73 protein-coding genes (2 of these 73 only partly in view) are annotated in these 55,652 nt (G+C 46.6%); 70 read left to right on the forward strand and 3 right to left on the reverse strand.

All coding sequences use genetic code 11. The features are described from left to right. The 17 genes from gltX to rpoC form a co-directional block, all read left to right on the forward strand. Window positions 1–151 carry the final stretch of a glutamate--tRNA ligase gene (gltX, locus tag FY534_RS01410; RefSeq protein ID WP_203114959.1) on the forward strand. The gene continues 1,295 nt to the left of window position 1, outside the view, so only the last 151 of its 1,446 coding nucleotides appear in the window; its start codon lies off the left edge, out of view; the stop codon is at window positions 149–151. A gap of 392 nt (window positions 152–543) precedes the next feature. After that, a complete protein-coding gene (cysS, locus tag FY534_RS01415; RefSeq protein ID WP_203114960.1) occupies window positions 544–1,968 on the forward strand; it encodes a cysteine--tRNA ligase in 1,425 nt (474 codons plus the stop codon). A gap of 35 nt (window positions 1,969–2,003) precedes the next feature. Next, window positions 2,004–2,378 (forward strand): Mini-ribonuclease 3, encoded by a 375-nt coding sequence (locus tag FY534_RS01420; protein WP_083574330.1) that lies wholly within the window; start codon window positions 2,004–2,006, stop codon window positions 2,376–2,378. A gap of 41 nt (window positions 2,379–2,419) precedes the next feature. Next, entirely contained in the window at window positions 2,420–3,232 is an 813-nt protein-coding gene (gene rlmB, locus FY534_RS01425) for a 23S rRNA (guanosine(2251)-2'-O)-methyltransferase RlmB (RefSeq protein ID WP_203114961.1), read from the forward strand. Next, window positions 3,207–3,767 carry an NYN domain-containing protein gene (locus FY534_RS01430; RefSeq protein WP_203114962.1) on the forward strand — a complete coding sequence of 187 codons (561 nt, stop codon included), beginning with the start codon at window positions 3,207–3,209 and terminating at the stop codon, window positions 3,765–3,767. Before rlmB ends, FY534_RS01430 begins: the two co-directional genes overlap by 26 nt. Window positions 3,768–3,826: 59 nt before the next feature. Further along, window positions 3,827–4,474 (forward strand): RNA polymerase sporulation sigma factor SigH, encoded by a 648-nt coding sequence (gene sigH, locus FY534_RS01435; RefSeq protein ID WP_370541540.1) that lies wholly within the window; start codon window positions 3,827–3,829, stop codon window positions 4,472–4,474. Between the two features lie 162 nt (window positions 4,475–4,636). Beyond that, a complete protein-coding gene (rpmG, locus tag FY534_RS01440; RefSeq protein ID WP_072874910.1) occupies window positions 4,637–4,786 on the forward strand; it encodes a 50S ribosomal protein L33 in 150 nt (49 codons plus the stop codon). 49 nt (window positions 4,787–4,835) lie between these two features. Beyond that, window positions 4,836–5,063 (forward strand): preprotein translocase subunit SecE, encoded by a 228-nt coding sequence (gene secE / locus FY534_RS01445; RefSeq protein WP_072874909.1) that lies wholly within the window; start codon window positions 4,836–4,838, stop codon window positions 5,061–5,063. Between the two features lie 42 nt (window positions 5,064–5,105). Beyond that, entirely contained in the window at window positions 5,106–5,651 is a 546-nt protein-coding gene (gene nusG, locus FY534_RS01450; protein ID WP_072874908.1) for a transcription termination/antitermination protein NusG, read from the forward strand. Window positions 5,652–5,674: 23 nt separating this feature from the next. Then, window positions 5,675–5,875 carry a hypothetical protein gene (locus FY534_RS01455; RefSeq protein WP_165612015.1) on the forward strand — a complete coding sequence of 67 codons (201 nt, stop codon included), beginning with the start codon at window positions 5,675–5,677 and terminating at the stop codon, window positions 5,873–5,875. Further along, the gene (gene rplK / locus FY534_RS01460; RefSeq protein ID WP_165612014.1) at window positions 5,856–6,284 is read left to right on the forward strand and encodes a 50S ribosomal protein L11; all 429 of its coding nucleotides are present in this window, start codon (window positions 5,856–5,858) and stop codon (window positions 6,282–6,284) included. The genes FY534_RS01455 and rplK overlap by 20 nt, the downstream gene beginning before the upstream one ends. 76 nt (window positions 6,285–6,360) lie before the next feature. After that, window positions 6,361–7,065, forward strand: coding sequence for a 50S ribosomal protein L1 (gene rplA, locus FY534_RS01465; protein WP_203114963.1), 705 nt, complete (start codon window positions 6,361–6,363; stop codon window positions 7,063–7,065). A gap of 200 nt (window positions 7,066–7,265) precedes the next feature. Continuing rightward, the gene (rplJ, locus tag FY534_RS01470) at window positions 7,266–7,769 is read left to right on the forward strand and encodes a 50S ribosomal protein L10 (RefSeq protein WP_203114964.1); all 504 of its coding nucleotides are present in this window, start codon (window positions 7,266–7,268) and stop codon (window positions 7,767–7,769) included. Window positions 7,770–7,849: 80 nt separating this feature from the next. Beyond that, window positions 7,850–8,221 (forward strand): 50S ribosomal protein L7/L12, encoded by a 372-nt coding sequence (gene rplL, locus FY534_RS01475; protein WP_203114965.1) that lies wholly within the window; start codon window positions 7,850–7,852, stop codon window positions 8,219–8,221. Between the two features lie 90 nt (window positions 8,222–8,311). Continuing rightward, the gene (locus FY534_RS01480; protein ID WP_203114966.1) at window positions 8,312–8,899 is read left to right on the forward strand and encodes a class I SAM-dependent methyltransferase; all 588 of its coding nucleotides are present in this window, start codon (window positions 8,312–8,314) and stop codon (window positions 8,897–8,899) included. 288 nt (window positions 8,900–9,187) lie between these two features. Next, entirely contained in the window at window positions 9,188–12,706 is a 3,519-nt protein-coding gene (gene rpoB, locus FY534_RS01485) for a DNA-directed RNA polymerase subunit beta (RefSeq protein WP_370541555.1), read from the forward strand. Between the two features lie 36 nt (window positions 12,707–12,742). Beyond that, entirely contained in the window at window positions 12,743–16,366 is a 3,624-nt protein-coding gene (gene rpoC, locus FY534_RS01490) for a DNA-directed RNA polymerase subunit beta' (RefSeq protein ID WP_072874901.1), read from the forward strand. 246 nt (window positions 16,367–16,612) lie between these two features. On the opposite strand, the gene FY534_RS01495 is transcribed toward rpoC, so the two are convergent. Continuing rightward, window positions 16,613–17,794 (reverse strand): transposase, encoded by a 1,182-nt coding sequence (locus tag FY534_RS01495; RefSeq protein ID WP_238413609.1) that lies wholly within the window; start codon window positions 17,792–17,794, stop codon window positions 16,613–16,615. A gap of 198 nt (window positions 17,795–17,992) precedes the next feature. On the opposite strand from FY534_RS01495, the gene FY534_RS01500 reads away from it, so the two are divergent. The 42 genes from FY534_RS01500 (at window position 17,993) to FY534_RS01705 (ending at window position 42,203) form a co-directional block, all read left to right on the forward strand. Next, window positions 17,993–18,241 carry a ribosomal L7Ae/L30e/S12e/Gadd45 family protein gene (locus FY534_RS01500; protein ID WP_203115499.1) on the forward strand — a complete coding sequence of 83 codons (249 nt, stop codon included), beginning with the start codon at window positions 17,993–17,995 and terminating at the stop codon, window positions 18,239–18,241. Between the two features lie 109 nt (window positions 18,242–18,350). Then, on the forward strand, window positions 18,351–18,770 hold the full coding sequence (gene rpsL, locus FY534_RS01505; RefSeq protein ID WP_203114968.1) for a 30S ribosomal protein S12: 420 nt from the start codon (window positions 18,351–18,353) through the stop codon (window positions 18,768–18,770). Window positions 18,771–18,839: 69 nt separating this feature from the next. Next, window positions 18,840–19,310, forward strand: coding sequence for a 30S ribosomal protein S7 (gene rpsG / locus FY534_RS01510; protein WP_072874898.1), 471 nt, complete (start codon window positions 18,840–18,842; stop codon window positions 19,308–19,310). A 30-nt stretch (window positions 19,311–19,340) separates the two neighbouring features. Next, on the forward strand, window positions 19,341–21,416 hold the full coding sequence (gene fusA, locus FY534_RS01515) for an elongation factor G (protein WP_072874897.1): 2,076 nt from the start codon (window positions 19,341–19,343) through the stop codon (window positions 21,414–21,416). Window positions 21,417–21,438: 22 nt separating this feature from the next. Further along, window positions 21,439–22,626, forward strand: a complete 1,188-nt coding sequence (gene tuf, locus FY534_RS01520; RefSeq protein ID WP_072874896.1) for an elongation factor Tu — start codon at window positions 21,439–21,441, stop codon at window positions 22,624–22,626. Between the two features lie 263 nt (window positions 22,627–22,889). After that, window positions 22,890–23,198: a 30S ribosomal protein S10 gene (rpsJ, locus tag FY534_RS01525; RefSeq protein WP_072874895.1), complete on the forward strand. Its 309-nt coding sequence runs from the start codon at window positions 22,890–22,892 to the stop codon at window positions 23,196–23,198. Between the two features lie 38 nt (window positions 23,199–23,236). Next, entirely contained in the window at window positions 23,237–23,866 is a 630-nt protein-coding gene (rplC, locus tag FY534_RS01530; protein ID WP_203114969.1) for a 50S ribosomal protein L3, read from the forward strand. 29 nt (window positions 23,867–23,895) lie between these two features. After that, window positions 23,896–24,516 (forward strand): 50S ribosomal protein L4, encoded by a 621-nt coding sequence (gene rplD / locus FY534_RS01535; protein ID WP_203114970.1) that lies wholly within the window; start codon window positions 23,896–23,898, stop codon window positions 24,514–24,516. Further along, complete coding sequence (rplW, locus tag FY534_RS01540; RefSeq protein ID WP_203114971.1) at window positions 24,516–24,803, forward strand: 50S ribosomal protein L23; 288 nt, start codon at window positions 24,516–24,518, stop codon at window positions 24,801–24,803. Before rplD ends, rplW begins: the two co-directional genes overlap by 1 nt. Window positions 24,804–24,838: 35 nt before the next feature. Continuing rightward, entirely contained in the window at window positions 24,839–25,669 is an 831-nt protein-coding gene (rplB, locus tag FY534_RS01545) for a 50S ribosomal protein L2 (protein ID WP_203114972.1), read from the forward strand. A 34-nt stretch (window positions 25,670–25,703) separates the two neighbouring features. After that, window positions 25,704–25,985 (forward strand): 30S ribosomal protein S19, encoded by a 282-nt coding sequence (gene rpsS, locus FY534_RS01550; protein WP_072874890.1) that lies wholly within the window; start codon window positions 25,704–25,706, stop codon window positions 25,983–25,985. A 29-nt stretch (window positions 25,986–26,014) separates the two neighbouring features. Next, window positions 26,015–26,356, forward strand: coding sequence for a 50S ribosomal protein L22 (gene rplV, locus FY534_RS01555; RefSeq protein ID WP_072874889.1), 342 nt, complete (start codon window positions 26,015–26,017; stop codon window positions 26,354–26,356). Window positions 26,357–26,372: 16 nt separating this feature from the next. Then, window positions 26,373–27,038 carry a 30S ribosomal protein S3 gene (gene rpsC / locus FY534_RS01560; RefSeq protein WP_072874888.1) on the forward strand — a complete coding sequence of 222 codons (666 nt, stop codon included), beginning with the start codon at window positions 26,373–26,375 and terminating at the stop codon, window positions 27,036–27,038. A gap of 3 nt (window positions 27,039–27,041) precedes the next feature. Next, the gene (rplP, locus tag FY534_RS01565) at window positions 27,042–27,476 is read left to right on the forward strand and encodes a 50S ribosomal protein L16 (protein ID WP_203114973.1); all 435 of its coding nucleotides are present in this window, start codon (window positions 27,042–27,044) and stop codon (window positions 27,474–27,476) included. Continuing rightward, entirely contained in the window at window positions 27,466–27,663 is a 198-nt protein-coding gene (gene rpmC, locus FY534_RS01570) for a 50S ribosomal protein L29 (RefSeq protein ID WP_072874886.1), read from the forward strand. Before rplP ends, rpmC begins: the two co-directional genes overlap by 11 nt. Window positions 27,664–27,694: 31 nt before the next feature. Continuing rightward, the gene (gene rpsQ / locus FY534_RS01575) at window positions 27,695–27,955 is read left to right on the forward strand and encodes a 30S ribosomal protein S17 (protein WP_203114974.1); all 261 of its coding nucleotides are present in this window, start codon (window positions 27,695–27,697) and stop codon (window positions 27,953–27,955) included. Between the two features lie 28 nt (window positions 27,956–27,983). Next, window positions 27,984–28,352, forward strand: a complete 369-nt coding sequence (gene rplN, locus FY534_RS01580; RefSeq protein ID WP_072874884.1) for a 50S ribosomal protein L14 — start codon at window positions 27,984–27,986, stop codon at window positions 28,350–28,352. Between the two features lie 37 nt (window positions 28,353–28,389). After that, window positions 28,390–28,701, forward strand: coding sequence for a 50S ribosomal protein L24 (gene rplX, locus FY534_RS01585; RefSeq protein ID WP_072874930.1), 312 nt, complete (start codon window positions 28,390–28,392; stop codon window positions 28,699–28,701). A gap of 26 nt (window positions 28,702–28,727) precedes the next feature. Then, a complete protein-coding gene (gene rplE / locus FY534_RS01590) occupies window positions 28,728–29,270 on the forward strand; it encodes a 50S ribosomal protein L5 (RefSeq protein ID WP_072874883.1) in 543 nt (180 codons plus the stop codon). A gap of 27 nt (window positions 29,271–29,297) precedes the next feature. Then, on the forward strand, window positions 29,298–29,483 hold the full coding sequence (locus tag FY534_RS01595; RefSeq protein WP_072874882.1) for a type Z 30S ribosomal protein S14: 186 nt from the start codon (window positions 29,298–29,300) through the stop codon (window positions 29,481–29,483). Between the two features lie 28 nt (window positions 29,484–29,511). Continuing rightward, a complete protein-coding gene (gene rpsH, locus FY534_RS01600) occupies window positions 29,512–29,910 on the forward strand; it encodes a 30S ribosomal protein S8 (protein ID WP_072874881.1) in 399 nt (132 codons plus the stop codon). A gap of 29 nt (window positions 29,911–29,939) precedes the next feature. After that, window positions 29,940–30,479, forward strand: coding sequence for a 50S ribosomal protein L6 (gene rplF / locus FY534_RS01605; protein ID WP_072874880.1), 540 nt, complete (start codon window positions 29,940–29,942; stop codon window positions 30,477–30,479). Between the two features lie 24 nt (window positions 30,480–30,503). Continuing rightward, complete coding sequence (rplR, locus tag FY534_RS01610) at window positions 30,504–30,872, forward strand: 50S ribosomal protein L18 (protein ID WP_203114975.1); 369 nt, start codon at window positions 30,504–30,506, stop codon at window positions 30,870–30,872. An 18-nt stretch (window positions 30,873–30,890) separates the two neighbouring features. Next, on the forward strand, window positions 30,891–31,388 hold the full coding sequence (rpsE, locus tag FY534_RS01615) for a 30S ribosomal protein S5 (protein WP_072874878.1): 498 nt from the start codon (window positions 30,891–30,893) through the stop codon (window positions 31,386–31,388). Window positions 31,389–31,400: 12 nt separating this feature from the next. Further along, window positions 31,401–31,604: a 50S ribosomal protein L30 gene (gene rpmD, locus FY534_RS01620; RefSeq protein ID WP_072874877.1), complete on the forward strand. Its 204-nt coding sequence runs from the start codon at window positions 31,401–31,403 to the stop codon at window positions 31,602–31,604. Window positions 31,605–31,618: 14 nt separating this feature from the next. Then, window positions 31,619–32,062, forward strand: a complete 444-nt coding sequence (rplO, locus tag FY534_RS01625; RefSeq protein WP_203114976.1) for a 50S ribosomal protein L15 — start codon at window positions 31,619–31,621, stop codon at window positions 32,060–32,062. A 1-nt stretch (window position 32,063) separates the two neighbouring features. Continuing rightward, window positions 32,064–33,347, forward strand: coding sequence for a preprotein translocase subunit SecY (secY, locus tag FY534_RS01630; protein WP_072874875.1), 1,284 nt, complete (start codon window positions 32,064–32,066; stop codon window positions 33,345–33,347). Between the two features lie 18 nt (window positions 33,348–33,365). Beyond that, window positions 33,366–34,016 carry an adenylate kinase gene (locus tag FY534_RS01635; protein ID WP_203114977.1) on the forward strand — a complete coding sequence of 217 codons (651 nt, stop codon included), beginning with the start codon at window positions 33,366–33,368 and terminating at the stop codon, window positions 34,014–34,016. A 10-nt stretch (window positions 34,017–34,026) separates the two neighbouring features. Then, window positions 34,027–34,335, forward strand: a complete 309-nt coding sequence (locus FY534_RS01640; RefSeq protein ID WP_083574327.1) for a KOW domain-containing RNA-binding protein — start codon at window positions 34,027–34,029, stop codon at window positions 34,333–34,335. Further along, complete coding sequence (gene infA, locus FY534_RS01645; RefSeq protein ID WP_021296639.1) at window positions 34,328–34,546, forward strand: translation initiation factor IF-1; 219 nt, start codon at window positions 34,328–34,330, stop codon at window positions 34,544–34,546. Before FY534_RS01640 ends, infA begins: the two co-directional genes overlap by 8 nt. A gap of 107 nt (window positions 34,547–34,653) precedes the next feature. Further along, window positions 34,654–34,767: a 50S ribosomal protein L36 gene (gene rpmJ, locus FY534_RS01650; RefSeq protein WP_021296640.1), complete on the forward strand. Its 114-nt coding sequence runs from the start codon at window positions 34,654–34,656 to the stop codon at window positions 34,765–34,767. A gap of 131 nt (window positions 34,768–34,898) precedes the next feature. Further along, the gene (gene rpsM, locus FY534_RS01655; RefSeq protein WP_072874873.1) at window positions 34,899–35,267 is read left to right on the forward strand and encodes a 30S ribosomal protein S13; all 369 of its coding nucleotides are present in this window, start codon (window positions 34,899–34,901) and stop codon (window positions 35,265–35,267) included. A 15-nt stretch (window positions 35,268–35,282) separates the two neighbouring features. Continuing rightward, window positions 35,283–35,696 carry a 30S ribosomal protein S11 gene (gene rpsK / locus FY534_RS01660; RefSeq protein ID WP_072874872.1) on the forward strand — a complete coding sequence of 138 codons (414 nt, stop codon included), beginning with the start codon at window positions 35,283–35,285 and terminating at the stop codon, window positions 35,694–35,696. Window positions 35,697–35,793: 97 nt separating this feature from the next. Further along, a complete protein-coding gene (gene rpsD, locus FY534_RS01665) occupies window positions 35,794–36,420 on the forward strand; it encodes a 30S ribosomal protein S4 (protein ID WP_072874871.1) in 627 nt (208 codons plus the stop codon). A 49-nt stretch (window positions 36,421–36,469) separates the two neighbouring features. Continuing rightward, window positions 36,470–37,408 (forward strand): DNA-directed RNA polymerase subunit alpha, encoded by a 939-nt coding sequence (locus FY534_RS01670; RefSeq protein WP_072874870.1) that lies wholly within the window; start codon window positions 36,470–36,472, stop codon window positions 37,406–37,408. 107 nt (window positions 37,409–37,515) lie between these two features. Further along, window positions 37,516–37,881 (forward strand): 50S ribosomal protein L17, encoded by a 366-nt coding sequence (gene rplQ / locus FY534_RS01675; RefSeq protein WP_203114978.1) that lies wholly within the window; start codon window positions 37,516–37,518, stop codon window positions 37,879–37,881. Between the two features lie 130 nt (window positions 37,882–38,011). After that, window positions 38,012–38,785, forward strand: coding sequence for a tRNA pseudouridine(38-40) synthase TruA (truA, locus tag FY534_RS01680; RefSeq protein WP_203114979.1), 774 nt, complete (start codon window positions 38,012–38,014; stop codon window positions 38,783–38,785). 81 nt (window positions 38,786–38,866) lie between these two features. Continuing rightward, entirely contained in the window at window positions 38,867–39,304 is a 438-nt protein-coding gene (gene rplM, locus FY534_RS01685; RefSeq protein WP_072874867.1) for a 50S ribosomal protein L13, read from the forward strand. 17 nt (window positions 39,305–39,321) lie between these two features. Beyond that, complete coding sequence (gene rpsI / locus FY534_RS01690; RefSeq protein WP_203114980.1) at window positions 39,322–39,714, forward strand: 30S ribosomal protein S9; 393 nt, start codon at window positions 39,322–39,324, stop codon at window positions 39,712–39,714. Window positions 39,715–39,852: 138 nt separating this feature from the next. After that, on the forward strand, window positions 39,853–40,590 hold the full coding sequence (locus tag FY534_RS01695) for an N-acetylmuramoyl-L-alanine amidase (RefSeq protein WP_238413610.1): 738 nt from the start codon (window positions 39,853–39,855) through the stop codon (window positions 40,588–40,590). Then, window positions 40,583–41,005 (forward strand): hypothetical protein, encoded by a 423-nt coding sequence (locus FY534_RS01700; RefSeq protein ID WP_203114982.1) that lies wholly within the window; start codon window positions 40,583–40,585, stop codon window positions 41,003–41,005. The genes FY534_RS01695 and FY534_RS01700 overlap by 8 nt, the downstream gene beginning before the upstream one ends. Window positions 41,006–41,114: 109 nt before the next feature. Next, window positions 41,115–42,203 carry an Mrp/NBP35 family ATP-binding protein gene (locus tag FY534_RS01705; protein WP_072875157.1) on the forward strand — a complete coding sequence of 363 codons (1,089 nt, stop codon included), beginning with the start codon at window positions 41,115–41,117 and terminating at the stop codon, window positions 42,201–42,203. Between the two features lie 131 nt (window positions 42,204–42,334). Here the strand turns inward: FY534_RS01705 and gerD are convergent, their stop codons facing one another. Continuing rightward, the gene (gerD, locus tag FY534_RS01710) at window positions 42,335–43,024 is read right to left on the reverse strand and encodes a spore germination lipoprotein GerD (RefSeq protein ID WP_203114983.1); all 690 of its coding nucleotides are present in this window, start codon (window positions 43,022–43,024) and stop codon (window positions 42,335–42,337) included. Window positions 43,025–43,159: 135 nt separating this feature from the next. Continuing rightward, window positions 43,160–43,858 (reverse strand): polysaccharide deacetylase family sporulation protein PdaB, encoded by a 699-nt coding sequence (gene pdaB, locus FY534_RS01715; RefSeq protein ID WP_203115500.1) that lies wholly within the window; start codon window positions 43,856–43,858, stop codon window positions 43,160–43,162. 208 nt (window positions 43,859–44,066) lie between these two features. Here pdaB and FY534_RS01720 point away from each other — a divergent pair, with 208 nt between their 5' ends. From FY534_RS01720 to FY534_RS01770, 11 genes are all read left to right on the forward strand, one after another. Beyond that, a complete protein-coding gene (locus FY534_RS01720; RefSeq protein WP_203114984.1) occupies window positions 44,067–44,741 on the forward strand; it encodes a stage II sporulation protein M in 675 nt (224 codons plus the stop codon). Window positions 44,742–44,760: 19 nt separating this feature from the next. Further along, window positions 44,761–45,657 (forward strand): arginase, encoded by an 897-nt coding sequence (rocF, locus tag FY534_RS01725; protein ID WP_203114985.1) that lies wholly within the window; start codon window positions 44,761–44,763, stop codon window positions 45,655–45,657. 52 nt (window positions 45,658–45,709) lie between these two features. After that, on the forward strand, window positions 45,710–46,480 hold the full coding sequence (locus FY534_RS01730; protein WP_203114986.1) for an SGNH/GDSL hydrolase family protein: 771 nt from the start codon (window positions 45,710–45,712) through the stop codon (window positions 46,478–46,480). A 20-nt stretch (window positions 46,481–46,500) separates the two neighbouring features. Further along, a complete protein-coding gene (cdaA, locus tag FY534_RS01735) occupies window positions 46,501–47,319 on the forward strand; it encodes a diadenylate cyclase CdaA (RefSeq protein ID WP_203114987.1) in 819 nt (272 codons plus the stop codon). A 12-nt stretch (window positions 47,320–47,331) separates the two neighbouring features. Then, window positions 47,332–48,537 (forward strand): CdaR family protein, encoded by a 1,206-nt coding sequence (locus tag FY534_RS01740; protein WP_203114988.1) that lies wholly within the window; start codon window positions 47,332–47,334, stop codon window positions 48,535–48,537. A gap of 57 nt (window positions 48,538–48,594) precedes the next feature. Next, complete coding sequence (gene glmM, locus FY534_RS01745) at window positions 48,595–49,935, forward strand: phosphoglucosamine mutase (protein WP_072875165.1); 1,341 nt, start codon at window positions 48,595–48,597, stop codon at window positions 49,933–49,935. A gap of 316 nt (window positions 49,936–50,251) precedes the next feature. Beyond that, window positions 50,252–52,081, forward strand: a complete 1,830-nt coding sequence (gene glmS / locus FY534_RS01750; protein WP_203115501.1) for a glutamine--fructose-6-phosphate transaminase (isomerizing) — start codon at window positions 50,252–50,254, stop codon at window positions 52,079–52,081. Between the two features lie 373 nt (window positions 52,082–52,454). After that, complete coding sequence (locus FY534_RS01755; RefSeq protein ID WP_238413611.1) at window positions 52,455–53,126, forward strand: TnsA endonuclease C-terminal domain-containing protein; 672 nt, start codon at window positions 52,455–52,457, stop codon at window positions 53,124–53,126. After that, on the forward strand, window positions 53,123–53,470 hold the full coding sequence (locus FY534_RS01760) for a hypothetical protein (protein ID WP_203114990.1): 348 nt from the start codon (window positions 53,123–53,125) through the stop codon (window positions 53,468–53,470). Before FY534_RS01755 ends, FY534_RS01760 begins: the two co-directional genes overlap by 4 nt. A gap of 8 nt (window positions 53,471–53,478) precedes the next feature. Continuing rightward, window positions 53,479–55,278 carry a Mu transposase C-terminal domain-containing protein gene (locus tag FY534_RS01765; protein WP_203114991.1) on the forward strand — a complete coding sequence of 600 codons (1,800 nt, stop codon included), beginning with the start codon at window positions 53,479–53,481 and terminating at the stop codon, window positions 55,276–55,278. 17 nt (window positions 55,279–55,295) lie between these two features. Further along, a protein-coding gene (locus tag FY534_RS01770; RefSeq protein ID WP_238413612.1) for an ATP-binding protein crosses the window boundary here: on the forward strand, window positions 55,296–55,652 show its beginning. Its footprint extends 1,308 nt past the window's final position; 357 of the gene's 1,665 nt are visible here — the first part of the coding sequence; it begins with the start codon at window positions 55,296–55,298; the stop codon falls past the right edge of the window.

The following is a 55,652-nucleotide window of genomic DNA, read 5'->3' on the forward strand; positions in this document are numbered from 1 at the left end:
CAAAGAACTTTCCCTAAAAGGGAAACCACTTTTTATGCCCATTCGTATGGCGGTGACCGGAAGTGAACACGGACCTGATTTGCAACAAACATTAACGCTGCTTCCCCGAGAATGGGTTTTACAGCGATTAGCTGCTGCACGCCAAGTTTGACAAAGGTTTGATTTCTGAACACAATAGGTATGAAATTGAGGAATGGATCGAAAACAGTGCGAAGAGTAGTTCAGAGAGAGTCAGGCAGAGAGACGGCGTCCCGTTGACTCAGTGGTGACGTGGGCTGTGAGCGCCGTTTGGCAACTTTGAATGAAGTGCGCGCGCTGCTTTATTGGGAGGAACGGCTGCTTGCTCAGTAAAACCCAACGGTAGGTCGACCCGTTATCGTCGCAGAAAGATTCACTGTGCTGTTATCACAGTGAAATCAGAGTGGAACCGCGATTGAGCCCGCCTCTGAATACAGGGGTGGGCTGTTTGCATGAAATGGACATCAAGCGGTGTGGCAGATATAGAATGAGGAAAGCAAGAAAGACGGAAAGGAGAGTTACACGGTGAGTATTCGCTTGTACAACACTTTGACGGGTGAAAAAGAGTTATTGGAGACTTTAGAACCAGGCGTAGTCAAGTTTTACGCCTGCGGTCCTACTGTGTATAACCTTTTTCATATTGGCAATGGCCGGATGTTTGTGGTTTTTGATACGATTCGCCGTTATTTGGAATATCGTGGCTATGAAGTGAGATATGTTCAAAATTTTACAGATGTGGATGATCGCATTATTCAACGTGCCAATGAGACTGGTGAAGGGGTGCGATCGGTTGCCAATCGTTATATTGAAGCGTATTTTGAGGACGCCGATCGACTGAATATCCGCAGAGCGACGGTTCATCCACGTGTTACGGAATGCATCCCTGATATTATTCGCTTTATTGAGGAACTCATGGCTAAAGGGCATGCATACGAACGGGGTGGTACAGTCTATTTCGATACGTACACGTTTAGCGACTACGGTAAACTTTCAGGTCAGTCACTGGATAGCATGCGAGCAGGGTTTCGCGTTGACGTGATTGAAGATAAAAAACATCCAACAGATTTTGCTCTCTGGAAAGCGGCTAAACCAGATGAGGAATTTTGGCCGAGCCCATGGGGAAATGGGCGTCCAGGTTGGCACATTGAGTGCTCGGTGATGAATGAAAAATATCTTGGAGAGCAAATCGATATCCATGCTGGTGGACGTGACTTGGTCTTTCCTCATCATGAAAACGAGATCGCCCAAACGGAAGCGAAAACTGGAAAACTGTTTGCCCGATACTGGCTTCATAATGGCACGTTGAATATCAATGGCGAGAAAATGTCCAAATCAACCGGGAATTTCATTATGACGCGCGATTTGTTGAATCAAAAGGACCCTCGCGCCATTCGCTTGTTTTTGCTTAGTGCTCATTATCGTCATCCGTTGAACTATACGGAAGAAGCCCTCGGTCACTGGGAAAATGCGTTGGGCAGAATTGACCGTACACTGCGCAATTTGGAATTCCGTCGTCAAGCCATTCTCCAGGCTCCGGAGTTTCTCTCGATCCGTTCTGGGCCGCAGAAATCAACTGAGCAGGAAGTGGAATCCACGCGCAGTGCGTTTATACGTGAGATGGATGACGATTTTAATACTGCGGATGCCATTGCAGTCTTGTTTGAAGGGGTGCGTTTAGCGAATCAAACACTGGCCGATGATACGGCTACTTTAGGAGATGTGGAAATTTGGAGTCAGCTATTGACTGAATGCCTGGATGTTCTTGGAATTGGTCTGTCTCAAGAACAGTCGCAAGTAGAAGTTGCTGAGATTGAACAACTTTTGGAGGAGCGACGTCAGGCGCGTCTCCAACGTGATTTTGCGCGTGCTGATGAGATTCGGGCTTGGCTTTTGGAGCGGGGAATAGTGATTGAGGACACGGCGCAAGGCACGCGCTGGATACGCCAATGATAGGAGATGTATGGAGTGGATTGCGCAAGGATTGGATGACACCGCTGGTTTATGCGTTTGTTGGCGATGCCGTCTGGGAAGTGTATGTGCGGGCACATGTACTGGCCAAGGGAGCTGGCAAAATGCGCGATATTCATTTGCGGTGCAGCCGCTATTCGCGCGCGTCGGCGCAAGCATCGGTTTTGCGATTCTTGGAATCCAGGTTGACTGAGGAGGAAAAGGAATGGGTACGCCGTGGACGTAACGCCAAGTCAGGGCATGTTCCCAAAAACGCAGATCTGATGGAATATCGCTATAGCACAGCTTTTGAAGCCTTGCTCGGTCATCTTTCAGTAGATGGGCAGAATCAACGTTTAGAATATATTGTCCAATCTGCGCTCGCTTGGTTGGATGAGCAAGATCATCATTAGAATTGGTGAACAATGGAATACAAAGGTGAGGAGGTCAAGGAATGCAAAAATCATATACAGGCAAAGAATCGAATCGGCGTCAAAGGGCGTCATCTTTGAATAAGAAAGAAGTGGGAGTTCTCTCAGAAAACGAAGCAAGTGATGTGTTGGTTGGGCGTCAACCTGTTTTGGAAGCGCTGAAGTCTGGTCGTTCAATGAACAAAATTATTTTAGCGGAAGGCGCAGAAGGTGGTTCTCTTAAGGAAATTATCGGTAAAGCCAAATCAGCGGGGGTGGTGCTACAAACTGCGCCGCGGGCAAGTCTCCAAGCTTATGGCGAGAATCATCAAGGTATTGTGGCGTTTGTCTCTCCATACAGTTATGTTGAACTGGAAGATATCGTGAAACGAGATACGGGATATGCTCCGCTCGTTGTACTTTTAGATGAATTGTCTGATCCGCATAATCTCGGCGCCATTTTGCGAACCGCTGAAGCGACGGGTGTACAAGGTGTGATTATTCCTAAGCGTCGCGCAGTTCCATTGACAGGGACGGTAGCTAAAGCTGCAGCGGGAGCATTGGAGTATATGCCGGTATCTCGCGTCACGAATTTGGTGCAAGCCATGGAATGGCTTAAGGAACACGGCTATTGGATAGTTGGTACGTCTATTGGCGCAACTGCCCGACCGAGTGACGTTGATATGAGAGGAAAGACGGCGATTGTGATAGGTGCGGAGGATAAGGGACTCGGTCGACTAGTGGCAGAACGCTGTGATTTTATGGTTTCCTTGCCCATGCTTGGTCACATGCAGAGTCTGAATGCGTCCGTGGCAGCGGGCGTCCTGCTTTATGAAGCGGTCAGACAGCGGACGTAATCGGACGATGGGACGCAGCGCGCTGTTGGTGGTAGATGGTTATAATCTATTGCCGGCACTTTTTTCAATGCCGCTTACCAAACTTCCGAATTTGGAATTGGCGCGTCAAGAATTGATTCATCGTCTTATTGAATATGCAGCGTTTGCGGATGAAGATGTATTGGTGGTTTTTGATGCTCACCATACTGGAGAGCAGGAGAAAAGTGAAAAACGGCGCGGTGTGGAAATTATTTTTACGGCCAAAGGAGAGACGGCGGACGAGCGTATTGAGCGTTTAATTCCGGATTTGTTGAAAGATTATCGAACTTTAACTGTTGCCACATCAGATGCTCTGGAGCAACAAATTACCTTTGGTGGAGGCGCTTTGCGCATATCGGCCAGAGAAATGGTAGAAAAACTGAATCGTATTCAGGAAAAAATTTCTGAGGTTGCTAAAAAAACGCAAGTCAATTTAGGCAGAGATTGGACGCAAAATTTGTCAGACGATATTCTAAAAAAACTCGAAGCTTGGCGACGTAGTCAAAAAGATGATTGATTCTGTAGGGTTACATAATGTATAATTGCGGCATCTTACGCGGGCTCGGAGGGATTTTCTTGAGCATACAGCACGTTTCAGATTTCGCCGAGTTAGAGAACCTTCCAGACGAAACCCTCGTGGAACGTGTGCATGACGGTGATTCCCTAGCCCTTGAATACTTGATTCACAAGTATCGTAATTTTGTCCGCGCCAAAGCTAGATCGTATTTTTTGATTGGAGCGGATCGGGAAGATATTGTCCAAGAGGGAATGATTGGTCTCTATAAGTCGATTCGCGATTTCCGAGAGGACAAGCTTTCGTCATTTAAAGCGTTTGCAGAACTTTGCGTGACACGCCAAATTATAACTGCGATTAAGACAGCCACGCGTCAAAAGCACATCCCACTCAATTCTTATGTCTCATTGGACAAGCCTGTTTATGAAGGTGACTCAGACCGGACGTTGATGGACGTGATTTGTACGGCACGCGTCACCGATCCGGAAGAATTGGTCATACACCAGGAAGAGTTTGACGATATTGAGCTGAAGATGTCTGAGTTGTTGAGTGATTTGGAACGTAAAGTTTTGATGCTCTACTTAGACGGTCGATCTTACCAGGAAATTGCTGTCGATTTAGAACGTCATGTCAAGTCAATAGATAATGCGCTGCAGAGGGTCAAGCGTAAATTGGAAAAATACCTTGACTATCGAAATGTTTATGCGTGATGCCTAGAAGTGCTGTGTTCTCTAGCTTAGATGCTTGAGTTTCTAGTTGACGGTTTCCTATGACTATGCTAAAGTACTGTGGGTGCGCGAGTCCCTTGACTTGGGGTTCGTCTGTTTATGTTGGAGGACAGGTTTGCATCCTGCTAAAGGAGGTGCACCAACATGCGCGTCATCATTACGCTCGCTTGCACCGAGTGCAAACAGAGAAATTACACATCGATGAAGAACAAAAAGAATGACCCAGATCGGGTTGAACTGAAAAAGTTCTGCCGATACTGCAATGGACACACTGTTCATCGTGAAACGCGCTAATGCATGTTGAGATTCACTGAACGCTGCAATCGAAGAGGGGTTGTGCCAAATGGCGAAGCCAGACGAAACGACCTTGGAACCTCGCGAACAAAGCAGGGGTTTGCTTGCGTTCTTCTCTGATTCTTGGCGTGAACTTCGCAAGGTGCGCTGGCCCAATCGTCGTGAAGTGGTCAATTATACGGCGGCGGCGCTCATCACCTGTTTGGTCCTTGGGCTGCTAGTCTGGGGATTTGATATCGGGATCGCCAAACTCTTATCTTTGATTGGCGTTGTCTAACCTTGGGTAAAAGGGGGTGCGGGGCAAACCGCCCTTCTCGTGATGGAGAATTTAGAAAAGAATTGGTACGTCATCCACACATACTCGGGCTATGAAAACAAGGTAAAAAACAACCTTGAGAGCCGGGTTCAGACAATGGGGATGGAAGACAAGATCTTTCGCATTCTCGTGCCAACCGAAGAAGAAATTGAAGTGAAGAATGGCAAGCGCAAGGTAGTGCAAAAAAAGGTGTTCCCTGGTTATGTGCTGGTGGAAATGATTATGACAGACGACTCATGGTATGTCGTCCGCAATACGCCAGGCGTCACTGGATTTGTGGGTTCGTCTGGAGCTGGTTCCAAGCCTACTCCTCTATTGATGGACGAGGTTCAGTCTATCATGCGCCAAATGGGCGTAGAGGAAGCCAGACTGCAATTGGAGTTTGCGGTTGGTGAGGCGGTTCGTCTTGTGGGCGGCGCGTTTGCAGACATGATTGGGACTGTGGAAGAGGTTCATGAAGAAACGCAGAAATTGCGCGTTTTAGTATCCATGTTTGGCAGAGACACGCCGATGGAACTAGATTATTCCCAGGTGGAAAAACTCACCTGAGTTTCTGTTGGGTGAGTGTTGGTTTGAGGCAGAAGAGAGCAAGGCGGTGGATACTCTCAGTTGAATCTGCTTTGGTCTTTCTGTGGCGTTGGACGGATAAAGTTCATCGCCCTATAGATGTAAGTGGCGCGCCTTATGGAGGTGTGCGAGTGGGAGGGTGGAAACCCGTTTCTACCACATCAAGCGGCAAAGGAGGTGGACGCGTTGCCGAAGAAGATTGTTAAAGTTGTAAAGCTGCAGATTCCTGCGGGCAAGGCAACTCCGGCGCCGCCGGTTGGACCAGCGCTCGGTCAAGCTCAGGTAGGCAACATTATGGGCTTTTGTAAAGAATTTAATGCACGCACAGCCGATCAAGTAGGCTTGATTATTCCTGTCGTGCTCTATGTTTACGAAGATCGCTCTTACACTTTTGACCTTAAAACGCCTCCGGCGGCTGTGCTCCTGAAGAAAGCGGCTGGCATTGAGTCGGGTTCGTCAGAGCCTAACAAAAAGAAAGTTGCGACGGTTAAGCGTGCAAAAGTGCGTGAGATTGCTGAACAGAAAATGCCTGATTTGAATGCGGCTTCTGTGGAAGCGGCTATGCGCATGGTGGAAGGTACAGCGCGCAGTATGGGTATCGTCATTGAAGACTAGTTCATAACGGTCTCTCTTTTGACGGGCGTAAAAGTGGGAGGTCACTTGACCTTTGACCACAAGGAGGTGTAAGAGTATGGCGAAAAAATCAAAACGTATGCTGGAAGCTGCTAAACTTATTGATCGCAGCCAGTTGTACGATGCTTCTGAGGCGCTTGGATTGGTGAAACAGACGGCTACTGCCAAGTTTGATGAAACGGTCGAAGTTGCAGTCCGACTGGGTGTTGACCCGAAAAAACAAGATCAACAAGTGCGCGGAGCGGTTGTGCTTCCGCATGGTACTGGTAAAACAGTGCGCGTCTTGGTATTTGCTAAAGGCGACAAGGCGAAAGAAGCTGAAGCTGCGGGTGCTGACCATGTCGGGGACGACGATCTCATTCAGAAAATCAGTCAGGGGTGGCTGGATTTCGATGTGGCCATTGCCACACCGGATATGATGGGGGCGGTTGGTCGCCTTGGACGTGTGTTGGGTCCTAAAGGGTTGATGCCCAACCCCAAAACTGGCACGGTTACGTTTGAAGTTGGACGTGCAGTGCAAGAATCAAAAGCTGGTAAGATTGAATATCGCTTAGACAAAGCGGGTATTGTACACGTGCCGATTGGCAAGGTTTCCTTCGAAGTTTCCGCCTTGTTGGGTAACTTCCAGACCTTGCTGGATGCGTTGCAGAAGGCCAAGCCGTCAGGCGCCAAAGGTCAATACATCCGTAGCATAACGGTTGCCTCCACAATGGGACCGGGTGTACGAGTCAATGCGTTGCGCGTTGGTGCGGTTGCTGAATGATTTTACGACAGTAATAAATTGATTGGATGGATAGAAATTCATAATCCAGAACCGTAGACCGTAGGTCCGTTTTTACGGAGAATGGCTAAGCCGCCTACCGAGGTTCGTTCAAGTGGGTAGAGTTGTGCTTGGGCGTTCTCTCGGGTAGAGGGCGCCCATCTTTGATCTATTGGGCTAAGGTTCATGCAGGAGGTGTCAAAATGTCTGTTCAAGCTCATGAAGAAAAAGCTAAGTTGGTAGAAGAAATCGTCGATCGGTTGAATCGCAGTAAAGGAACTGTGGTAACTGACTATCGTGGACTCAATGTAGCTGAAATTACAGAGTTGCGTAAACAGTTGCGTGAAGCAGGTATAGAGTTTCAGGTGTTGAAAAACACGCTGACTCGTCGTGCCACAGAAAAGACATCGTTGACTGAGCTTGATGCTTATTTGACGGGTCCAACAGCCATTGCATTTGGGTATGACGATCCGGTCAAGCCTGCCAAGATTCTAAATGACTTTGCTAAAAAGCACAAAGCGCTTGAACTGAAAGGTGGAGTAGTGGAAGGCCGCGTCATTTCTTCGTCGGAAGTGGTAGCTTTGGCGGGTTTGCCTTCACGCGAAGGACTCCTTTCCATGTTGCTTAGTGTATTGCAGGCTCCGATGCGCAATTTGGCTTATGCTGTGAAGCAAATCGCTGAAAAACAGGAGACGGTTGCAGAGTAATTTCTCCATCAATGATAATTGCGTGCCATTAACTAAAGACAATAGCCTGTGATGCTATTGAATTGAGGAGGATCTATATCATGACAAAAGAAGAAATGATTGAAGCGATTAAATCCATGAGTGTTTTGGAATTGAATGATTTGGTAAAAGCCATTGAAGAAGAATTTGGTGTAACTGCTGCAGCTCCAGTAGCTATTATGGGTGGAGCAGCTGCTGGTGGCGGCGAGGAAGCTGCTGAACAAACAGAATTTGATGTAATTCTGGCTAACGCTGGTGGTTCTAAGATTAATGTTATCAAAGTTGTTCGTGAAATTACCGGTCTTGGCTTGAAAGAAGCGAAAGAATTGGTTGATGGTGCTCCGAAACCCATCAAAGAGAAAGTTTCCAAAGAGGATGCTGAAGGTATCAAAGCGAAACTTGAAGAAGCAGGAGCAACTGTGGAAATCAAGTAAGTTGGACGCACGAATTTGTTGTGAATCTAACGTAGGGCGGAGCTATCTCCGCCCTATGTCTTTCTGATCGACTCAAGAGGAGCGGGCGGTATGACTCAATATTTTGATAAACAGCCAGATGTCCCTTCCCACAAGCAAAAAATTGTCTTTCACGTAAGAGGACGCACGTATTCACTGTGGACGGATTCGGGAGTCTTTTCTAAGCGCGGGCTTGATTTTGGGACGCGACTTTTGATAGAGTCAGCAGAATTGCAAAATGCTAGGAATGCCCTCGATCTTGGTTGCGGCTATGGGCCGGTCGTTGCTGTGCTGGCAGATTTATTTCCCGAAGTGCGCTGGCTGGCAGTCGATGTAAACGAGCGGGCTGTAGAGTTGGCTAAAGAAAATACATCACATTTGGCACAAGTCCATTGCAAGGTTAGCGATGGTTATGCAGAAATTTCTTCAGAAACGTTCGATGCTATATTGCTAAATCCGCCGATACGCGCAGGAAAGAAAGTAGTTTATTCGCTTTTTGAAAACTCTTTACACCATCTATCGAATCATGGAATTCTTTGGGTGGTTATGGCCAAAAAACAAGGCATGGAGAGTGCTGAAAAATTTTTAAAAAACTTGTTTAGATCTGTAATCAGAGTGGCGCATGACGGAGGATACACGGTTTTGAGCTGTCAAAAATGAATACTTCAATTATTTTTCTATTTCTCAATTATTTTGCGTAAGATTATCTTTAAAATCTCTTGTAAACTTCAAATCATTGTGCTATTATCATTTATTGCATACAATGATAGATGGGACGGTTGTTGCGAGCGAATGAATAAAAACCGTACCGACTGGAAATAGGTGAATAACGTGAAGTAAGCACCAAAATGTGGTTACCTGTAGCCTCATTTTCTTTTTTGTTTATATGCGTGCTTTTGCCAGACGGTGAAGACCACAGTTCAAGGGGTGAAGAGTTTGCGGGGTCACATGGTCAAGTACGGGTGGCGGGAGCGTCGCTCCTACTCCAGGATCCAGGAAGTGCTCGAGCTTCCGAATCTCATTGAGATTCAACAGAAGTCTTATGAATGGTTCTTGCGCGAAGGATTGAGAGAGATGTTTGCGGATATTTCTCCTATCCAAGATTTTACTGGCAACTTGGTTTTGGAATTTATTGATTACAGTCTTGGGGAGCCCAAATATGATGTGGATGAATCAAAAGAGCGTGATGTAACGTACGCTGCTCCACTTCGTGTTAAGGTTCGTCTCTTAAACAAGGAAACAGGGGAAGTGAAAGAGCAAGAGGTTTTCATGGGTGACTTCCCTCTGATGACTGAAACAGGAACTTTTATTATCAATGGCGCAGAACGTGTCATTGTCAGTCAGTTAGTTCGCTCTCCAAGTGTTTATTACAACGCTAAAATTGACAAAAATGGCAAACGGACATTTTCAGCCACAGTCATCCCTAATCGAGGAGCTTGGCTGGAATTTGAGACTGACGCCAAAGATGTGGTTTATGTCCGTATTGACCGCACACGCAAACTACCCATCACTGTCTTGCTGCGGGCTCTGGGTCTATCAACAGATGCTGAAATCATCCAACTGTTGGGGGAGGATGAGTATCTGCAGAATACGCTCGATAAAGACACGACAGATTCCACTGAGCGTGCTTTGATTGAAATTTATGAGCGTTTACGCCCTGGAGAACCGCCAACTTATGAAAATGCTCGCGCTTTGTTGGCTGCTCGCTTCTTTGATCCAAAGCGATATGACTTGGCTAATGTAGGTCGCTACAAAATCAACAAAAAATTACACCTAAAAAATCGTTTATTGAATCAAAGGTTAGCCGAAACGTTGGTGAACTCAGAAACTGGAGAAATCATAGCGGAAGCCGGAGCGGTTATCGATCGGCGCTTGCTCGATCGCATTATTCCTGAGTTGGATGGAAGTGTTGGTCGCTTCAGTATTTCTGCTACTCCGGATTTGTCTGGCGCAGATACCATTCCGTTGCAAATGGTGAAAATTTTCTCGCCCAGTGAAGATGGTAAAGTATTGCACGTTATTTCTAACGGAGAACTTGACCGTTCCATTAAACATATCACGCCGAGCGATATTCTTGCAGCGGTTTCCTACTTTTTCAATTTGTTGCGCGGAGTGGGCACAACGGATGATATTGACCATCTTGGCAACCGCCGATTGCGCTCGGTGGGAGAATTGTTGCAAAACCAATTTCGGATTGGATTGTCTCGCATGGAACGTGTCGTTCGTGAGCGGATGTCCATCCAAGATGCTACAACAATCACACCGCAAGCTCTGATCAATATTCGGCCGGTTATTGCGGCGATTAAAGAATTTTTTGGTTCTAGCCAGCTTTCGCAATTTATGGATCAGACAAATCCGTTGGCGGAATTGACGCATAAAAGACGTTTGTCTGCGCTTGGGCCAGGAGGATTGACTCGAGAACGTGCTGGTTTTGAGGTTCGCGACGTGCACTATTCTCATTATGGTCGTATGTGTCCGATTGAGACTCCTGAAGGTCCAAACATTGGACTCATCAATTCATTGTCAACGTATGCGCGCATCAATGAATATGGCTTCATTGAAACGCCCTATCGTCGCGTTGATCCGGAAACGGGCGTGGTAACCAGTCAGATAGACTACTTGACAGCTGACGAAGAAGAGAATTACGTGGTTGCCCAAGCCAACGAGCCGCTGGATGAAAATGGACGTTTCAAATCGGAAGAAATTACAGTTCGCTATCGTGAAGATGTCATTACCGTGCCTCGGGAACGGATCGACTATATGGACGTCTCTCCGAAGCAGGTTGTTTCGGTGGCAACAGCGATGATTCCCTTTTTGGAGAATGACGATGCCAACCGGGCATTGATGGGCTCTAACATGCAACGTCAGGCAGTCCCCTTATTGGTGACAGATTCACCATATGTGGGCACAGGGATGGAATATCGAGCTGCGCTTGACTCGGGTGTCTGTGTAGTGGCGCGTCGTTCTGGTGTGGTTGAGCGGGTGACTGCTCGGGAAATCTGGGTCCGTCATGAGCAAGTGGTGGATGGCAAACCGGTACGTGGTGACTTGGATAAATATAAACTGCAAAAGTTTACACGTTCCAACCAGAATACCTGTATCAATCAGAGGCCGATTGTTCGCGAAGGAATGCGAGTTGAAAAAGGCACAGTGCTGGCTGATGGACCGGCAACCGACCATGGCGAGATTGCGCTTGGACGCAACGTGCTCGTGGCCTTCATGACTTGGGAAGGCTACAACTACGAGGATGCTATTCTGCTCTCGGAAAAAATGGTGAAAGAAGATGTCTATACTTCTATTCACATTGAAGAGTATGAGCTTGAAGCGCGTGATACAAAGCTTGGTCCGGAAGAAATTACTCGTGACATACCCAATGTTGGCGAAGATGCGTTAAAAAATCTGGACGATCGCGGTGTTATCCGTATTGGTGCTGAAATTCGCACGGGTGATATTTTGGTCGGCAAGGTTACTCCTAAAGGAGTAACAGAATTGACTGCTGAAGAACGTCTGTTGCATGCTATTTTCGGCGAAAAAGCTCGTGAAGTGCGAGACACCTCATTGCGTGTGCCGCATGGCGGAGCTGGCATTGTGGTGGATGTTAAGGTCTTTACTCGAGAAAATGGAGATGAATTGCCGGCTGGGGTCAACCAGTTGGTGCGCGTCTACATTGCTCAAAAGCGGAAAATTTCCGAAGGCGACAAAATGGCCGGGCGGCATGGAAATAAGGGTGTGGTAGCGCGGATTATGCCTGAGGAAGATATGCCGTTCCTGGAAGATGGAACGCCTGTGGAAATCGTTCTGAATCCTCTCGGTGTGCCATCGCGTATGAATATCGGTCAGGTATTGGAAACGCATTTGGGTATGGCGGCAAAGGCGCTTGGCATTCGTATCGCAACACCAGTCTTCGATGGTGCGCATGCGGAAGATGTTTTTGGCACACTTGAAGAAGCTGGATACGATCGCGATGGAAAACATGTTCTTTACGACGGGCGAACTGGAGAAGCGTTTGATAACCGGGTCACGGTTGGATATGTCTATATGCTGAAACTTCACCACTTGGTTGATGATAAGATTCACGCTCGTTCCACAGGGCCTTATTCGTTGGTCACTCAGCAGCCGTTGGGCGGTAAAGCGCAATTTGGCGGACAACGCTTTGGCGAAATGGAAGTTTGGGCACTTGAAGCGTATGGCGCAGCCTATACCTTGCAAGAAATTCTCACCGTCAAGTCGGACGATGTGGTGGGACGCGTGAAGACGTACGAAGCGGTTGTCAAGGGAGAAAATGTTCCTGAGCCGGGTGTGCCAGAATCGTTTAAAGTGCTCATCAAAGAATTGCAGAGTCTTGGTATGGACGTCAAGATTCTCACAGGTGACGAAGAGGAGATTGTTATTCGCGAGTCGGACGAAGAAGAGGATGCCGGCGAAAAGCTCAATCTCAACTTGGAGTACCACGAAATTGGCGAGTAACAACGCTGCTGCTGGAAGGAAACGGAGGGTGCGCGGTTGCTGGATGTGAATAACTTCGAGTTTATGAAGATTGGCTTGGCTTCTCCGGAAAAAATCCGCTCCTGGTCACATGGCGAGGTCAAGAAACCGGAAACCATTAACTATCGTACGTTGCGACCAGAAAAAGAGGGTTTGTTTTGTGAGAAGATTTTTGGCCCCCAGCGTGACTGGGAGTGCCATTGCGGAAAGTATAAACGGATTCGTTATAAAGGTGTCGTCTGTGATCGATGTGGAGTTGAAGTTACACGCGCGAAAGTCCGTCGTGAACGGATGGGCCATATTGAACTGGCAGCGCCGGTATCTCACATCTGGTATTTCAAAGGCATACCCAGCCGGATGGGTCTTGTGCTGGACATGTCACCGAGATCGCTCGAAGAAGTAATTTATTTTGCTTCCTATGTTGTGACCGATCCGGGTGATACTCCGCTCGAGAAAAAGCAGTTGCTCAGCGAGAAAGAGTATCGCTCATATCGTGAAAAGTACGGCTATGCTTTTCAAGCGGGCATGGGTGCGGAAGCGATTCGCAAGCTTTTGCTTGAGATTGATTTGGACAAAGAGGTAGAAGTGCTCAAAGAGGAGTTGCGCAGCGCACAAGGTCAGCGCCGCAATCGTGCGGTTAAACGTCTGGAAGTGTTAGAAGCGTTTCGTTCTTCGGGAAATCACCCGAGTTGGATGATACTCGAAGCACTTCCTGTTATTCCGCCTGATTTGCGTCCAATGGTGCAATTGGATGGTGGGCGTTTTGCCACATCTGATTTAAACGATTTGTACCGTCGCGTGATTAATCGCAACAATCGTTTGAAACGCCTGCTCGATTTGGGTGCACCAGATATTATTGTTCAAAATGAAAAACGTATGTTGCAGGAAGCGGTGGATGCGCTGATTGACAACGGTCGCCGTGGCCGTCCGGTAACTGGCCCAGGCAATCGTCCGCTCAAATCGCTATCTCACATGCTGAAGGGAAAACAAGGGCGCTTCCGTCAGAATTTGCTTGGTAAACGCGTGGACTATTCGGGACGTTCGGTTATCGTGGTAGGTCCCGAACTGCGCATGTACCAGTGTGGATTACCAAAAGAAATGGCGCTTGAATTATTTAAACCATTTGTTATGAAAGAGCTGGTGGCTCGTGGACTGGCGCACAACATCAAGAGTGCCAAACGGAAAGTGGAGCGTGTTTCGCCGGAAGTTTGGGATGTGGTGGAAGATGTCATTAAAGAACATCCAGTGTTGCTGAATCGCGCTCCCACGCTTCACCGCTTGGGTATTCAAGCGTTTGAACCGATTCTCGTCGAAGGTCGCGCCATTAAGCTCCATCCGCTGGTCTGTACAGCGTATAATGCCGACTTTGATGGTGACCAAATGGCTGTACACGTACCGCTTTCTGCTGAAGCGCAGGCTGAAGCCAGACTCTTAATGCTGGCGGCTCATAACATTTTGAATCCGAAAGATGGAAAGCCGGTTGTTACACCAACCCAGGACATGGTTCTCGGTCCCTACTATCTGACGGTTGAAAAAGAGAGCGCGCCAGGAGAAGGTTCCGTATTTGCCGATCCGGCAGAAGCGCATTACGCATACCAGCAACAGAAGATATCATTGCACTCACGCATCGCTTTACCAGCGCGATCGCTCAATAAATCATCCTTTGATGAGAAACATCAATCTGCATTTCTCATCACGACACTTGGCAAGTTGATTTTTAACGAGATATTCCCGGCCGATTTCCCCTATTTGCATTCAGGGAGTCGGACCAACTTGCTTGAAGGTCCGCCGGATGAGACGTTTGTGTTTGAAAAGGGTGTCGATTTGCGCGAGAGAATCGTGCAACGTCCCATCCCCAAAGCGGTCATTAAGAAAGACCTTGGCAATATTCTGGGTGAATGCTTCCGTCGATACGGAACAACGATGACAGCAGAAATTCTCGATCGTGTGAAACGGCTAGGGTTCAACTATTCGACCAAAGCGGGTATTACAATCTCGGTTGCCGATATTATTGTTCCCGAAGAAAAATATCGGATCGTTGAAGAAGCAGATGCTCGTGAGCATAAATTGGCTCAGCAATACAGACGCGGATTGATTACCGAAGAAGAACGGTATATCAGCTTTAGTCAAATTTGGTCGGAAGCGAAAGAACAGATTTCCCAGACGCTGATGACCAGCATGGATCAATTTAACCCGATTTACATGATGGCTACCTCGGGTGCTCGTGGTTCTAATTCACAGATTACCCAATTGGCGGGTATGCGTGGACTTATGGCGAATCCTGCGGGTGAAATTATTCAGTTGGCCATTAAATCCAATTTCCGTGAAGGCTTGACAGTGTTGGAGTACTTTATCTCAACGCATGGTGCTCGTAAAGGGTTGGCAGATACAGCGCTGCGTACAGCTGACTCTGGTTATCTGACGCGCCGCTTGGTCGATGTTGCTCAGGATACAATTGTTCGCGAGCATGATTGCGGAACGGATAAAGGTATGAAAGTGGCGGAAATCCGTGACGGACGAGAAGTCATCGAAGAACTCGGCGATCGTCTCGAAGGACGCATAGCCTTTCAAGATGTGTATCATCCGGAAACAGGTAAATTGCTTGTTGCCAAGAATCAGTTAATTGATGAAGAAATCGCCAGTCAAATTATTAAAGCAGGCATCAAAGAGGTTTACATTCGCTCTGTACTCACTTGTCGAACACGTCACGGCGTATGTATCCAATGTTATGGACGAAATTTGGCTACTGGTAAAATGGTCGAAATTGGTGAAGCGGTAGGTATTATTGCAGCGCAATCCATTGGTGAACCCGGTACTCAGTTGACGATGCGCACGTTCCATACCGGCGGTGTTGCTGGCGACGATATTACCCAAGGTTTACCTCGTATTCAGGAACTGTTTGAAGCGCGTAATCCGAAGGGTCAAGCAGTTATTGCCGAATTTGATGGAAAGATTACAGAAATTCGTGATGGCAAAGACAAACGAGAAATTGAGTTGACTGGTGAAAGCGAAACAAAGGTATATCCAATTCCATATGGGTCTCGCATTCGTGTCCATCTCAATCAGGAAGTGGAAGCGGGCGATGAACTAACTGAAGGATCGGTCGATCCCAAAGAGATGTTGCGTGTCCGTGGACTGCAAGGTGTGCAAAACTATTTGTTGCGCGAAGTTCAACGCGTCTATCGCTTGCAAGGTGTGGATATTAACGATAAACATATCGAAGTGATGGTACGCCAAATGCTTCGCAAAGTGCGTGTTTTGGATGCTGGCGATACAGAACTGTTGCCTGGCACTTACGTGGATTTGTTTGATTATGAAGCGGCAAACCGCACAGCATTGCTGTCGGGAGGAGAACCTGCGGTAGCACGCCCAGCTCTGTTGGGCATTACAAAGGCTTCTCTGGAGACGGATTCATTCCTTTCCGCTGCCTCCTTCCAGGAAACAACACGTGTTCTTACTGAAGCAGCAATTAAGGGTAAGGTCGATCGTCTGCTCGGCTTGAAAGAAAATGTGATTATTGGTAAATTGATTCCTGCTGGAACGGGAATGGGGCGTTATCGCCACCTTCAGCTCATCGATACCAGAGAGCAGGAATCTGCAGAATTACAAGATAAAGAACAACAATTGACGGCAGTAGATTGACAATTTTCACTCTCATGTCAACAGGGCGTTAAGCTCTGCGTGTCAACTCACGTAAAAATCTTACCGAAGAGAGATGGCTAACTCATTTAAAAATCTAACCCATTCCCGATTCCGTTGAAGTGGGAGGGGTGAATGGCCGTAGGCCAGAGGGGAGGAGCGAAGCGGCTTCCCCTTTTTTTGTGTCTGTGGAGCTTGTGGGCAACTTGAAGAGTTGTCCATCAAATCCACAGACCGAATGTTTTGGCCTCAATAGGAGTCCCGAGTGCCGTTTCGTTTGTCGTTGTCGATCCCCCTGGAAACCGGTGCGGGCAGCGGAGCAGGAGCAAGGTTCGCCCCGCCTAGTCCCTGTGCCAGCAGTGTCACCAGTTGTCGGTGTAGCTGTAGTGGATTGAGGGACTGTGCCCACTCACTCCAGTACTTTTGGCTGTTCGTTGGGATGGCACTAGCATCGAACGCCCGTTGCAAAGGAGTTTTTGCTGAGTCGTATTTCTTTTGCATGTGACTGCCGTTACGTTTTTTCTCAATGACCTTGCGCATGGGCAGACAGGCATTGGCATATACGTCAAGCCACGCATAAACCGTGTTGAGCCATTGAACATGCTCTGGAGTGTCGAAACGCTCGTAACCTACGATTTCGCGGACCAAGAATCGATTCTTTTGCTCCACGTGAGCGTTGTCGTTCTTCTTGTAAGGTCGGCTTCTGGTGAGCGACAGCCCATTCGCCTTCGTGAAACGAACCAGGTGAGCATTGATGAACTCGCTGCCGTTGTCGCTGTGGATTCCCCACACCGGATATGGCCATTCCGTTAGTATGCGTTCCAGCGCTGCCATGACACCAAGCTGGCCCCTGCCAAGTACCGCAACGCGTCTACTGTATCCCGTCACGACGTCGACGACGGAGAGGGTGTAAGCGAAGTGTCCCAAGGACGATCCGCCGTTGTGCTCGACGAGGTCGATTTCCAACGCACCAGGTCTGTCCTCGTCCCAGTCATAGCGTTCCACTGGAATTTCCGAGCGTAGATGCGCGGACGGGCGTCTGTCGGCAGGGATGTGCTTGGGACCGGGACGCTTCCATTTGGCGATACGACGGGCCAGCGTCGCACGGCTCATTTGCTGCAAGTCACGGATTGCCTCTTGAGTCAGCTTGACCTCACCGTGATTGGCTAACTGTGCGGCAGTACACATCAGCACGGGATGCAAGCGCTCTGCACAAGGATAGTCGAGTGCTTCCCAAACGATTTGAACGATGGGCATCACATCCCTATACCGAAGAGAGCGAGTACGCTTAGCGGGCGGTTTATCGTGCTCCGGTTTGGGTTTCATAGTGGCAATCGCGTACTTCCGCGCGTATCCCAGGGTCCGCTCCAACTCATCCAAAATCTGCGATTTCTCTTGCCTATTGCGTGCCTTAAGGTAACGCACGCGCATCGTACTCAGGTACTCTTGCCGACTCTGCATGGACATCCGCACATCGATCCCTTCGGTAAGATTTCTGTTTGAGTGAGCCGATACCCTTTCGGTAAGATTTTAGCTGAGTGATCGCGCTCTGTTGACATGGGCAAATATCAGATGATAGAATCACATGGTGTGCCAGGACATGGTTTGTATATCGAGGAGGCTGTTGCGGTGTCTCTAGATCGCATACGCCTTGAAAAAAAGCGAATCATTGGTACAAACCAAACGTTGAAAGCAGTGCAACAGTCTGCTGTAAAAGAAGTGTTTGTTGCCAAGGATGCTGAAGCGCGCGTTATCGGTCCGGTTCTGCACTATGCTGAACAGAACGGGATTCCAGTAACATGGGTGGAGACAATGAAAATGCTTGGCAAAGCATGCGGGATTGAAGTGGGAGCAGCAACTGCAGCCATCCTTGAGTAAAACCATAATGGTTTGCTGTGGCGAGTTGTGGCTTATGCTTTTTTGTGTTTGAGGATGAACCACCAGGCACTGTGGGCTTGAAAAGAGTTGAAAAGAAGGAGGTGCAGCAATGCCGACCATTAACCAGCTCGTGCGTAAAGGTCGCAAGCCGGTCGTTGATAAGTCAACAGCTCCGGCGCTGCAAAAAGGTTATAACAGTTTTGAAAAAGAACAAACCGATTTACCTTCACCGCAAAAACGTGGAGTTTGCACGCGTGTGGGTACAATGACACCCAAAAAACCAAACTCAGCGCTTCGTAAATACGCTCGTGTGCGTCTTACCAATACCATTGAAGTGACTGCCTATATTCCGGGTATCGGTCATAACTTGCAGGAGCACTCTGTGGTGCTGGTGCGCGGAGGTCGTGTAAAGGACCTGCCGGGTGTCCGCTACCATATTGTTCGTGGAGCGCTTGATACTGCGGGCGTGAAAGATCGTATGCAAGGTCGTTCTAAGTACGGTGCTAAAAAACCGAAAGCAAAAAAGTAATCCATAAGAATGTAGTGTTGATATTAAATCATGCAATCTGTGTTACATGGATTGAAAGGAGGCGTTATTATGCCGCGTAAAGGGCCTGTTCCAAAAAGGGATGTTATGCCCGATCCGATTTATGGGAACAAGCTGGTGACTCGTCTCATCAATAAAGTGATGTTGGACGGTAAACGTGGTGTAGCGCAGAAGATTGTTTATAATGCGCTAGATACAGTGCGTGAACGCACAGGGAAAGATCCGATGGAAGTATTTGAGGGGGCAATGCGCAATATTATGCCCGTCCTTGAAGTTAAAGCTCGCCGTGTGGGTGGTTCCAATTATCAAGTTCCAGTAGAAGTGCGTCCGGATAGGCGTACAACATTGGGCTTGCGCTGGTTGGTGAATTATGCTCGTCTCCGCAGTGAAAAGACGATGGAACAAAGATTGGCCAATGAATTGCTGGATGCCTTTAACAATGCGGGTGGAGCAGTGAAAAAACGCGAAGACACGCATCGTATGGCCGAGGCTAACAAAGCATTTGCTCATTATCGCTGGTAGAAGTTATTAAGAAGATGAGGGGGTTGGCTTGTGAGCCGCCAGTTTCCGCTGGAAAAAACCCGGAACATCGGTATTATTGCGCATATTGACGCCGGTAAAACAACCACGACTGAACGCATTCTGTTTTATACTGGCCGTGTCCATAAAATTGGCGAAGTTCATGAAGGTGCCGCTACGATGGACTGGATGGTGCAAGAACAGGAACGTGGAATTACGATTACTTCCGCGGCTACTACAGCGCAGTGGAAGGGTCATCGTATCAATATCATTGATACGCCAGGCCACGTGGACTTTACGGTAGAAGTGGAACGTTCTTTGCGCGTTCTTGATGGCGCCTGTGGCGTGTTCGATGCCAAGGGTGGCGTTGAACCGCAATCAGAAACGGTATGGCGCCAAGCTGATAAATACCATGTTCCGCGTATTGCTTATGTAAACAAAATGGATATCATTGGCGCAGACTTCTTGATGTGCGTGGAACAAATGCGTACACGCCTAGGGGCGAAAGCTGTGCCTATCCAATACCCGATTGGAGCGGAAGATAACTTCAAGGGTATGGTTGACTTGGTTGAAAACAAGGCCATCATCTATACGGACGATCTCGGTACGACATCAGATGTCGTTGATGTTCCGGAAGATCTCAAAGAGATTGTTGAGAAATTAAGGACGGAAATGATAGAGGCGTGTGCTGAAGTCGATGAAGATCTGATGGTGAAGTACTTGGAAGGTGAAGAAATTACTGTTCCTGAAATTAAAGCGGCACTTCGCAAAGGTACATGTAATGTGCAACTTTTCCCGGTGCTATGTGGATCTTCTTATAGAAATAAAGGTGTACAGCCGATGCTTGATGCTGTGGTCGATTATTTACCCTCGCCAATCGACGTTCCAGCTATTAAAGGCGTAACGGCTGACGGTGAAGAAATTGAACGCCATTCAAGTGATGAAGAGCCGTTCTCGGCGTTGGCGTTTAAGATTATGACCGATCCGTTTGTAGGTAAATTAGCATTCTTCCGTGTATACTCTGGAATTCTCTCGAGTGGTTCTTATGTGCTGAACTCTACCAAGGGTAAGCGCGAACGTATTGGCCGTATTCTACAAATGCATGCCAATCACAGAGAAGAAATTGACAAAGTCTACGCTGGAGACATTGCTGCTGCAGTTGGTTTAAAAGATACAACCACGGGCGACACGCTTTGTGATGAAAAGAATGTAGTAGTATTGGAGTCCATGGAATTTCCTGATCCAGTTATCTCGGTATCTATTGAGCCGAAGACAAAAGCGGATCAGGACAAAATGGGTGTTGCACTAGGTAAGCTCACCGAGGAAGACCCAACATTCCGCACGTATACCGATCAAGAGACGGGACAAACCATTATTTCGGGTATGGGTGAATTGCATCTCGAGATTATTGTTGACCGCCTTCAACGGGAATTCAAAGTAGAGTGTAATGTGGGTCGTCCGCAGGTTGCTTATAAAGAGACCATTACGCAACGTGTTGATCAGGAAGGCAAATTTGTTCGCCAATCTGGTGGTCGCGGTCAGTATGGTCATGTTAAAATCATCCTCGAGCCTCTCGAACGTGGCCAAGGCTACATGTTTGAGAATAAGGTTGTGGGTGGCGCAATTCCAAAAGAATATATTGCGCCAGTGGATGAAGGTATTCAGGAAGCAATGCGCAGTGGCGTGTTGGCCGGATACCCCATGGTTGACGTAAAGGTCACTCTCTATGATGGTTCGTACCACGATGTGGACTCCTCTGAGATGGCATTCAAGATTGCTGGTTCAATGGCGCTCAAAGAGGGTTCAAAGAAAGCTGGTCCAGTACTGCTTGAACCTATTATGAAAGTGGAAATTACGGTTCCGGAAGAGTATATGGGCGACATCATGGGCGACATCAATTCTCGCCGTGGCCGCATTGAAGGCATGGAACAGCGTGCTAACGCTCGTGTCATTCGCGGTTATGTGCCACTGGCAGAAATGTTTGGTTATTCGACATCGCTTCGCTCTCGCACGCAGGGCCGTGGAACTTTCGCTATGGAACTTGCTGCGTATGAAGAAGTGCCGAAGTCGATAGCTCAAGAAATCATTGCCAAAAGTAAAGGCGAATAACACTAAGGAGTGAATCATTCAGATGTCAAAAGAAAAATTTGACCGTTCGAAACCCCACGTTAACGTTGGAACCATTGGTCACGTTGACCATGGCAAAACTACTTTGACTGCAGCTATTACTTCTGTACAGGCTTCGAAGGGTAAAGCAAAAGCTCAGAAGTATGATGAAATTGACAAAGCTCCAGAAGAGCGTGAACGTGGTATTACCATTAATACTGCACACGTTGAATATGAAACCGATGCACGCCACTACGCTCACGTTGACTGCCCAGGCCATGCTGACTATGTGAAAAACATGATTACCGGTGCAGCTCAAATGGACGGCGCTATTCTTGTTGTATCAGCAGCTGATGGTCCGATGCCGCAAACTCGTGAACATATTCTTCTATCCCGCCAGGTTGGTGTGCCGCATTTGGTGGTGTTCTTGAACAAATGTGACATGGTGGATGACGAAGAACTGTTGGAACTCGTTGAAATGGAAGTTCGTGAATTGTTGTCTGAGTATGAATTTCCTGGAGATGACATCCCGGTTATTCGTGGATCTGCATTGAAGGCTCTCGAAGGCGACCCGGCTTATGTTGCTAAAATTGAAGAATTGATGAACGCTGTGGATAGCTACATCCCAACCCCCGAGCGTGACACTGACAAACCCTTCTTGATGCCTGTTGAAGATGTGTTTACCATCACCGGGCGCGGAACCGTTGCTACCGGACGTGTCGAACGCGGTACGCTGAAAGTTGGCGATGAAGTAGAAATCGTTGGCTTAACGGAAGAAAGCCGTAAGACAGTTGCAACTGGTATTGAAATGTTCCGCAAACTGCTCGACCAAGCTCAGGCTGGTGACAATATTGGTGCGTTGTTGCGTGGTGTTGAGCGTAAAGATGTTGAGCGCGGACAAGTGTTGGTCAAACCGGGATCCATTAAACCACACACAAAATTTAAAGCTGAGGTTTATGTTTTGACCAAAGAAGAAGGTGGCCGTCATACTCCTTTCTTCAACGGTTATCGTCCACAGTTCTATTTCCGTACAACCGACGTAACTGGTGTTGTAGAGTTGCCGGAAGGTACTGAAATGGTAATGCCTGGCGATAATATCTCCATGGAAGTTGAATTGATTGCCCCAATCGCTCTGGAGGAAGGTACACGCTTCGCTATCCGCGAGGGTGGCCGTACAGTTGGCGCTGGTGTAGTCGCTGCTATTGAGAAGTAAATCATTCAATAGAATGATATAAAAAGGGAGCTCTGAGTAGCTCCTTTTTTTATGAAAACTTTTTCTTGTGCTTTTACCAGCCATTTAGTATAATATCGAACGTTGGTCTCAGACAGCGATGAGGCAGGAGGTTGCTTATGTGCTTTTAGCCATAAAGAGCACCGCTGAGGAAATTTCTGCTGAGTATGTCCATCAAATTGGGCGCTTACTCTAGATACGGTTTATGTATTGAGAGAGCCCGCCATGAAGAGGGGGGAAATGTTATGGCAAACCAAAAGATTCGTATCCGATTAAAAGCGTATGATCATCAAATTCTTGATCAGTCTGCTGAACGCATTGTAGAAACCGCAAAGCGTTCAGGCGCCGGAGTATCTGGCCCTATTCCGTTGCCCACAGAAAAGGCAATCTTTACGATTCTTCGCGCGCCTCACAAATATAAGGATTCGCGTGAACAATTTGAAATGAGAACACACAAACGTTTAATTGATATTTTAAATCCTACGCCACAAACGGTCGATTCGTTAATGCGTTTAGATCTGCCATCCGGCGTTGATATTGAAATTAAACTTTAAATGAATTACAACCCAAGAAAGATTGAGGAGGTGTGCGCGTGAAAGGAATCCTTGGCAGAAAGCTTGGTATGACTCAAGTGTTTTCGGAAGATGGAATTGTCATTCCGGTCACAGTCATCGAAGCCGGACCGTGTACGGTTCTGCAAATTAAACAAAGCGAAATAGACGGATACGAGGCAGTTCAAATCGGGTTTGCCGATAAGAAGCCAAGCCGCTCAACCAAAGCCGAACAAGGGCACGCGCAAAAAGCTAATACTGCTGCAAAACGATATATTCGTGAACTGCGCGGCGTGGATGTTCAACAATATGAAGTTGGCCAACAAATCAAAGCGAATGTTTTTGAGCCAGGAGAAATCGTGGATGTAATCGGCGTCTCCAAAGGTAAAGGCACAGCTGGTCCGATTAAGCGTCACAATCAGGCTCGGGGACCTATGGCTCACGGTTCGAAGTATCACCGTGGTGTGGGTTCGTTAGGCTCTATTGCGGCTAACAGAGTGTTTAAAGGACAAACCATGGCTGGACGTATGGGTCATGAAAAAGTGACTGTCCAAAACCTTGAGATTGTAAAAGTGGATGCCGATCGCAATTTATTGCTTGTGAAAGGTTCTGTTCCAGGTCCTAAAAACTCATTTGTTACTATACGTACGGCGATTAAGTCGAATTCGTAATTGATTTCAAAAGAAGGGAGGCAACTGGGATGCCAAAATTGCCTGTATATAATATGCAAGCTGAACAGGTTGGAGAAGTGGAACTGAATGAAAAGCTTTTTGCTGCACCTGTTCGCATGGATTTGATGCATGAAGTGGTATTAATGTACTTGGCTGGGCAAAGGCGTGGAACGCATAAGGTCAAAGGACGTTCTGAAGTGTCTGGCGGTGGTCGTAAACCATGGCGTCAGAAAGGTACGGGACGTGCAAGACAAGGTAGCATTCGCGCCCCGCAATGGAAAGGCGGCGGTGTTGTGTTTGGTCCAACGCCACGCAGCTATAAATATAAACTCACGAAAAAAGTTCGTCGAGCTGCTCTTTATAGCGCGTTGACATCCAAAATTGATGAGGGAAAAGTGATTGTTCTCGATCAACTTAACCTTTCTGATATTAAGACGAAACACATGGTCGCGTTGTTAAAGAGGTTTGAATTAAACAAAGCGTTACTTGTGGATGCGGAAAAAATTGAGAACGTTTGGTTGTCGGCGCGTAATATTCCAGGAATCAAATATGTTCCAGCAAACGGTGTTAATGTATACGATTTGTTGAGACATGAGCACCTGGTTTTAACCAAGGACGCTGTTGCCAAAGTTGAGGAGGTGTTTGCTTAATGGATCCGCGTGATGTAATTAAACGCCCCATTATTACAGAAGCCTCGACTGCTGGCATGGAAATGAACAAGTACGTGTTTGAAGTCGATAAACGGGCGAACAAAGTTGAAATACGCCAAGCGGTCGAAAAAATCTTTGGTGTAAAAGTGCTAAAAGTAAATACAATGCGTACACCCGGTAAGAAAAAACGCGTAGGGCGTTTTGTGGGGATGACTTCGGAAAAGAAAAAAGCAATTGTAACATTGACAGCTGATTCGAAGCCGATTGAATTTTTTACACAAGGTTAATCCGTTCGCATGACAGTTAAGAGGAGGAGTAAGAGTTGGCAATTAAAAAATATCGCCCAACTTCTCCTGGCCGCAGATTTATGTCTGTTTCTGCCTTTGATGAAATTACTACAGATACGCCTGAAAAATCTCTGCTGTCTCCATTGCATCGCAGAGCGGGACGAAATCATCAAGGCAAAATCACCGTGCGGCATCAGGGGGGCGGCCACAAGCGCCGTTATCGTTTGATTGATTTTAAACGCAATAAAGACAATGTACCGGCTAAAGTGGCAACGATTGAGTATGATCCAAACCGTTCGGCTCGTATCGCGCTCTTGCACTACCTTGATGGAGAGAAAAGATACATTATTGCTCCGCATGGTTTAAAAGTAGGAGACAGGGTTGTTTCAGGTCCGGATGCTGACATTCGTGTAGGTAATGCCTTGCCGTTAGCTAATATCCCGGTTGGTACAGTTGTGCACAATATTGAATTGCAACCTGGTAAAGGCGGTCAGTTAGCGCGCGCAGCTGGTGCGTCTGCACAGCTGATGGCGAAAGAAGGGGCGTATGCACAAGTGCGCTTATCTTCTGGAGAAGTGCGCCTGGTTCGTCTCGAATGTCGTGCAACCATTGGTCAAGTAGGCAATCTGGACCATGAAAATATCAATATAGGTAAAGCTGGTCGATCCCGTTGGCTAGGTCATCGTCCTACTGTTCGTGGTGTGGTTATGAACCCGGTCGATCACCCGCATGGTGGTGGTGAAGGGCGTGCGCCGATTGGACGCAAATCACCTATGTCACCTTGGGGTAAGCCGACGTTGGGTAAAAAGACTCGCAAAAAGAATCACCGCACGGACAAATACATTGTTCGTCGTCGTAAAAAGTAATCATTTTGCAATGTAAGGAAGGAGGTCAGGTAGTATGGGTCGTTCTTTGAAAAAAGGACCTTTTTGTGATCACCACGTGATGAAGAAAGTTGAAGCTTTAAACGAGTCCGGTGAAAAACGTGTTATTAAAACTTGGTCTCGCCGCTCCACCATTTTTCCGCAGTTTGTCGGTCATACATTCGCTGTGCATGATGGCCGAAAGCATGTGCCGGTCTATGTGACAGAAGATATGGTTGGACATAAGCTGGGTGAGTTTGTCCCCACTCGAACATTTAAAGGTCATGCGGGTGATGAGAAGACATCCCGTTCTCGTTAATGAGCGCCATTTAGAAAGGAGGAACTGACATGCAAGCAACAGAGACACGTGCAGTTGCCAAGTACATCCGTATTGCGCCGCGAAAAGTGCGTCTTGTAGTCGATCTTATCCGCGGTAAAAACATTCCGGAAGCTTTGGCTATTTTGCAATTTACGCCCCGTGGAGCTTCACCTGTGGTGGCTAAAGTTGTTCGTTCAGCAGTCGCTAATGCGGAAAACAACCACAACATGGATGTTGATAAGTTGTATGTAAAAGAAATCTACGTTGATGAGGGGCCGACACTGAAACGGTTCCATCCTCGTGCGCAAGGCCGTGCCTACAGCATTCTTAAGAGAACTAGTCACATTACTGTAGTTGTGGCGGAAAGATAAGGAGGGATAAGAGTTCATGGGTCAAAAAGTCAATCCAGTTGGTTTGCGTATTGGCATTATTCGTGACTGGGAATCCAAATGGTTTGCGAATAAAAAAGACTATCAGAATCTACTTCATGAAGATTTGCAAATTCGTAATTATGTGTTCCGTCGGCTGAAGGATGCTGCGGTAGCTCGTGTTGACATTGAAAGAGCTGCAAATCGCTTGAATATTACTGTACACACAGCCAAGCCTGGCATGGTGATTGGTAAGGGTGGTACAGAAGTAGACACATTGCGGAACCAGTTGAATGCCTTGACAGGAAAAAGAGTTCATATCTCGATATCAGAAATTAAAAATCCGGATCTTTCGGCTCAGCTGGTTGCTGATAATATTGCATTGCAACTATCTCGCCGTGTATCGTTCCGCCGTGCTATGAAACAGGCGATTCAACGGACAATGCGTTCGGGAGCGAAAGGAATTCGCGTTCAGGTTTCAGGACGTCTAGGTGGCGCTGAAATTGCTCGTACAGAAGGATATGCCGAAGGAACTGTTCCGTTGCATACTCTTCGTGCAGATATTGACTATGCACTGAGTGAAGCCCACACCACGTACGGTAGAATTGGCGTCAAAGTATGGATTTATCGTGGCGAAGTTCTCCCGCAACGGACGAGAAAGGGCGCCGAAGAAGGGGGTAAGTAAGCAATGTTGATGCCGAAACGTGTAAAGTATCGCAAAGAACATCGCGGTCGCATGAAAGGTGAATCCAAAGGCGGCAATCAAGTAGCTTTTGGCGAATTTGGTCTACAAGCTTTAGAGCCAGCTTGGGTAACCAACAGGCAAATTGAAGCAGCTCGTATCGCAATGACACGTTATATCCGTCGTGGCGGTAAAGTATGGATTAAAATTTTCCCGAGTAAGCCTGTAACGCAAAAACCTGCTGAAACTCGTATGGGTAGCGGTAAGGGATCTCCTGAAAAATGGGTTGCTGTTGTCCAGCCGGGGCGGATCTTGTTTGAACTTGCGGGCGTTAGTGAAGAGGTAGCTCGTGAGGCCATGCGTCTGGCTGCGCACAAACTGCCCATTAAAACGAAATTTGTCAAGCGCGGCAGTGAGGTAGGTGAGTCTGATGAAAGCTAAGGATATTCGGGAATTGAGTACGGAAGAAATTGAAAAGCGCGTAGACTCCCTGAAAGATGAATTGTTTAATTTGCGTTTTCAACACGCCACAGGGCAACTAGAAAATCCGATGCGTATTCGTCAGGTTCGCAAAGATATTGCTCGTGCAAAAACAATTCTCAAGCAACGGGAACTAGGAATTAGCTGATTTCAACATTTGGTAAGTGAGGAGGGTGACAATGGACCGCAATGAAAGAAAAGTTCGAGTTGGCAAAGTTGTAAGCGACAAAATGGATAAGACGATTGTCGTAGCGGTAGAAGAGAATATCAAACATCGTCTCTACGGAAAAACCATTAAAAGAACAAAAAAGTTTAAAGCGCACGATGAAAATAATGAAGCAAAAATTGGTGATGTTGTGCGCATTATGGAAACTCGTCCACTTTCTAAAGAGAAGCGTTGGCGTCTTGTTGAAATCGTTGAAAAAGCTGTCATTATCTAATTTGTAAGCTTGGAAGGAGGTATCCGTCGTGATTCAACCACAAACCAGGTTGGTTGTTGCAGATAATTCTGGCGCCAAGGAAATTATGTGTTTCCGAGTGTTGGGAGGATCCAATCGCAAAACTGCTAATATTGGCGATATCATTGTTGCGTCTGTCAAAAGTGCAACACCAGGTGGCGTTGTCAAGAAGGGCGATGTTGTAAAGGCAGTTATTGTACGTACACGCCGTGGATTGCGCCGTCCAGACGGTTCGCATATTCGTTTTGATGAAAATGCGGCTGTTATCATTCGTGAAGATAAAAGTCCAAGGGGTACGCGTATTTTTGGACCTGTCGCTCGTGAGTTGCGTGAAAAAGATTTCATGAAGATTATTTCCCTGGCTCCTGAGGTACTGTAATTCGTTTGATGCAAAGGAGGTGCAGATTGTGGCAGGCATGTTTGTAAAAAAGGGCGATCAAGTTATTGTGATCAGCGGTAAAGATAAAAACAAAAAAGGGCAAGTATTAGCGGTTTTACCGAAGAAAAATCGTGTGATTGTTGAGGGTGTCAATGTGGTGAAGCGCCACACGAAACCAAATCCTAATCAACCTGAGGGCGGAATCATTGAAAAAGAAGCATCCATTCATGCTTCGAATATCATGCTTGTTGATCCGAAAACAGGACAGGCAACAAGAATCGGTCATAAATTTTTGGAAGATGGAAAGAAAGTCCGTTACGCCAAAAAGTCTGGCGAAATTTTGGACTAAAGGTTTAGTTGAAAGGAGGTCCAGATATGAATCGTTTGCAAGAACGTTATCAACAACAGATTGTGCCTGAACTGATGAAAAAATTTAATTATACAACCGTCATGCAAGTTCCACGTATTGAGAAAGTTGTTTTAAATATGGGACTTGGTGAGGCGACTCAAAACCCTAAAATTATTGATTCAGCAGTTGGGGACTTGACTCTGATTACAGGACAAAAGCCTGTTGTTACTCGGGCGAAAAAATCTATCGCTCAATTCCGTCTGCGTCAGGGAATGCCTATTGGTGCTAAAGTAACATTGCGTGGTGAGCGCATGTTTGAGTTTGTTGATAAATTAATTAATGTTGCATTGCCGCGCGTTCGAGATTTCCGCGGTGTTTCGCCTAAGGCGTTTGATGGTCGAGGCAATTATACGCTCGGGTTACGTGAGCAGCTCATATTCCCTGAAATTGACTACGATAAAGTAGACAAAGTACGTGGACTTGAAGTTGTTTTTGTAACGACAGCCCGATCAGATGAAGAAGCTCGCGAGTTACTCGGTTTGCTTGGTATGCCGTTTCGTCGTTCATAAATCCTGAAAAGAGGGAGGTAACAAGAATTGGCTAAAACCTCGATGATTGTTAAGGCACAGCGTAAGCCAAAATTTAGTACTCGCGCTTATACGCGTTGTAGAATTTGTGGTCGTCCACACTCTGTGCTGCGCAAGTTTGGGATTTGCCGTATCTGCTTTAGAAACTTGGCTTATAAAGGTCAATTGCCAGGTGTTAAGAAGGCTAGCTGGTAAACGGTTGATTTGAAAGGAGGTTCGATTCATGGTAGTGAGTGATCCGATTGCTGACATGCTAACCCGTATTCGCAATGCGAATGAGGTGGGGCATGAAAAAGTTGAAATCCCAGGTTCTAATATTAAACGTTCGATTGCTGAAATTCTGAAGAACGAAGGTTTTATTCGTGATGCGGAATTCATTTCGGATGAAAAACAAGGCATTATTCGTCTGTTCCTGAAATATGGAAAAGGTCAAGAGCGAGTCATTACAGGATTAAAGAGAATTTCTAAACCTGGTCTGCGTGTGTATGTCAATCATGACAATATTCCGCGTGTACTTGGTGGGTTAGGTATTGCGATTCTTTCGACATCGTCGGGTGTAATGACTGATAAGGAAGCACGTAAGCGCCGCATTGGTGGAGAAGTGCTTTGCTATATCTGGTAATCCATTGGCTTTAAGAGGAGGTGCAAGCTATGTCACGTATTGGACGCAAACCCATCGCGATTCCAAATGGTGTGGAAGTTAAGATGGATGGTCAGCTTCTGAGCGTTAAAGGTCCCAAAGGGTCGCTTCAACGCAATATCCATCCAGACATGAAAATCGTGATCGGCGAAAATGAGTTGGTTGTGGAGCGCCCGAGCGACCAAAAATTGCATCGCAGTCTGCATGGAACTACGCGCAGTGTGATTCAAAATATGGTGCAAGGTGTCACGGAAGGTTTTACAAAAGGACTGGATTTGGTTGGCGTTGGCTATCGTGCTGCTAAATCTGGTAACAAAGTTACTTTGTCGCTCGGATTTTCTCATCCTGTAGAATTGCCGGCTGTAGATGGTATTGAAGTGGATGTTCCTTCCCAGACAAAGTTAATTATTAAAGGAATCAGTAAAGAACTGGTTGGCGAGTATGCTGCAAAAGTTCGTGATATCCGTCGTCCTGAGCCGTACAAAGGCAAAGGTATTCGATATGAAAATGAAGTGGTACGTCGTAAGGTCGGTAAAACTGGCAAGAAATAATTTTAAAGAAAGGAGATTGAGACCTTGTTTACTAAAGAAAATCGCAACGTATCTCGGCAAAAGCGCCATCTGCGTGTTCGTGCCAAGGTTAACGGAACCGCTGAGCGTCCTAGGTTGAATGTGTTTCGTTCCAATAAACACATTTATGCACAAGTCATTGACGATGTACAGGGTGTTACCCTTTGCAGTGCGTCGTCTCTTGATAAAGAGTTGCGTGAAGAATTGAGTAATGGTGGCAACGTGGATGCCGCGAAAAAAATAGGCGAATTGGTAGCGAAGCGAGCTCTAGCAAAAGGTATCCGTTCAGTAGTGTTCGATCGCGGAGGTTATCTTTATCATGGGCGTGTTCAGGCTCTAGCTGACGCTGCACGTGAAGCAGGGTTGGAATTCTAAAGGGAGGTAGGTGTAAGAATGCGGATTAATCCAAATGGCCTGGAGTTAACAGAACGCGTTGTTGCTGTAAATCGTGTGGCCAAAGTTGTTAAAGGCGGTCGTCGTTTTTCTTTCTCGGCACTCGTAGTTGTTGGAGATGGCAATGGCTATGTAGGGGCTGGATTAGGTAAGGCGCAAGAAGTGCCGGACGCGATTCGTAAAGGCGTAGAGGATGCAAAGAAAAATCTGATACACGTTCCGATGAAAAATACTTCAATACCTCATGAGGCCTTGGGGCATTTTGGCGCAGGACGTGTACTGATTAAACCAGCCCCCGAAGGAAGCGGTGTAATCGCAGGTGGACCTGCACGTGCGGTATTGGAGTTGGCTGGAATTAAAGATATTGTGACAAAGTCTCTGGGTTCGAATAACCCGATTAACATGGTACATGCCACTTTGAACGCATTGTCGCAATTAAAACGGGCTGATGAAGTCGCTCGCTTACGCGGCAAAAGTGTTGAAGAGATTTTAGGCTAAGGAGGGTGCTGTATGGCAAACATGCTGTCGATTCGACTTGTCCGCAGTGTTATCGGAAGACCGGAAGCACAGCGGCAGGTGGTTGAAGCGCTTGGTTTACGCAAGTTGAACCAGACCGTTTTGCATGCGGATACTCCGACGATACGCGGTATGATTAATAAAATTCCGCACTTGTTAGAAGTACAGGAAACGGTTCTGTCGGATTCTGAGAAATAAGGAGGTGTCATACTGTGCAAATTCACGAACTAAAAGGTAATCCAGGATCTCGAAAAGCCCCAAAACGTGTAGGACGTGGAACGAGTTCTGGTCATGGTAAAACTTCTACTCGTGGGCATAAAGGCCAATGGGCAAGATCTGGCGGTGGTGTTCGTCCGGGATTTGAAGGTGGACAGAATCCATTGTTTAAACGTCTTCCTAAACGGGGATTTTCCAATGAGCCATTTAAAAAAGAATATGCTGTTGTCAATCTTGAGAGTCTAAACCAGTTTTCTGAAGGTACAGTTGTCACACCTGAATTACTCTTAGAAACACGTTTGGCGAGAAAGCTGCTTGATGGCATTAAGATTCTCGGCGAAGGTGAATTGAATGTTAAATTGACCGTACAAGCACATGCCTTCTCTGCATCCGCTAAAGAAAAGATTGAGTCGGCTGGCGGCACGGTCGAGGTGATTTAAGATGGGAACGACCATCGCGAATTTGTGGCGACTGAAACATCTTCGCAATCGGATACTGTTTACCCTGTTCGTGCTGGCAGTTTATCGAATTGGATCTTACATTCCAATTCCAGGGATTAATCTCAATGCGCTGACGTCAGGGCAAAACAATGCCTTGTTCAATTTACTGAACATGTTTTCCGGTGGTGCGTTTTATCGATTCTCCATATTCGCGATGAGCGTTACCCCGTATATTACGGCGTCAATTATTGTTCAGCTTCTGCAATCAGGTGTAGTAGCCCGTTTTGAAGAGTGGCAGAAAGAAGGGGAATCTGGTCGGCAAAAACTGACTCAGGTAACTCGATATTTAACGGTAGTATTTGGTCTATTACAGGCTGGAGGACTAACGTTTACGTTTGCTCATAGTGGACTGCTCACCACCCATCAATGGTGGGGCTATATCACCATTGTGATTGTACTGACAGCTGGCGATATTCTCTTAATGTGGTTTGGTGAGATGATAACAGAAAAGGGTGTAGGAAACGGTATATCGATTCTCATCTTTGTTGGTATCATCTCTCAGTTTGGCCAGTTTGGTCAGGAAGTTTACTCCAAATGGTTTGTTGGTCAAAATCAGCATCTTTTTTTAAGTTTTCTACGAGTGGCTATACTGCTGATTGGGACCATCATTCTTTTTGCTGTAATCGTCTATGTTCAGCAGGCTGAACGAAGAATTCCAGTTCAATACGCAAAGCGAGTTGTGGGTAGAACGGTTTACAGTGGTCAGCAAACGCATATTCCCTTAAAGGTTAATGCTGCTGGCGTAATTCCTGTAATTTTTGCAGTATCACTCTTAATTTTGCCTTACACAATTGCAACCTATTTTCAAGGTCGGGCTTGGTCGACTTTTATTTTACGCTATCTATACCCTTCATCCTGGTGGTTTATCGGCCTTGAAGTGCTGTTGATTATTGCGTTTACTTTCTTTTATACGCATGTGCAGATCAACCCACAACAATTGGCTGAACAGTTGCAGAAACATGCAGGATATATTCCTGGTGTTCGCCCGGGAGCTGAAACTGAAGCGTATATCGTATCAGTCGTGAATCGCATAACTGTGTTTGGTTCGCTTTTCTTAGGAGTGATTTCGGTTCTGCCCTTTGTGTTATTAGAAGGAATGAATCTTCAATCCTTCTCCATTACGGGAACGTCCTTGCTCATTATCGTTGGTGTGTCTTTGCAGACACTTCAGCAACTCGAAGGTCAATTGTTGCAACGTAACTATCGTGGCTTTATTCGCCAATAGAAAGAGGGGAAGTTCAAAATGCAAATCATGTTGCTTGGATTGCCAGGGGCTGGAAAGGGTACACAGGCTGCCAAAATTCAAGAGCGTTATGGGATTCCCCATATTTCCACTGGCGATATGTTTCGGGCTGCGATAGCTGCAGGCACACCACTGGGGCTTGAAGTTCAAGACTATCTTAATAGTGGAAAATTGGTTCCTGATGAACTAACCATTCGTGTTGTTCGAGATCGTTTAGAACAGCCAGATGCTAAAGATGGTTTTCTATTGGACGGATTTCCTCGTACTTTGCAACAAGCTGACGCGTTGCAAAAACTTCTGTCAGAATTAGAAAGAAACCTGAATGCGGTGCTGTACTTGCATGTCCCGCAAAACATCTTAATGGATCGACTGACAGGTAGGCGCATCTGTCGACAATGCGGCGCAACATATCACTTGGTATTGAATCCGCCTAAGGTGGAAGGTACCTGTGACGTTTGTGGCGGCGAACTTTATCAGCGAGCTGACGATACGCCTGAGGCAGTGAAGACACGTTTAGAACAATATGCTCAGACTGCGCCGCTCGTTGATTACTATCAATCTCAGGGTGTGCTGTATACTTTTGACGGCCTGCTTACGATTGATCATCTGTTTGAGCAGATTGTGAATACCTTAGATAAGCTGCGAAAGTAGGGAACATCGCGTGGGTCATACTCGTGATTTGCCAGAACTCGCCAGCATCGTAGAGCTTTTGCGCGGTCGAGACAGTAAAAAACTTGCCGTTGTGATTGGCCATGACGGTGATCGTTTTGTGTGGGTCGCTGATGGGGATTTGCGCAAGGTTGAAAAACCTAAACGCAAAAACATCCTGCATATTCGTACTCTTGGATCGTACGCAGAGAGAACCAGGCAAACGCTTCAAGAAGGGAAGCAGGTCTCCAACGCCATGTTGCGATATGATTTACGCCGCTATTCAGAAGCAGGACAGGAGGAGAATGAAGTCCATGGCTAAGGATGATGTGATTGAAGTAGAAGGCAAGGTTATCGAGCCCCTACCCAATGCAATGTTTCGTGTTGAGTTAGAGAATGGTCACAAGATACTTGCCCATGTCTCTGGTAAAATACGCATGCATTATATTAAAATTCTGCCTGGCGATCGCGTTACTGTTGAATTATCGCCATATGATTTAAGTCGTGGTAGAATTACCTATCGTTACAAATAATGAAGTCTGGCTTGTAAAGTGATTTTACGTTATCATTTGGCGAGTGAGTTATGACACAGTTTCATAGAAACTGATGATAGAACTCGCGAAACGAGGAGGGGAATTCCATGAAGGTGCGTCCGTCGGTGAAACCGATTTGCGAAAAATGCAAGGTCATCCGCCGCAAGGGCAACGTCATGGTGATTTGTGAAAACCCGAAACACAAACAGCGTCAGGGTTGATTTAGCTTCAATTTTGTATCAACCTTAGCTCTGCTTGATTCATGGATAGCAGCGCGGCTGCCCGATTACGGGGCTGTTTCCATGTTTTCAATATAGAATTTCTCATTGAATCTTGGAGGTGGACGATTGGCATGGCCCGTATTGCAGGTGTTGACTTGCCGCGCGATAAGCGCGTTGAAATTGGCCTGACTTATATTTATGGTATTGGCCGGACAACCTCAAACAAAATTTTGCAGGCTACCGGCATTGATCCTAACCGTCGAGTGAAAGATTTGACGGAGGACGAAGTCGTACAACTGCGTGATTATATTGACAAGAACATTAAAGTTGAAGGCGATCTTCGTCGCGAAATCGCTCTAAACATCAAACGTTTAGTTGAAATTGGATGTTATCGCGGCTATCGTCATCGCCGCGGATTGCCTGTGCGCGGTCAGCGTACAAAGACAAATGCACGTACGCGCAAAGGTCCACGTCGTACCGTTGCAGGTAAGAAGAAGTAAGGAGGAGTGTGACAAATGGCGAAGGTCAAGCAACAACGTAAAGGCGGGCCGGCGCCGCGCACCCGGCGCCGTGACAGAAAAAATGTCGAGGTGGGTGTCGCGCACGTCCGCTCCACATTCAATAACACAATTGTATCCATCACCGATCTTGCAGGTAATGTAATTTCTTGGTCGAGTGCTGGCAATGTTGGATTTAAGGGATCGCGCAAAAGCACACCTTTTGCTGCCCAGATGGCGGCTGAGGCAGCTGCGCGCACAGCAATGGAACATGGCATGAAACAAGTGGAAGTTTCTGTAAAAGGCCCTGGCGCTGGTCGTGAAGCTGCCATTCGTTCGCTTCAAGCTGCTGGTTTAGAGGTAAGTGGTATTCGCGACGTTACGCCAATTCCGCATAATGGTTGCCGTCCACCCAAACGTCGTCGCGTGTAATTTAGAACAAGTCTTACGAAGAACGTATTATGATAGACAGTTATTAAAAAATTATGCATGAATTTGTATAAGCAATTATGGAGGTGTCAAGACTAGAATGGCAAGATACACCGGTCCAGTTTGTCGTCTTTGCCGCCGTGAGGGTATTAAGCTCTACTTGAAAGGTGAGCGGTGTTACAGCGAGAAATGCGGTGTCGACAAGCGCCCGTTTCCGCCTGGACAACACGGTCAGGGACGTAAAAAGTCGTCAGAGTATGGTATGCAATTGCGTGAAAAGCAAAAGGCAAGACGTTTTTATGGTGTTATGGAAAAGCAGTTTGAACGCTATTTTGAAGAAGCAGCACGTCATAGTGGCGTCACAGGTGAGAATTTGCTCGCCATCTTAGAGAGCCGCCTAGACAATGTTGTCCATCGCATTGGGTTGGGGGCTTCTCGTGCTGAAGCTCGCCAAATTGTTCGACATGGACATATTTTGGTAAATGGTCGGCGCGTAGACATCCCATCCTATTTGCTTCGTCCTGGAGATGTTGTCGCTGTTGCAGAAAAGAGTGCGGGTCTTACCCGTATTAAGGAACTGCTTGAAGCTGCAGCCAGCAAAACCATTCCACAGTGGTTGGAATTTGACGCCGAGAAGGCGCAAGCAAAAGTTTTGCGTAAGCCTGTGCGTGATGAAATTGACACACCGGTTGCTGAACAGATGATCGTTGAACATTACTCGAGATAATTAAGTTGATTGGACGGTCAATCTGCAGCGTCGAAGAGGAGGGTATCGGATGATCGAAATGGAGAAGCCCAGCATTCAGACGGTCGAACACAGCCCGACGTATGGCAAGTTTGTCGTAGAGCCGCTTGAGCGGGGTTATGGAACGACACTGGGGAATTCACTGCGTCGCATTCTGCTCTCCTCTATCCCGGGCGCGGCGGTGCGCTCGGTGAAAATAGAGGGAGTTTTGCATGAATTCTCCACAGTGCCTGGTGTGGTTGAGGATACGACCGAAATCATTCTGAATCTGAAGCGCCTCTCGTTAAAGATTCACTCCGACGAGGAAAAATTATTAGTCATCGACGCGAATGAACCGGGCCCTGTGACAGCAGGAGACATTCGAGCAGATTCGGACGTGGATATCATCGATCCTGAAATGCACATTGCCACTTTAACTGAAGGTGGAAGAATTTATGCTGAATTACGTGCAGGACGGGGACGTGGTTACCATCCAGCCAATCGCAATAAGATGGATGAGCAAGAGATAGGAGTCATCCCTATTGACTCTTTGTACTCTCCCATCACTCGGGTGAACTTTACCGTTGAAAATACACGGGTTGGACAAATCACAGACTATGACAAGCTAACGCTGGAAGTGTGGACGGACGGGTCAGTGCAACCGGATGAAGCTGTTTCAATTGCTTCTCGCATTTTGGTTGAGCATCTTTCTCTGTTCACAGGTTTGTCTGATTCGGGGCGCGGTCACGAGCTTGCAGTTGAAAAAGAAGAGAGCACAAATGAGCGAGTCATGGATATGCCCATTGAAGAGCTTGATTTATCGGTGCGTTCTTATAATTGCCTCAAACGAGCTGGTATCAATACGGTAGCGGAACTTTGTGCGCGTTCAGAAGATGAGATGATGAAAGTACGTAATTTGGGTCGCAAGTCATTAGAAGAAGTTATAGAAAAGCTAGAAGCTCTTGGCTTGCATTTGCGTCAAGAAGATTGATCGATTGCAGGTAGATAATGTTTTAACAAATTCATTAGACGAGATCGACAATATAAGATGTGAAGTACTTGTTTTCATTAAACTCGCTGAGTGAAGGAGGGTTTAAGGTGCCATACCGTAAATTAGGGAGAACGTCTTCGGCTCGTAAAGCGCTCTTTCGTTCTCTGGTCACCGATTTGTTCTTGTATGAGCGGATTCAAACAACTGAAGCAAAAGCCAAAGAGTTACGATCGATTGCTGAAAAATTAATTACGCTGGCAAAACGTGGCGACTTGCATGCACGCCGCCAGGTTGCGGCTTATGTTCGTCGAGAATTTCTGAATGAGACAGCAGATCAGGACGCTATTCAAAAGTTGTTTTCTGAATTGGCTCCACGCTTTGCTGATCGCGATGGTGGCTATACGCGCATAACAAAAATTGGCCCAAGACGTGGCGACGCTGCGCCAATGGTTTTGCTGGAATTAGTTCGATAAAATGTTGTCCGGGACAGATAGGATGAATCAGTCAGTTGGTTAACTGTTGCCTATTTGTTTCGGACAAGACTTTTTTCTTGAGATGATACTTGTCCCCGCTTGGGGACAATGATTTTTTAGGTGTGACTGTATGCGAGTGAAACTACTGATTGCCTATGATGGAACGAATTTTCATGGATTTGCACGACAGAATAACTTGCGTACTGTACAGGGTGAGTTGGAAGCCTGTTTATCCAGGGTGACTGCATCACCAGTACTTATTCACGGTTCCGGGAGAACTGATGCAGGTGTTCATGCTCGTCAACAAGTCGTTCATTGGGATCAGGAGCATGGTCCACCAGTTGAAAAATATCCGTACGTATTGCGGCGCATTTTACCGCCCGATCTGATTGCCATTCAAGCAGAAGAAACTACAGATCAGTTTCACTCAAGATTTTCTGCTGTAGGCAAAACCTATCGATATACCTTTCAAACTGCTGCAGTTGCAGATATTTTTACCCATCGTTTTACCTGTCATTCACCAGGTCGTTTGGATTTGCAAAAAATGCGTGAGGCGGCTTGCCATTTGGTAGGTACGCACGATTTTACCAGTTTTTGTGCGGCTTCTACTCCTGTAGAAGATAAGATACGAACGATTTTTGATATCAGTGTGAAGGAATCTGGATCATACGTGTCACTCTTTGTAACTGGAAATGGATTTCTACAAAATATGGTTCGTATCATTGCGGGGACTCTTCTTATGGTTGGGCAAGGTAAATTTACAGAACAACAAGTTATAAAGTCTATTCAAGCATGTGACAGAAGGACTGCTGGATGGACTGCACCGCCGTCTGGTTTGGCGCTTTGGCAGGTTTATTATGAAGAATCGAATTTATGGCTTGCAGTTAAGCAAGGTTTTGAGTAAACTGAGAATTAGTGCATTCTGCCCACTTTAAGCCCCGTTAAAGTGGTTGATTAGCATGAACCGTTTTCGGGAGGGACTCATATGCGAACGACGTACATGGCGAAACCGAACGCTGTGGAACGTAAATGGTTGTTAATAGATGCAACCGGCTGGCGGGTAGGCCGCTTGGCCACAGAAATAGCAAAACTATTGCGCGGCAAACATAAACCTGAGTTTACCCCGCATGTGGATACTGGTGACTTTGTTGTAGTAACAAATGTTGAAAAAGTAGTATTCACAGGTCGTAAGTTACAAAAGAAATTATATCGCCGCCACTCCGGCTATCCTGGTGGACTCAAGGAAGTGCGTGCGGTCGATTTGTTAAAGAAACATCCTGAGCGAGTTCTGTATTTTGCAGTTCGTGGTATGTTGCCACATACATCGCTGGGAAGACAGCAACTGACTAAATTGCGTCTTTACGTGGGTCCGGAGCATCCGCATGCCGCTCAGAAACCGGAACCATATCAACTGACGAAGTGATAAGGAGGGGACTATAGGTGGCTCAATTACAATATTGGGGAACCGGACGTCGTAAGCACTCCGTCGCTCGCGTTCGGTTGATGCCTGGTGATGGTGTGATTCGTATTAATAATCGGGAAATGGACGATTATTTTGGACTAGAAACCTTAAAGCTGATTGTTAAGCAACCCCTGATGCTCACAGATACGCTTGGACGCTATAACGTGATTGCTAACGTTTATGGTGGAGGCATTTCAGGTCAGGCTGGTGCTATTCGTCATGGTATCGCTCGTGCTCTCTTGAGAGTAGATCCAGAATTGCGTCCTGTTCTCAAAAAAGCGGGTATGTTAACTCGTGACGCACGTATGAAGGAACGTAAGAAGTACGGTTTGAAGGCTGCACGCCGTGCTCCTCAATTTTCAAAGCGCTAATCGTAAACATAATCATTCCAACAAAAGAGAGCCAGAGGCTCTCTTTTTTGTCGTTAAAAAAGTTTTATGGCATGTTGAGAAGAAAAATGGGTCACTCTACAAAAGCAAAGATGCTTATAAAGAAAGTGAGTGCGATCCATGCAGTTTAAAAAGTTAGCATGCTGTTTTTTCGGAATGTGGGTTCCATTGTTTTTAGCTCCTCCTTGTGTACAGGCAGCAACGACAGTACAAGCTGATCTGGTGCGTAAATGTATAGTAATTGATGCGGGACATGGAGGCGTAGACAGCGGTGCGCGTTCTCAGCAGGGAGATATGGAGAAAGATATCAATTTGAAAATAGCCGAGTATTTGCGTGATGATTTGCAACAAATCGGTATTTCCGTTGTCATGACGCGTAATCAAGATATGGATTTGGCGACTCAAGAAGATAGAGCGAATAAACACCGGCATCGTGGAGATTTAAGGGGACGTTTGTTACGTGCCAAGAGTGTTCACTATGACGCGTTTGTTTCTATTCATTGTAATGCGGATCCTTCTCCAGTTTGGAGAGGAGCTCATGTGCTTTATAAACAAGGTGATGAAAAAAGTAAGGAGTTGGCTGAAATTATGATGAATGCCATTCGCGAACACCTTTTGCCAACTCAAAGGGATATAAAAGCGAATCAAAGCTTATATCTTTTAAAAAGACTAGATGGTCCAGCTGTTCTGGTTGAGGTTGGATTTATCACCCATCCAGAAGAATTGCGTTTGCTGAAACAGCCACGCTATCAGAAAATCATTGCTTACTCGCTTTATGAAGGATTGATGCGCTATTTTAATTCAGAATCGACGCCATCCCAACGTTCGACTGTTAGTTTTTCTACTCTGCATGGGTAGCATTATAAGTTTTGCCGTCTTCGCTTGGCATCGGGTGATTCATGCTAGTGAACGAGTGGTGCGAACAAATTCTACAAATTTGCCCAAACTGGAAATCACACGCACCTCCCATGCATGGTTTGGGCAACCGGTATATGTTTTAAAAAATGAATCTGCGGAAATACTCCTTCATTTGGTCATAGAGTCATGGAACGGAGACCAATTGCCGATTCTCAGTCAGCCCATATCTATTTCTGCCCTTCCAGGTTCTAAAATCACGTTTGCTCCTCAAAATTTAGCTCCATTTGATTTTCAACCAGGAAAAGCTGTTTACTTCTCGGCTCCTGTACTTTCTCATATGAAAAACAGTCAAATATTTACGATTATGTGGATGGAGAATGGTCTAGAACAATATGAAAATGTGAATGTCTCTTGAGCGATATCTGTGCTAAACTAACAAAAGCGAAGTTATATAAAAGTAGTATAGGGTCTATGGCCTTTTCTCTTTGAATTGTTTGATTCGTCAGTTTTGGGAGGGAATTGATTTGGTAAATCAAGATCAGGTGCTCGATGCGCTCCGCAAAGTAGAAGATCCAGAGGTTCATCGCAGCATCGTGGATTTGGATATGGTACGAAATATTGATATTCGCGGTTCGCATGTTTCACTAGAAATCGTATTGACCATTCGCGGTTGTCCCTTACACACTGTCATTGAGGAGGACGTTCGACGCGCATTGGGGGAAGTTCCGGGAATTAAAACGGTAGACGTAAAAATAGGTCATATGACGGATGAAGAGAGAAAACGGTTTGCAGAGAAAGTTCGCGGTCCACAACAGAATACTGGACAACCACTCTCTGAGCTGTTGTCTGAAAACTCTGGGGTTGTCTTTCTGGCGATTGCATCAGGCAAAGGCGGTGTAGGTAAATCATCAGTTACCGCTAATTTGGCACGTGCTCTTGCGGAAATGGGATATCGAGTAGGTGTAGTAGATGCAGACATTTATGGGTTTAGTCTGCCAGCCATTTTTAACGCCGTCGATAAAAAACCAACTGTCATTGATGAAATGATTCTGCCAGTAGAGGTAGAAGGTATCAAATTAATTTCCATGCACTATTTTGTTCCAGATAACAGCCCGGTTGTCTGGCGTGGACCCATGCTGGGCAAAATGTTGCGTACTTTTTTCTCACAAGTTCATTGGGGAAAATTAGACATTGTATTGCTTGATTTGCCGCCTGGAACAGGAGATATGGCTCTTGATGTGCATACATTACTGCCGCAATGCAAGGAAATTATTGTAACTACACCGCAGTTGGAAGCGGCTGAAGTAGCCGTACGCGCAGGGATTATGGGTGTTCGTACCCATCATGAAATTGTTGGCGTAGTAGAGAATATGGCATATTTTGAATGCCCTGGTTGTGGTGAACGCTATCCAATTTTTGGCGAAGGCGGCGGAGCCAAGGTTGCGGCAGCTCTTCAAACGGAAGTGATTGCCCAAATTCCTATGGCTATTTTGCAATCCGGACAAAAAGCGTTTTTCGGCAAAAATTCATCTCAGGGCCAGGAATATGCGCTCTTGGCAGAAAGAGTAGCGCGTCGTCTTCATTTGCAGGAACAAGAACAGGTTCAAATCTAATACTCTACAAGGATTGTCAGGACTTAGTTTGATTTCATCTGCAACATTTGTATAAAGACTTAGAGAGCTGACCAACCTCTCTTCAATGGAGAGGATTAAATCAGCTCTCTGACGTTTATGTCTATACAAATTTAGCTGCTGCCCGATTCTTGATTGCCTTCTTCACCACCGGAACCACTTTCACCTTCAGCAGAGCCACCACTCGATTGTTGCTGTGATGAATTCCCACTGCCACCTGGGTTCTTCATACTGTCTGAGACAGCTTTTTTCAGGGCATCTTGGAACTTCATGCGAAACGTTGGGTTGTCCATGGCTTGCATCATGACATTCATAATATCCTTGCGGCCTTCTGGAGATTGAAATTGCTCTTCCAAAAAGGTGCTAAAACTTTTTGATTTAAGCAGTACTAACAAATCTTTTTGCGCATCAGGATCGCGTAAAAGTTGTTTCATGGTAGACAACATTTCAGGTTGAGAGGCCTTGGCTAAATCGGATGCAAAAGTTGGATCTTTCATCTGTTCAGAGAGTAGATGCTGAAATTTTTCTGATTGCAAGCTAGCTGTTAATGCTTTACTGACGTCAGCATTGGAGACAGCCAATTGTTGCTTGAAAGTTGGGTCTTTTAGTATATCGTAAAGAGCAGATTTGCCCTCGGGAGAATGTAGAATATCAAGAACCATTTGTTTGGTAGCGCCATAGTCTTGTCCGCCGCTAGCTGCCGAGGCAGAAGACGAATTGTCAGCACCCATGGCGCCTGCGCCACAACCGGCTACGACTGCGGTAGCCATCATCAGAGCTATGGCTGTTGCACGCTTGCTCACAGGCATCCCCCGTTCTCTTGCTTGTTGTCCTCAGTATGTCTAGGAGACCAAGACATTATGCGGTTTGGCAGGACTTCACAGGTTAAGGTAAGATGTGATAGGCAAGCGCCGCCATTTTGATGGACCCTGCAATTTTTAAGATTGAACCTTGGTGGAAACTTTTGCATTGCTGAGCAATTCAGAAACGGTTACAAATTGATAACCTTTGGCTCGTAATTGATGAATAATTTGCGGTAAAGCTACTGTAATCTGTTTGGATGAGTCGCTGGCGTGCATCAGAATGATGTCTCCGGGCACAGCGCGAGAAACTACGCGTTTAACAATGGCTTGTTCACCTGGGTTTTTCCAATCCAATGAATCTGTATTCCATTGAATTACGGTATAGCCCATATCATGTAAAGTTTTCAATACTCTGGGATTAAAATCTCCATTTGGTGTACGAATAAGTTTGGTTTTTACCCCTGTGACTTGTTGGATTGCTTTTTCAGAGAGTGCAACTTGTTCACGTATCCAACTGTTAGGATAATTAGAAAAGTCTTTGTGTAAGTTGCCGTGATTACCAATTTCAAATCCCATAGTTTGGATTCTCTTGGCGATTTTCGGATGACGTAAGGTCCAAGGACCACTTAAGAAAAAGGTTGCTTTTTTGACACCTTCTTTTTGTAAAATGTCAAGAACCGGTTCGGGGACTTTGTTTCCCCAAGAAATATCAAACGTCAGCGCAACCACTTTCTTGTCGGTATCCACTTTATAAATGGCATTTGGCGGTTTGCTGGCAGCCATGACCGTTTGCGGCTTGGCGCCAATCAGTCCAGCAGACAAAAGTACAGCCATACCTATACTTGCCAAAAGGCGAAATGATTTTTTAAACACTCGTTTCACTCCTTATACAAAGTTCTCTACGGGCTATTCTTTATGGATTTTCAGCAATCGACTTCCAGTTTCGGAAATCTGCCTAACGCGAAGTGTGCGCCTCTTTCTTGCCTGCTATGCAGTGTTAAGAAATTCGCTGAATTGAAATTGTATGAAGGAGGAAATCTGCGTGAGAGAAAAGGGTTTAGCGGCAATAGGGCAGCGACCTCAGGGGATTCGTACACTTTTTTTAGCTTCACTTTTATTTTTGCTGCTTGGAGCGTTGTTCGGATTTTATCAACCTAGTTTGGCGAGTCATTTGGCTCAGCCCGTTTTGCATCAGATGAAGCAATCTGTACAATCATTAGAAGGGCATAGTTGGTTTCGTTTTTTTCTGTATATTTTTTTGCACAATACATTTAGTATTGCTATGACTATGCTTTTAGGTGTTGTTTTCGGACTTTTTCCTGCTTGGAACATGTGGTTAAACGGTATGGTCATTGGTTATCTCTTGCATGCAGATGCTCAATTGGGCATACCTGCAGGGAAATTGATTCTCTATGGTTTGGCTCCACATGGGATTTTTGAATTGACTGCTGTATTTTGGGCGTCAGCAGTTGGGTTGCTCAATGGGTGGACGTTGTTAACTTCGCTTTTAAACGCATTCCGAAATGATTCGGTTGTCAACCATCCAGTGTCCCCAGAAATTCGTAAAGAGAGCGTTTGGAAGATAGTGATACGCTATAATTTGCGAGCTTTTCCTTTCATGGTAGGGTTGTTGCTCATTGCAGCGGTCATTGAGTCGACCGTAACCCCCCATTTAATTCAAGTTGGCATAGGCTCGCTACATGTCTCACATGGGTAAACAGGAGGGGAAGTATAAAATGGCTAAATTAAGAATTATTGGAGCACCATCCGACTTCGGACAAGGGCGAAGAGGTGTCGATATGGGGCCAAGCGCTATACGTTATGCAGGTTTGTCGGAAAAACTGGCGCGTCTTGGTCATGATGTGGAAGATTTAGGAAATATTGTGGTGCCTACACCTGAGATGCATACCGTAAAGGATGAGAAGCTGAAATACTTTGATGAAGTGAAGGCGGTATGCGAAAATTTATATCGTGAAGTCAGCCGTGTTATGGAGGAGGACGCCATTCCGATTATTTTAGGTGGCGATCACAGTATTTCCATTGGCAGTTTGGCTGGAATTGCTGCCAGTCGACGCCCTTTTGGGGTCATTTGGTTTGACGCGCACGGAGACATGAATACTCCAGAAACAACACCTTCTGGAAATATTCATGGAATGCCACTCGCCGTCAATCTTGGTCTTGGTCATCCTGAATTAATACATCTTGGTGGTTTCGCTCCCAAGGTTAAACCAGAAAATGTGGTCCTGGTGGGGATTCGCTCCATTGATGAGGATGAGGCCAAACTGATTCGCCAAACTGGCATTCGCGCTTATACGATGGCAGAGATTGATCGTATGGGTATGGCAGCGGTAATGGAAGAAGCCATTCGCATTGCTTCCAACCAAACGGAAGGAATTCATCTCTCACTCGATTTGGATTCGCTCGACCCAACATTCGCCCCAGGAGTAGGTACACCGGTAAATGGGGGTGTCACTTATCGGGAAGGACATCTTGCCATGGAAATTCTAGCTGCTTCTGGGAAGATTCGTTCGGTGGATGTCGTTGAAGTTAATCCTATTCTGGACATTCACAACCAAACGGGGAATATGGCTGTCGAGTTGGTAGAATCTTTGTTCGGTAAGACGGTGATGTAACGGTGTCCATTCTGTTCGCATACCGCCTTCCACCAGGAAGGCGGAGACTCCATTGCTCTATGCAGCGCTTGGGGATTCAATTACCTATGGGTATTCGGCGACAAATCCTAATCATAATTTTGTGTCCTTGATTCATCGAAAAGGTTTTTCGCCCATTCAACCGAATTTGTTTATTTTGGCACGTCCAGGATGGACTTCGAAACAACTGTTAAAATCCATTCTTCGCACGCCTGAAGTGATTTGGGATGAAACGCGCTATGTAACGCTTTGGATTGGCGGGAACGACGCCATACGTGCGATGCCATTTGTGCTTTCTGGAGATTTTGCTCCGTTGCGGCGTGTTGCTGAGCGGCTGCGGGCTAACTTATCCAGTATGATTCAACATATACGTCGACCCAAAATGCAAATCTATGTTGCAAATTTGTATAATCCGTTTCCCAATTCGCATTTGGCGGAAGAAGCCATTCACTTACTCAATGATGCTATCGCTGGCGTTGCAAGGCAAGAAGGTGTCAAGTTGGTCGATATGTATCGTTCATTGCATGGTCGTGAATCGCTGGCCATTGAAGGCTATCGAAGAGGTGTGTTGCAAGATGTGCGCTTGCGGGGGAATCCTATTCATCCTAACGATGACGGACATCGCTGGATTGCTGAGACTTGGTTAAAAGCAATCAGCCCATCGCGTTCGCTTTCCGCTTCCAAACGACAAAAGAAGCAAGGACGGCGGGTGTTGTCAACTCAAAAGTCAACGCATTCATTGAATATCCGGATAGAGAAAACACAGAGGAAAAAAGCGGGATCGGGCAAAAAACTGGCAAGATGATGGGCAGGTGAAGATTTCTCATGGGCGCATGGTTGACCGTGTTGCGCAATTTCAGCTTGCTAAATGTCCTGGATATTGCCATTGTAACTTTTGTACTCTATCGACTCCTCTTGATTGTACGTGGCACGCGTGCGGTTCAGTTGTTAAAAGGTATACTCGTCATTCTCATTGCTACAGCGCTCTCCAGTGCCTTGCATTTACAAGCGCTCAGCTGGCTGTTAAATAAAATTATTACGGTAGGCTTTTTTGCTATTCCGGTTGTCTTTCAGCCAGAACTGCGACGTACTCTTGATCAACTGGGCCGCGGTGGTTTTTTCTCCCTGTCCAATCATCAAGCTTCCGAAGGGATGGCCAGAGCGATTGATGAAATTGCTTTAGCCGCCAGCCAACTTTCCAAAACAAGGACGGGAGCGTTGATTGTTTTGGAACGTAAAACAGGTCTCGGTGAATATGTGGAGACAGGCACATGGATGAATGCACAGATTTCTCATGCGTTATTATTAAATCTCTTTGTGCCTAATACGCCTTTGCATGATGGGGCGGTGATTGTGCGTGGAGAGCAAATCATTGCGGCAGGATGCTTTTTGCCACTCACAGAGAATCGTGAATTGGACAAGCAGTTAGGGACTCGACATCGAGCAGCCATTGGAATAACGGAACAATCGGACGCTGTTTCTGTTGTGGTTTCAGAAGAAACTGGCGGTATCTCTGTTGGGGTGGACGGTAATTTGGTTCGTTTTCTGAGTGAAAATACGCTTCGCCAGTTACTGAGGGATTTATTAATTGCCCGACAGAAACGAAAAATTCCGTCTTTACTTCGGGTTCGCAAGGGTTCGTAGGAGGTATGGAGAATGAATATGGACAAATTTCTCCAAAACAACAATGTCCTGAAGGTGCTGGCTTTTATTATGGCCTGCATTCTCTGGGTGATTGTGCATGCTCCTGCAACACCAACAGGTGCGGCCAGTGTTGTAGAGACCTTTGAAAGACCTATCCATGTGGAATTGAACAAGAGTATGTTGGTGACTTCAGTGAAGCCTAGCACAGTCAAGTTAACGGTGACTGTGAGTGCAATAAACGCTGTTCAGCTCTCCTCCGAAATGCAGGGTGTCGAAGCAACGGTCAACGCTATTGGACTTTCACCAGGTCAACATGTTTTGCATGTTCAATTGCAAGGAATGCCCAATGTTCAGTCTTACAGTGTCGATCCGACTTCAGTAGCTGTTAACTTAGCCAATAAAATGACAGCCACGTTTCCTATACAAGTGAGTTTGGCAAATAACCAAGCCAAAATCGCTAAAATCTCTGTTGCTCCGAAAGAGGCAACCGTTAGCGGTAAAGCACGGGACTTACAGCAAGTTGCTGGTGTAGTAGCCAGGGTAAACGTTACCAACCATACGGATGGCTTATGGACAAATACGGTTCCCTTGGTGGCTGTGAATCAGGAAGGACAGGCTGTGCAGGGGGTTGTCGTAGAACCAGACAGCGCAAAAGTTTCTTTGGCGCTAGCGGGTCTACAAGAACATGTTACTCTTCAGCCAGCGATTGATGGAACTCCTGCAGCAGGCTATGCTGTGGCTGGCATTACCCTACAGCCTTCAGAAGTCAATGTTTACACATGGCCCAACGGATCGAACAAACCTATTTCGTCCTTGCCAGTACCTGTAAATGTCAATCAGTTGGATAGTAACACTTCGAGTAAAGTAGACATTCCAATCCCCAGCGGAGTGCAGTCTATCCAGCCTCAACAAGTCGAGGTCAGCGTGCAGATTGAACCGGCATCCACTAAGAGTTTTCAAAATTTGCCGATCACGATTGAAAACGCGGCGACGAATGAACAAATTATATTCACTGGTAATCCAGCGGTTTCCTTACAGCTTTATGGACCTGTTTCTCTATTGCAAAATTTACAGTCATCTGATATTGGCGTATTTATCAATGCGCAAAATCTCCATCCTGGCGTGCAACAAGTGCCTATACAGGTCAGTGTGCCTCGATATGTGACTGTGGCGAGTCTCTCGCAAACAGACGTTACTATCAACGTGAGAGAAGGGTAGATCACTGGCTTGTTCTTGTGGCAAAATGATTGAGTCTTTGAAAGGGGCGGTCTATGGATGGGGAAATGGTTTGGCACAGATGGTGTAAGAGGTGTGGCCAATCGGGAGTTGACACCGGAACTCGTATTTCAATTAGGGAGAGCGGCAGCCTATACACTGACATCCAGACGTCCGGGCTCGCGCTTTGTCGTTGGTAAAGATACGCGGATTTCTGGAGATATGCTGGAAGCTGCGTTAATCAGCGGTATATTGTCGATGGGCGTCGATGTATTGCGTCTGGGTGTGATTCCAACCCCAGGTGTGGCCTACTTAACACGCCATCTGCGAGCCGATGCGGGTGTGATGATTTCGGCTTCGCACAATCCTGTTGAAGATAATGGAATTAAATTTTTTGGCGGTGACGGTTTTAAACTTCTCGACCATATTGAGTTGGAAATCGAGCGCTTAATGGAACAGGGGCAAGATGATCTACCGCGTCCTGTAGGGGCTCAGGTGGGGCGGCTTTACGATGAACCAGCCACGGGGCGATATTTGGATTTTCTCTCCGAAACGGTACGCCATCGTTTTAAAGGTCTGCACATTGTCATGGACTGTGCCAATGGTGCAGCTTCCTTTCTTGCCCCTGCACTTTTTGAACGTTTAGGTGCGCGCTTAACGGTCATTCACAGTCAACCTGATGGTGTCAATATTAATGTCGGATGCGGCTCGACTCATCCGCATGTTGTACAGCGTATGGTTCTTCAGGAGCGTGCCGATTTGGGATTAACTTTTGATGGTGACGCTGACCGTCTAATCGCTGTTGACCATACGGGACAACTTGTAGATGGTGACTATATCCTGGCGATTTGTGGATTGGCAATGAAAAAACGCGGTGAATTGCGCGACGATACGATTGTGGCAACGGTTATGAGCAATCTTGGCTTTTTAAAAGCGATGAAAGAATCGGGTATACATGTAGAACGTACAGCTGTTGGCGATCGCTATGTGATGGAACGTATGCGCGAGTGTCAAGCTGTACTCGGTGGTGAGCAATCAGGGCACATTATCTTTCTTAATCACACAACAACAGGAGACGGTATGCTGACAGCTTTACAATTGGTTGACGTGATGGTAGAAAGCGGTCAGACGTTGGCCGAACTGCGTAAAGTTATGCAGCGATACCCGCAACTTTTAGAAAACATTCGCGTGACGGATAAAACGGCGTGGAGGACCAACGCGGCTATTCAGCAAGTGATGAAAGTGGAAGAAGAGAGGCTTGGAGAAGACGGGCGTCTGTTGGTTCGTGAATCGGGAACAGAACCGATTGTGCGTGTCATGGCGGAGGGGCCAGATGAACGGGAACTAGAAAATTGTGTTCAGAGAATCGCGGGTGTCATTCGTAGCGAGATCGGCCTGTAAAGACATTTGTCTGTCTAACAAGAGTGGCTTTGCCAGGAACGGTTATCGTATGTCTATATCTTTTAAAGGGGGTGATGTGAGAGTCAAAAATGTTGAAGTACTCATAGTCTGGTCTATCGCCGTGAATCTTTGACACGACGAAGATGGAAGCGCCTGGGCTGCCTCTTCTAAGAGGACAGTTGACGCGGTGGAGGTTGGCGAAAGTTTCGGCGGATGCCTCCCGGTGCTAAGCTGCGCCGCAAGTGAAGTCCGAAAACTGGCAGGTGACTGCGAGCACAAGGACGAGCAAGCTAACGAGGAGGAACAATCGAAGCTTATGTGCGGAATTGTAGGTTACATTGGAGCCAAGCCAGTATTGGATGTTGTTGTCAACGGTTTGCGCAAATTGGAATACCGGGGTTACGATTCGGCTGGCATAGCCATTCTTGAAGATCAGCGCGTGAAAGTTTTAAAATCCGTTGGCAGGCTGAGCAATTTGGAAGACAAGTTAGCCAGCAACACCTTGAATGGACATTTGGCTATTGGCCATACCCGCTGGGCAACGCATGGCAAACCATCGGATGAAAATTCTCATCCCCACCAGGATTGCAGTGGCAGGTTTGCTATTGTGCACAATGGGATTGTCGAAAATTATTTGCCTTTACGAGAAGAATTGCTGGCGGCAGGCCATCAATTCAGTTCCGAGACGGATACAGAAGTGGTAGCTCATCTCATTGAAGAGATGTACAATGGCGATTTGCTCAAGACCATGGTAGCTGTGGGGCAACGCATTCGCGGAGCCTATTCGCTTGTAGTGATATGCAAAGATCATCCGGACGAGTTTATTGCTATGCGTAAATCCAGTCCATTGATTGTGGGTCTTGGTGACGGAGAGAATTTTGTTGCCTCCGATATTCCGGCTGTCCTTGAATATACTCGCGATATCTACGTTCTTGATGATGGAGAGATGGCGATGATTCGACGGGATGGCGTGGAATGTTTCACTCTGGATGGCGATCCGGTTGAAAAAGAGGTTTATAAAGTAACCTGGGATGCTGTATCGGCAGAACGCGGCGGTTACGATCATTTTATGATGAAGGAAATTCACGAACAGCCAAAGGCAATTCGTGATACTTTGACGGGACGCCTCGATGAGACGGCAGGACAGGTGAAACTTCCTGAATTGAAGCTGTCGACTCAAGAAATCAACGAGATCGACCGTATCCATATTGTAGCTTGCGGCACATCATGGCACGCTGGCTTGGTAGGAAAGTCCATGTTGGAAAAGATGACGCGTATTCCGGTAGAAGTAGATATTGCTAGTGAATATCGGTATCGAGATGTACTACACACGTCCAATACGCTCGTGATTGTCATCTCGCAATCTGGGGAGACTGCCGATACGTTGGCGGCGCTGCGGGATTGCAAAAAGAAAGGTTTGCGAGTATTAGCGATTACTAATGTGGTTGGCAGTTCAGTTGCTCGGGAAGCGGACGATGTTCTGATTACTTGGGCTGGTCCTGAAATTGCGGTTGCGTCTACAAAAGCGTACACGACGCAACTGATTGCGCTCTGTTTGCTGTCGATTTACTTTGCACAAGTCAAAGGGTTGATGAGCAGCGATGATGCGCATGATTGGGTAACGCAACTGGCCAATCTTCCCCAGTTGGCTGAGCAGGTTCTGGATACAGCGCCGCAATTGGAGAAATTTGCTGCTGATTGGGTCCATGCGGAAGATACATTCTTTATTGGTAGGGGCCTGGATTTCTCGGTTGCCTTGGAAGGCTCTTTGAAATTGAAGGAGATTTCATATATCCATGCGGAAGCCTATGCGGCTGGCGAATTGAAGCATGGTACTTTGGCTCTCATCACCGATGGAGTGCCGGTCATAGCCATTGCAACCCAACCTCACTTATATGAGAAAACGCTCAGTAATATTAAGGAAGTGAAAGCGCGAGGAGCTTTTGTGCTTGGTATTACTTGGGTAGGGAATGAAGATTTGGCACATTCGGTAGACGAAGTGATTTATCTGCCTCAACAGTGTGCCGAACTCTCCCCAGTGTTGACGGTAATTCCATTGCAATTGTTGGCTTACTATGCTGCTGTTGCGCGTGGTAATGACGTCGATAAACCGCGCAATTTGGCAAAATCAGTTACAGTTGAGTAAGTTGGGATGTAGAAAAGGGTTTGTTGTGGAATTACAAAACAAATGTATCCTGTGACAAAACAATAGTATCCTGTGACAAAACACAGGTATCATGACTGGTTTGATTTGGATGAAGTCTGACGATACTGATCTTCAGTGAAGGAAGGTTTCGCCGCCGTCTATAGTCAGTCATCAACAGCAAGAAGCCATCCTTCTACCCCGAGGGTGGCTTCTTGCTTATTCTCAATGAATTCCCAAGAGGAGATGGTTCGTTGTGCCCCGTGGGAGACGACGTACGAGCCAAAAACCAGTTCCACCAATTGGATCAGGGGCTGCTCACGAACCGTACATAACGGTTAGGGATGTCTCGTCAAAGGGTGTATCTACTCGCACGGTGCATCCCAAAATTTCAGGTATGGCTCAAGAACTATCAGGAATCGAAACGAGCTTGCGCCTTATTTTGGAGTGGTCGGATTCGGTTCGAGAAATAAAGGAACAAGTTGCGCTCGATGTGGACGAGACATTAGCTATCGCAGATGAGCTTGGTATCGAGCATCCCTCCGTTGATGGTAGCCCGAAGGTTATGACTAGCGATTTCGTCGTCGAGATGACAAATAACGAGGTTGTGGTGGTACAAACAAAGAGCTGGACGTTTACCCTCCGGGATGTTGAAAAAATGGAGATCGAACGAGCGTACTGGCTCCGCAGGAACGCTAGGTGGATGTTGGTCACTGATTTACAGATTCCCGACGTGGTCGTTTCAAATGTGCGTGACGTGAGAAAGTATGTGGATCTGACTGACTATCACATTCCTGAAAAACACGTCTCTCGAATACGAAGAGTGGCTGAACCGCTTATCGTTAAAGACATTCCAATGAATGAAGTTGGAGTTATGGTCGATGAGCGACTCGGATATGAATATGGGACAAGCCTGACGGTGTTCAGGCACCTGATTGCAAAAAAAGAATGGATTATCGACATGTTCGAACCCATTGATCCGGGTAGCAGATTAAGAATTTTGTCCATTGCAGGCCGTGGCATGGATAAGGAGGCTTCGGCGGAATGATTGATCTGGCCATAAATACCGTAGTCGAGTGGCTGCCAACACAGGACGGTGAGGAAAGCAATATTTATAGGGTTCTTTGGGTCGATCCATCTCGAAACAAGGCCGTTCTATTTGATATGAAAAACGAAAGGGCCCTCCCTTCCACCATAGACCTTGAGGTACTGACCACAGCTCTTGAGGAAGGATCAGCTCGTCAGATTGAGTATGTTGTCAAGAAAAATCTCCTTCTCGATGACGATGTGTCAAAAGAGGCGCTTGCCCGCAGGGAGTGGGCTTGGGGGATCATTTCCGACATCGTAAAGGATGAGCCGGACATCTATGATGAGCAGTGTCGGGGCGACTGATCAGGAGCGTGGTAGAACAGAAGGGGGTAACGCATCGCACAGTTTATCGGCTTTTACGGCAATACTGGCGTGGCGGCAAGACGATGAATGCTCTTTTCTCGGATCATTGTGTTCGGGTTCAACCTGTCCGGCAATGGACAAGAAAGAATGGACGGAAAAGTCTTCGGGCACGCACCGACCCCGAGAAGACAGGAATTGTAGTCACTCACGAGGTTCAGACGGCATTTCGAAACGCTGTTCGCCTATGGTATCTCAAACAGGATCGCTTACCCCTGACCAAAGTTTACGAGTTGATGCTAGGGAAATACTTTAACAACGGATACATGGAAGTTGACGGCGCATTGACGCCAATCATTAAGCCCGTGGGAGAACGTCCAACACTGCGGCAATTCCGTTATTGGGTGAACAAGGAAATCGATGCTCAAAGAAAGCTGAAGGAGCGCTTTGGAACACGACGATACAACTTGTCACATAGGCCTGTGCTGGGCACTTCGAGTCATAGAGCCGCCGGCCCAGGGCAATACTACCAAATTGACGCCATGATAGCTGATGTCTATTTGGTGCATCGGGTCAACCGTGAATGGTGTATTGGCAAACCTGTTGTCTATGTTGTTCTGGATGTATTTAGCCACTTAATTGCCGGACTCTATGTTGGTCTCGAAGGCCCTAGCTGGCTCGGGGCAATGATGGCCCTCGAAAATGCTTGTTCGGATAAAGTTGAATACTGTGCAAGGCATGGCATAACCATATCCCCTGACGAATGGCCCGCTCACCACTTGCCTGAACACATCACCGCCGACAGGGGCGAAATGCTCGGGAAAAAACCAGAGAATTTTATCAAAACCTTGTGGGTCGATGTTGAAAATCTACCACCGTTTCGGCCGGATTGGAAGGGATTTATCGAACGTCAGTTCAAGACGTTCAATGAAGATTTCATTCATTGGCTTGCCGGTGCGGTTACAGAAAGAAACCTGGAAAGAGGAAAGCGTCATTGGTCTGAAGACGCCCTTTACGACCTAGAGGAGTTTGAGCAGCTACTAATTCACGAGGTGCTCATTTATAACAATTACCGTGAGCTCACGAATTTCCAGCGAGACAGGAATATGATTGCAGATGATGTACCTCCCGTGCCCATTCACTTGTGGAATTGGGGACGCTCTCGTGGATACGGCCATCTACGCTCGATTGAGCGGGATGTTCTTCGGTTGAATTTGCTACCGATGGAAACGGTGACTGTATCAGAGAAGGGCATACCGTTTCACGGTCGGTATTATTCGTGTGACACCGCAATACGGGACAACTGGTTTGTAAGGGACGGCAAGACACGTAAGGTACAAATTCACTACGACCCCCGAGTCGTGGACAAGATATTCCTCCGCCTTGACGGCGGCAGAGCCTATGAGGAATGCACTCTGGTGGATATCTATTCCAGGTATAGGGGGCTGCGTGACGAAGAAGCGTTTGATCTCATCTGCTACGAAAATGGGGTTAAACGGGCTATTCACGATGATTATGGAATCCAGTCGCAAGCATTCCTGCATGCGAAAATAGAGCAGTTGGAGGCCGAAGCAAAGAAAAAGAGAGAGGGTCGTTCAACCCAAAAAGCAAATCGTGCCGAAATGAGAACTCATCGGCAAGAAGAGCGTATGCTCAAGCGTGAAGAGGAAAAGTGGACGGATCTTGCATCGACAGCTCCCAAGCGTAACAAGGTCGTGGAATTCCCGCTGAACAATAGGTCAAGTGAAGCACCGGATTACACTGATCTGATCGGGGACATTCTTGGATTGAACGAGGATGATGAAAAATGAGGCCAGATTCACCCCTCGTGATCGGTACAGTTGAAGAGGCAAAATATACCGATGCATTATTGGAGGACTATCGGGGGAACCCTCTGATTGAGGCCCTTCCCCCGATTTGGTCGCCACGGGATGTGCTTCAGTTTATGACTTCGCTGCCGAATATCAGACCTGAGGAACGAGAGCTAGAACGTCATTTGCGGATTCATTGTGTGATGCGCCTAAACAATTTTGTTCACCCATTAAACAGGCATGTTGAGCTAGAACAACATTTGTCCACAATGATTCGTCGAGGATATGTGTCTCGAAACCCCAAAACTCCAAGTTATGCACGCAGGCTACGTGATGTCGCCCTGAGCATGCAAAACCCGGACATTGCAGAGCTT

The organism is Alicyclobacillus sp. TC (assembly GCF_016804365.1).
GTDB lineage: Bacteria > Bacillota > Bacilli > Alicyclobacillales > Alicyclobacillaceae > Alicyclobacillus_I > Alicyclobacillus_I tolerans.

Bases quoted from the DNA above. Each gene is read 5' to 3' on its own strand.
- FY534_RS01430 (WP_203114962.1), top strand. From the start codon at position 3,207: ATGAAGCGGTCAGACAGCGGACGTAATCGGACGATGGGACGCAGCGCG.
- rplF (WP_072874880.1), top strand. From the start codon at position 29,940: ATGTCACGTATTGGACGCAAACCCATCGCGATTCCAAATGGTGTGGAA.
- rpsS (WP_072874890.1), top strand. From the start codon at position 25,704: ATGGGTCGTTCTTTGAAAAAAGGACCTTTTTGTGATCACCACGTGATG.
- glmM (WP_072875165.1), top strand. From the start codon at position 48,595: ATGGGGAAATGGTTTGGCACAGATGGTGTAAGAGGTGTGGCCAATCGG.
- rpmJ (WP_021296640.1), top strand. From the start codon at position 34,654: ATGAAGGTGCGTCCGTCGGTGAAACCGATTTGCGAAAAATGCAAGGTC.
- rplA (WP_203114963.1), top strand. From the start codon at position 6,361: ATGGCGAAAAAATCAAAACGTATGCTGGAAGCTGCTAAACTTATTGAT.
- FY534_RS01670 (WP_072874870.1), top strand. From the start codon at position 36,470: ATGATCGAAATGGAGAAGCCCAGCATTCAGACGGTCGAACACAGCCCG.
- rpoB (WP_370541555.1), top strand. From the start codon at position 9,188: ATGGTCAAGTACGGGTGGCGGGAGCGTCGCTCCTACTCCAGGATCCAG.
- rocF (WP_203114985.1), top strand. From the start codon at position 44,761: ATGGCTAAATTAAGAATTATTGGAGCACCATCCGACTTCGGACAAGGG.
- FY534_RS01740 (WP_203114988.1), top strand. From the start codon at position 47,332: ATGAATATGGACAAATTTCTCCAAAACAACAATGTCCTGAAGGTGCTG.
- rplW (WP_203114971.1), top strand. From the start codon at position 24,516: ATGGATCCGCGTGATGTAATTAAACGCCCCATTATTACAGAAGCCTCG.
- rpsL (WP_203114968.1), top strand. From the start codon at position 18,351: ATGCCGACCATTAACCAGCTCGTGCGTAAAGGTCGCAAGCCGGTCGTT.
- rplP (WP_203114973.1), top strand. From the start codon at position 27,042: ATGTTGATGCCGAAACGTGTAAAGTATCGCAAAGAACATCGCGGTCGC.
- rlmB (WP_203114961.1), top strand. From the start codon at position 2,420: ATGCAAAAATCATATACAGGCAAAGAATCGAATCGGCGTCAAAGGGCG.
- rplM (WP_072874867.1), top strand. From the start codon at position 38,867: ATGCGAACGACGTACATGGCGAAACCGAACGCTGTGGAACGTAAATGG.
- rpsJ (WP_072874895.1), top strand. From the start codon at position 22,890: ATGGCAAACCAAAAGATTCGTATCCGATTAAAAGCGTATGATCATCAA.
- rpsM (WP_072874873.1), top strand. From the start codon at position 34,899: ATGGCCCGTATTGCAGGTGTTGACTTGCCGCGCGATAAGCGCGTTGAA.
- rplJ (WP_203114964.1), top strand. From the start codon at position 7,266: ATGTCTGTTCAAGCTCATGAAGAAAAAGCTAAGTTGGTAGAAGAAATC.
- rpsE (WP_072874878.1), top strand. From the start codon at position 30,891: ATGCGGATTAATCCAAATGGCCTGGAGTTAACAGAACGCGTTGTTGCT.
- FY534_RS01420 (WP_083574330.1), top strand. From the start codon at position 2,004: ATGACACCGCTGGTTTATGCGTTTGTTGGCGATGCCGTCTGGGAAGTG.
- FY534_RS01480 (WP_203114966.1), top strand. From the start codon at position 8,312: ATGACTCAATATTTTGATAAACAGCCAGATGTCCCTTCCCACAAGCAA.
- rplD (WP_203114970.1), top strand. From the start codon at position 23,896: ATGCCAAAATTGCCTGTATATAATATGCAAGCTGAACAGGTTGGAGAA.
- rplL (WP_203114965.1), top strand. From the start codon at position 7,850: ATGACAAAAGAAGAAATGATTGAAGCGATTAAATCCATGAGTGTTTTG.
- pdaB (WP_203115500.1), bottom strand. From the start codon at position 43,858: ATGGCTGTACTTTTGTCTGCTGGACTGATTGGCGCCAAGCCGCAAACG.
- truA (WP_203114979.1), top strand. From the start codon at position 38,012: ATGCGAGTGAAACTACTGATTGCCTATGATGGAACGAATTTTCATGGA.
- FY534_RS01635 (WP_203114977.1), top strand. From the start codon at position 33,366: ATGCAAATCATGTTGCTTGGATTGCCAGGGGCTGGAAAGGGTACACAG.
- FY534_RS01695 (WP_238413610.1), top strand. From the start codon at position 39,853: ATGCAGTTTAAAAAGTTAGCATGCTGTTTTTTCGGAATGTGGGTTCCA.
- FY534_RS01495 (WP_238413609.1), bottom strand. From the start codon at position 17,794: ATGCGCGTGCGTTACCTTAAGGCACGCAATAGGCAAGAGAAATCGCAG.
- nusG (WP_072874908.1), top strand. From the start codon at position 5,106: ATGGAGAATTTAGAAAAGAATTGGTACGTCATCCACACATACTCGGGC.
- glmS (WP_203115501.1), top strand. From the start codon at position 50,252: ATGTGCGGAATTGTAGGTTACATTGGAGCCAAGCCAGTATTGGATGTT.
- cdaA (WP_203114987.1), top strand. From the start codon at position 46,501: ATGGGCGCATGGTTGACCGTGTTGCGCAATTTCAGCTTGCTAAATGTC.
- secE (WP_072874909.1), top strand. From the start codon at position 4,836: ATGGCGAAGCCAGACGAAACGACCTTGGAACCTCGCGAACAAAGCAGG.
- secY (WP_072874875.1), top strand. From the start codon at position 32,064: ATGGGAACGACCATCGCGAATTTGTGGCGACTGAAACATCTTCGCAAT.
- rpsD (WP_072874871.1), top strand. From the start codon at position 35,794: ATGGCAAGATACACCGGTCCAGTTTGTCGTCTTTGCCGCCGTGAGGGT.
- rplX (WP_072874930.1), top strand. From the start codon at position 28,390: ATGTTTGTAAAAAAGGGCGATCAAGTTATTGTGATCAGCGGTAAAGAT.
- infA (WP_021296639.1), top strand. From the start codon at position 34,328: ATGGCTAAGGATGATGTGATTGAAGTAGAAGGCAAGGTTATCGAGCCC.
- rplE (WP_072874883.1), top strand. From the start codon at position 28,728: ATGAATCGTTTGCAAGAACGTTATCAACAACAGATTGTGCCTGAACTG.
- rpsQ (WP_203114974.1), top strand. From the start codon at position 27,695: ATGGACCGCAATGAAAGAAAAGTTCGAGTTGGCAAAGTTGTAAGCGAC.
- FY534_RS01700 (WP_203114982.1), top strand. From the start codon at position 40,583: ATGGGTAGCATTATAAGTTTTGCCGTCTTCGCTTGGCATCGGGTGATT.
- tuf (WP_072874896.1), top strand. From the start codon at position 21,439: ATGTCAAAAGAAAAATTTGACCGTTCGAAACCCCACGTTAACGTTGGA.
- FY534_RS01760 (WP_203114990.1), top strand. From the start codon at position 53,123: ATGATTGATCTGGCCATAAATACCGTAGTCGAGTGGCTGCCAACACAG.
- rpmC (WP_072874886.1), top strand. From the start codon at position 27,466: ATGAAAGCTAAGGATATTCGGGAATTGAGTACGGAAGAAATTGAAAAG.
- rpsH (WP_072874881.1), top strand. From the start codon at position 29,512: ATGGTAGTGAGTGATCCGATTGCTGACATGCTAACCCGTATTCGCAAT.
- rpmG (WP_072874910.1), top strand. From the start codon at position 4,637: ATGCGCGTCATCATTACGCTCGCTTGCACCGAGTGCAAACAGAGAAAT.
- rpsG (WP_072874898.1), top strand. From the start codon at position 18,840: ATGCCGCGTAAAGGGCCTGTTCCAAAAAGGGATGTTATGCCCGATCCG.
- rpsC (WP_072874888.1), top strand. From the start codon at position 26,373: ATGGGTCAAAAAGTCAATCCAGTTGGTTTGCGTATTGGCATTATTCGT.
- rpmD (WP_072874877.1), top strand. From the start codon at position 31,401: ATGGCAAACATGCTGTCGATTCGACTTGTCCGCAGTGTTATCGGAAGA.
- rplV (WP_072874889.1), top strand. From the start codon at position 26,015: ATGCAAGCAACAGAGACACGTGCAGTTGCCAAGTACATCCGTATTGCG.
- rpsK (WP_072874872.1), top strand. From the start codon at position 35,283: ATGGCGAAGGTCAAGCAACAACGTAAAGGCGGGCCGGCGCCGCGCACC.